38 protein-coding genes (1 of these 38 only partly in view) are annotated in these 46,121 nt (G+C 46.8%); 30 read left to right on the plus strand and 8 right to left on the minus strand.

The window, feature by feature from the left end; genetic code table 11:
• The 5 genes from ACMA1I_RS18600 to ACMA1I_RS18620 form a co-directional block, all read right to left on the minus strand.
• Window positions 1-660, minus strand: the 5' end (the start) of a protein-coding gene (locus ACMA1I_RS18600; RefSeq protein WP_337069939.1) for an alkaline phosphatase PhoX. The gene continues 762 nt to the left of window position 1, outside the view; the window shows 660 of its 1,422 coding nt (coding positions 1-660); the start codon lies at window positions 658-660; the stop codon falls past the left edge of the window.
• A gap of 29 nt (window positions 661-689) precedes the next feature.
• Complete coding sequence (locus ACMA1I_RS18605; protein WP_337069940.1) at window positions 690-2,249, minus strand: RagB/SusD family nutrient uptake outer membrane protein; 1,560 nt, start codon at window positions 2,247-2,249, stop codon at window positions 690-692.
• A gap of 23 nt (window positions 2,250-2,272) precedes the next feature.
• Window positions 2,273-5,650 carry a SusC/RagA family TonB-linked outer membrane protein gene (locus ACMA1I_RS18610; RefSeq protein ID WP_337069941.1) on the minus strand — a complete coding sequence of 1,126 codons (3,378 nt, stop codon included), beginning with the start codon at window positions 5,648-5,650 and terminating at the stop codon, window positions 2,273-2,275.
• Between the two features lie 21 nt (window positions 5,651-5,671).
• Window positions 5,672-6,658, minus strand: coding sequence for a FecR family protein (locus ACMA1I_RS18615; RefSeq protein WP_337069942.1), 987 nt, complete (start codon window positions 6,656-6,658; stop codon window positions 5,672-5,674).
• 69 nt (window positions 6,659-6,727) lie between these two features.
• Window positions 6,728-7,282 carry a sigma-70 family RNA polymerase sigma factor gene (locus ACMA1I_RS18620; protein ID WP_337069943.1) on the minus strand — a complete coding sequence of 185 codons (555 nt, stop codon included), beginning with the start codon at window positions 7,280-7,282 and terminating at the stop codon, window positions 6,728-6,730.
• Between the two features lie 527 nt (window positions 7,283-7,809).
• On the opposite strand from ACMA1I_RS18620, the gene ACMA1I_RS18625 reads away from it, so the two are divergent.
• From ACMA1I_RS18625 to ACMA1I_RS18635, 3 genes are all read left to right on the plus strand, one after another.
• Entirely contained in the window at window positions 7,810-8,187 is a 378-nt protein-coding gene (locus tag ACMA1I_RS18625) for a hypothetical protein (protein WP_337069944.1), read from the plus strand.
• Between the two features lie 104 nt (window positions 8,188-8,291).
• Window positions 8,292-10,583 carry a TonB-dependent receptor gene (locus ACMA1I_RS18630; protein WP_337069945.1) on the plus strand — a complete coding sequence of 764 codons (2,292 nt, stop codon included), beginning with the start codon at window positions 8,292-8,294 and terminating at the stop codon, window positions 10,581-10,583.
• Between the two features lie 35 nt (window positions 10,584-10,618).
• Window positions 10,619-11,911, plus strand: a complete 1,293-nt coding sequence (locus ACMA1I_RS18635; protein ID WP_337069946.1) for a sialidase family protein — start codon at window positions 10,619-10,621, stop codon at window positions 11,909-11,911.
• 114 nt (window positions 11,912-12,025) lie between these two features.
• On the opposite strand, the gene ACMA1I_RS18640 is transcribed toward ACMA1I_RS18635, so the two are convergent.
• Window positions 12,026-13,009 (minus strand): ABC transporter ATP-binding protein, encoded by a 984-nt coding sequence (locus ACMA1I_RS18640; protein ID WP_337069948.1) that lies wholly within the window; start codon window positions 13,007-13,009, stop codon window positions 12,026-12,028.
• A 705-nt stretch (window positions 13,010-13,714) separates the two neighbouring features.
• On the opposite strand from ACMA1I_RS18640, the gene ACMA1I_RS18645 reads away from it, so the two are divergent.
• The 12 genes from ACMA1I_RS18645 (at window position 13,715) to ACMA1I_RS18700 (ending at window position 28,178) form a co-directional block, all read left to right on the plus strand.
• Window positions 13,715-15,145, plus strand: coding sequence for an FAD-dependent oxidoreductase (locus ACMA1I_RS18645; RefSeq protein ID WP_337069949.1), 1,431 nt, complete (start codon window positions 13,715-13,717; stop codon window positions 15,143-15,145).
• A gap of 494 nt (window positions 15,146-15,639) precedes the next feature.
• On the plus strand, window positions 15,640-17,580 hold the full coding sequence (locus tag ACMA1I_RS18650) for a PAS domain-containing sensor histidine kinase (protein WP_337069950.1): 1,941 nt from the start codon (window positions 15,640-15,642) through the stop codon (window positions 17,578-17,580).
• A gap of 600 nt (window positions 17,581-18,180) precedes the next feature.
• Window positions 18,181-22,215 (plus strand): response regulator, encoded by a 4,035-nt coding sequence (locus ACMA1I_RS18655; RefSeq protein WP_337069951.1) that lies wholly within the window; start codon window positions 18,181-18,183, stop codon window positions 22,213-22,215.
• Window positions 22,205-23,035, plus strand: a complete 831-nt coding sequence (locus ACMA1I_RS18660) for a protein-glutamate O-methyltransferase CheR (RefSeq protein WP_337069952.1) — start codon at window positions 22,205-22,207, stop codon at window positions 23,033-23,035. The genes ACMA1I_RS18655 and ACMA1I_RS18660 overlap by 11 nt, the downstream gene beginning before the upstream one ends.
• Entirely contained in the window at window positions 23,036-23,602 is a 567-nt protein-coding gene (locus tag ACMA1I_RS18665; protein ID WP_337069953.1) for a chemotaxis protein CheB, read from the plus strand.
• Window positions 23,599-24,816, plus strand: a complete 1,218-nt coding sequence (locus tag ACMA1I_RS18670; RefSeq protein ID WP_337069954.1) for a hybrid sensor histidine kinase/response regulator — start codon at window positions 23,599-23,601, stop codon at window positions 24,814-24,816. Before ACMA1I_RS18665 ends, ACMA1I_RS18670 begins: the two co-directional genes overlap by 4 nt.
• Before the next feature lie 66 nt (window positions 24,817-24,882).
• Window positions 24,883-25,185: a hypothetical protein gene (locus ACMA1I_RS18675; protein WP_337069955.1), complete on the plus strand. Its 303-nt coding sequence runs from the start codon at window positions 24,883-24,885 to the stop codon at window positions 25,183-25,185.
• A 485-nt stretch (window positions 25,186-25,670) separates the two neighbouring features.
• Window positions 25,671-25,862, plus strand: coding sequence for a hypothetical protein (locus ACMA1I_RS18680; protein ID WP_337069956.1), 192 nt, complete (start codon window positions 25,671-25,673; stop codon window positions 25,860-25,862).
• 150 nt (window positions 25,863-26,012) lie between these two features.
• Window positions 26,013-26,432, plus strand: coding sequence for a putative immunity protein (locus ACMA1I_RS18685; protein ID WP_337069957.1), 420 nt, complete (start codon window positions 26,013-26,015; stop codon window positions 26,430-26,432).
• 71 nt (window positions 26,433-26,503) lie between these two features.
• Window positions 26,504-27,088 (plus strand): Crp/Fnr family transcriptional regulator, encoded by a 585-nt coding sequence (locus ACMA1I_RS18690; RefSeq protein ID WP_337069958.1) that lies wholly within the window; start codon window positions 26,504-26,506, stop codon window positions 27,086-27,088.
• Window positions 27,089-27,181: 93 nt separating this feature from the next.
• Window positions 27,182-27,601 (plus strand): DUF4345 domain-containing protein, encoded by a 420-nt coding sequence (locus ACMA1I_RS18695; protein WP_337069959.1) that lies wholly within the window; start codon window positions 27,182-27,184, stop codon window positions 27,599-27,601.
• A 1-nt stretch (window position 27,602) separates the two neighbouring features.
• The gene (locus tag ACMA1I_RS18700) at window positions 27,603-28,178 is read left to right on the plus strand and encodes a DinB family protein (RefSeq protein WP_337069960.1); all 576 of its coding nucleotides are present in this window, start codon (window positions 27,603-27,605) and stop codon (window positions 28,176-28,178) included.
• Window positions 28,179-28,216: 38 nt separating this feature from the next.
• Here ACMA1I_RS18700 and ACMA1I_RS18705 read toward each other — a convergent pair whose 3' ends face one another.
• A complete protein-coding gene (locus ACMA1I_RS18705) occupies window positions 28,217-29,257 on the minus strand; it encodes an LLM class flavin-dependent oxidoreductase (protein WP_337069961.1) in 1,041 nt (346 codons plus the stop codon).
• Window positions 29,258-29,366: 109 nt separating this feature from the next.
• Window positions 29,367-29,531, minus strand: a complete 165-nt coding sequence (locus ACMA1I_RS18710; protein WP_337069962.1) for a hypothetical protein — start codon at window positions 29,529-29,531, stop codon at window positions 29,367-29,369.
• A 524-nt stretch (window positions 29,532-30,055) separates the two neighbouring features.
• Here ACMA1I_RS18710 and ACMA1I_RS18715 point away from each other — a divergent pair.
• From ACMA1I_RS18715 to ACMA1I_RS18785, 15 genes are all read left to right on the plus strand, one after another.
• The gene (locus ACMA1I_RS18715; protein ID WP_337069963.1) at window positions 30,056-30,970 is read left to right on the plus strand and encodes a pirin family protein; all 915 of its coding nucleotides are present in this window, start codon (window positions 30,056-30,058) and stop codon (window positions 30,968-30,970) included.
• A 755-nt stretch (window positions 30,971-31,725) separates the two neighbouring features.
• Complete coding sequence (gene spt, locus ACMA1I_RS18720; RefSeq protein WP_337069964.1) at window positions 31,726-32,967, plus strand: serine palmitoyltransferase; 1,242 nt, start codon at window positions 31,726-31,728, stop codon at window positions 32,965-32,967.
• The gene (locus tag ACMA1I_RS18725; RefSeq protein ID WP_337069965.1) at window positions 32,945-34,066 is read left to right on the plus strand and encodes a hypothetical protein; all 1,122 of its coding nucleotides are present in this window, start codon (window positions 32,945-32,947) and stop codon (window positions 34,064-34,066) included. Before spt ends, ACMA1I_RS18725 begins: the two co-directional genes overlap by 23 nt.
• Window positions 34,063-35,055: an NAD-dependent epimerase/dehydratase family protein gene (locus tag ACMA1I_RS18730; RefSeq protein ID WP_337069966.1), complete on the plus strand. Its 993-nt coding sequence runs from the start codon at window positions 34,063-34,065 to the stop codon at window positions 35,053-35,055. Before ACMA1I_RS18725 ends, ACMA1I_RS18730 begins: the two co-directional genes overlap by 4 nt.
• 37 nt (window positions 35,056-35,092) lie before the next feature.
• Window positions 35,093-36,418 (plus strand): inositol-3-phosphate synthase, encoded by a 1,326-nt coding sequence (locus tag ACMA1I_RS18735; RefSeq protein WP_337069967.1) that lies wholly within the window; start codon window positions 35,093-35,095, stop codon window positions 36,416-36,418.
• Window positions 36,419-36,428: 10 nt separating this feature from the next.
• A complete protein-coding gene (locus ACMA1I_RS18740; protein WP_337069968.1) occupies window positions 36,429-36,890 on the plus strand; it encodes a phosphatidylglycerophosphatase A in 462 nt (153 codons plus the stop codon).
• Window positions 36,891-37,262, plus strand: a complete 372-nt coding sequence (locus ACMA1I_RS18745; protein WP_337069969.1) for a GtrA family protein — start codon at window positions 36,891-36,893, stop codon at window positions 37,260-37,262.
• On the plus strand, window positions 37,249-39,846 hold the full coding sequence (locus ACMA1I_RS18750) for a DUF5686 and carboxypeptidase-like regulatory domain-containing protein (protein ID WP_337069970.1): 2,598 nt from the start codon (window positions 37,249-37,251) through the stop codon (window positions 39,844-39,846). Before ACMA1I_RS18745 ends, ACMA1I_RS18750 begins: the two co-directional genes overlap by 14 nt.
• A 21-nt stretch (window positions 39,847-39,867) precedes the next feature.
• The gene (locus ACMA1I_RS18755; RefSeq protein ID WP_337069971.1) at window positions 39,868-40,587 is read left to right on the plus strand and encodes a CDP-alcohol phosphatidyltransferase family protein; all 720 of its coding nucleotides are present in this window, start codon (window positions 39,868-39,870) and stop codon (window positions 40,585-40,587) included.
• A gap of 14 nt (window positions 40,588-40,601) precedes the next feature.
• Entirely contained in the window at window positions 40,602-41,171 is a 570-nt protein-coding gene (locus ACMA1I_RS18760) for a DUF4833 domain-containing protein (RefSeq protein WP_337069972.1), read from the plus strand.
• Between the two features lie 431 nt (window positions 41,172-41,602).
• A complete protein-coding gene (locus ACMA1I_RS18765) occupies window positions 41,603-42,355 on the plus strand; it encodes a hypothetical protein (RefSeq protein ID WP_337069973.1) in 753 nt (250 codons plus the stop codon).
• Between the two features lie 41 nt (window positions 42,356-42,396).
• Entirely contained in the window at window positions 42,397-43,023 is a 627-nt protein-coding gene (locus ACMA1I_RS18770) for a sterol desaturase family protein (RefSeq protein ID WP_337069974.1), read from the plus strand.
• Window positions 43,020-43,970, plus strand: coding sequence for a phosphatase PAP2 family protein (locus ACMA1I_RS18775; RefSeq protein WP_337069975.1), 951 nt, complete (start codon window positions 43,020-43,022; stop codon window positions 43,968-43,970). Before ACMA1I_RS18770 ends, ACMA1I_RS18775 begins: the two co-directional genes overlap by 4 nt.
• 108 nt (window positions 43,971-44,078) lie before the next feature.
• The gene (locus tag ACMA1I_RS18780; protein ID WP_337069976.1) at window positions 44,079-44,738 is read left to right on the plus strand and encodes an HAD family phosphatase; all 660 of its coding nucleotides are present in this window, start codon (window positions 44,079-44,081) and stop codon (window positions 44,736-44,738) included.
• A 623-nt stretch (window positions 44,739-45,361) separates the two neighbouring features.
• Window positions 45,362-45,514, plus strand: coding sequence for a hypothetical protein (locus ACMA1I_RS18785; RefSeq protein WP_414703940.1), 153 nt, complete (start codon window positions 45,362-45,364; stop codon window positions 45,512-45,514).
• The last annotated feature ends 607 nt before the right edge of the window (window positions 45,515-46,121 follow it).

A 46,121-nucleotide genomic window follows, 5' to 3' on the forward strand; every position in this document is an offset into this window, starting at 1 on the left:
TAACGGAGTAGCCAACCCAACTTTGTCGGTGGCAGGTACTTCGAACACATAACCGTGGTCCTTCTCAAAATAATCGTAAGCTCCGGCTTTAGCTGTTGTTTCTTCGCAGGTAAGCCAGCTATTCCAGGGAGTAACACCGCCTGCACAGTTTCTGGAGGTGCCGGCCAGACTTAGAAACTCCTTTTCCACTATTCCTTTATTGGGGTCGTACACCAGGGTGGTGGTGCCGCCAAGGCCTGGCAAGTTCCCTTTGCCAAAGTCGTAGAAGCTGGAGGCTTTGCCTTTGGGCAGCAACTCATTTTTAAGCCCGAAAGGTCCCTCTATAAAAGTATCTGGGCTGTTCTCGTGGTTCCGGATGATGATGGTTTTACCATTTGGTCCGGCAAAAGTTCCCATGCCATCGGCTTTGCCCGGCACCAGAAAGCCGTCTGTCATTTTATCGCCACGGGTAGAAATGACCTTATAGGAGAAGCCTTTCGGCAGGTTTAATATGCCCTTCGGGTCATTTACCAGCGGTCCGTAACCGGCAGATGGTGCCAGGCGGTTTTGAGCTGCTGCCTGCAAGGGCAGCGATGCAAATTGGTACAAGCCCATAAAGCCTAGTGTCGCCATGCCGGAAGACTTTAAAAAGCGGCGGCGGGAGGAGGAGTTCTCTTTCATGATCTAGTATATATAATTTAGACTGGCCACTACCAACCCTGATTCTGTGCTATGTTTGAATTGCTGATAACATCCGGAGGAATAGGCCATACATGATGCACCTGCGGGTTGTAATTTCTCGGGGCTTCAAGCTCCACCACTTCATAAGGCGAATCCGGATTGGTTTTATCGCGATGGACTCTGCCGTGAGGCGCTATCCTGTAAGCCGCCTGCGCATCTCCCCAGCGAACCAGGTCCAGGTGGCGGTCGGCAAATTCACCGGCAAGTTCTACTCTGCGTTCGTGTTTCAGATCGGCCAGTGTGGCTCCGGTTTTGGGTTGTAAGCCTACTCTGGCTCTAACTAAATTGAGTGGTTCATCGCCATTTTTCCCTTGCATGATCATGGCCTCCGCTTTTATAAGCAGAATTTCAGAGTAGCGCAGCAGTGGCACATTCAGGTCGGTGGTAGGTTCGTCGCCGTTCGCATTCAGGTGCTCCTCTACCGGGTAGCGGTATGGCTCCATGTATTTGTTAAACTGAAAGCCTGTAAGTGAGTTTGAAGAAGCATAACGGGTTTTCTGCCCCAGGTACTGCAGTTCGTCTCCAAATTCCAGAATGGTGGCTTTTCTACGATGAACATCGGCTGCTTCGTACTCGTTGTAGAGCTCCAATGTTGGTTGAAAATACCCCCAGCCATTGTACTTGCCCCAGCCTTTGTTCTCTAGCATTACACCCGGTAAAATACTACCTGTTTGTCTGCCAGAAACAACTGACCAGATATACTCACTGGACCAGTTGTTGGCAATATAAAACACGCTGGCAAAGTCCTGCTCCGGGTTACCAGTGTTAATTAACGCTCTCCCGGATCCTGAAGTGGCTACAGCATCTGCCGCACGTTCTGCATCGGCCCATTTAGAGTTGTCGAAGCGGGCCCAGAACAGGTAGGTTTTGGCCAGGTATCCTAAGGCTGCATCTTTATGGGCACGACCTTTATCTGCATCGCTGAAGGTAGTGATAAGGGGCAGCAACTCGGCTGCTTTCTTCAAATCACTTTCTACGAGCTTGTAATTTTCTACGACACTGGCTGGCCGGTCGAAGTGGTCCTGGCCCATGTTTTCTTCTGTTACAAGAGGTAAACCAGCTCTTTGGTCGCCGTAGTAACCTGCCAGGTAGTAGTAGGAGAACCCGCGCATAAAATATGCCTCGCCCAGAATTCTGTTCTTCAGGTTTTCCGGCATGTCAATTCCCGGAACATTCAGAATAATCTCGTTGGACCTGCGGATGATCTGGTACAGGTTTCCGTAGATGTTGCGAATGTAGCTGTCGCCACCTGTTGTTCTGAAGTACCGGATGTTTTCGGCGGTAGCGTTAGAGCGACCGGTAACCATGTCGTCGGAAGCATTGATGAACCAAAAGAAGCCGCGGCCAAACATTTCGCCGTTATACATGTGTGTGTATAAGGCATTAGAAGCCGCAACGGCATCCTGTTCTGTTTTCCAGAAGTTTGTGTAGGTAGTAGAGCCTTTAGGAGTAAGCTCTGTAAACTCTTCGCTGCAACCTACCGATAACATCAGTAACAACGCAAAGGGAATATATTTCTTTATTTTCATGATAGATTCTTCTTTAATAAAATTTAGAACTGCATGTTTACACCAACTGTGAAAGTGCGTGGAATAGGGTAGGTACCCATGTCGAGGCCGATGCCTCCGATTTCAGGATCAAGTCCTTCGTAAGGCGTAAAGGTTAGCAGGTTCTCGGCGGCAGCATACACCCGCAGGCTGGCTCCGGACCTGATGTTGCTCAGGAGGGAAGCCGGCAAAGTATATCCTACCATCAGGTTTTTGATACGGAAGTAATCGCCCTTTTCCAGATACCAGTCAGAGGCAGTGCCAAAGTTTAGATTGTTGTCGCTGGTAGAAACTCTTGGTATAGAAGAGTCTCTGTTATCAGGAGACCAGGCACCAAGCACGGCACGGTCTAAATTGTAGCCCTGCAGGCCAGCGTTGTAAGTGGAGTATTTATAACCGGTAAGTAGTTTAACACCACCAACACCCTGCCCAAATATGGAGAAATCAAAAGCACGCCACTGCAGGTTCAGGTTAAGGCCATAAGTAAATGCTGGCATGGCATTGCCCATATACTCCCGGTCGTTGTCGTCAATTTTGCCATCGCCGTTTACATCCCTGAAGATAATATCACCTGCTTTGGCGTTTGGCTGAATAGGATTGCCTTGTGCATTGGTGTAGCTTGCCACCTGCTCATCAGACTGGAAAATGCCATCATGCGGAATCAGGAAATAGGAGTAGAGTGGTTGACCAGGCGTAGAGCGGTATGGCGAGAACATACTGCGCACATTCTGTGTGTGGGTGATGTACTCATTCCCGTAGCCATCCAGGTCCCGTAGCTCGTTTTTAAGCGTGGTGACATTAGCATTTATCTGGTATGTGAGTTCGCCAGCCTTGCCGTTATAGCCCAGCGCCAGTTCCAGGCCTTTGTTCAGAACGGTGCCTACATTCCGGGTTGCGCCATTTCTAACGCCAACGTGCCGGTTAGGGTCTACAGGTAAAATAAGGCCGCGCGTGAATTTCTGATAATAGTCTGCCGTAAAGGTTACCCGGTCGTTAAACAAGGCCATGTCTAAACCAATGTCATATGTTTCGGAGCGTTCCCACCCTAAACCAGGATTAGATTCCTTGTTTATGTAGTAAGCCTGTTGGAAAGCAGGAGAAGCTCCTAAATAGGCATTTCCGGCCTCTAATGGAACGTTATAGGCATAATATTCTACCGATTGTATGTTGCCAATTTGCCCCCAGGAGGCTCTTAATTTCAGCATTTGTATGAACGAGGCACGAAAGAATGGCTCGGAGGATATTTTCCAGGCAGCAGAGGCAGCTGGAAATACATCGCTGTTGTTATTAGGATGTAACCGGGAGCTTTCGTCGCGGCGAATACTGCCGGTTAAGAAATAACGGTCGTCGTAGTTATAAGCAATTCTTCCTATGGCAGAGGTCAAAGCATCTTCGTACACATTGCTGGTAGGCCGTTCTATAATATCTTTGGCGTTGCCCATGTACTGGAACCAGGCATCTTCACGGTCAAAGTTCTGTCCTTTCTGCCAGTTGTACTCGTAGTTGGTGTGCTGCGCCGAGTACACCGCTGTTAAATCGAAGAAGCTTTTGCCAATGGCTTTCTGGTAAGAGAGCTGATTGTCCCAGATCCATTTGTTTCGGTTTGCCTCGCTCTGTGTCAGGTAGTTCATGGAGTTTGGCTTGCCTGGTTCCGGAATACGCGGATCAAAGCGCTTATAAGAGTCGCGCAACATGTCTATACTAAAACTGCTCCTGAACTTGAGGTTGGCCAAGGGGCTGTATTCTACAAAACCGGTTCCGTTTATGTTCAGGCTCGGGTTGTTTACATGGGGGCGAAGCAGCAGGGCCACCGGGTTATAGGTGTCACCGTAAGAACCGCCGAACGAACTTACCAGCTCATCGGGCACTACCCCATGAAAGTTGCCTGAAGCATCGTACACAGGTGCGGCAGGTGGCATGTAAATGGCATTGATAATAGTGCCGGAGTAACTGTTGTTTGTATTGGTGCCCTGGGCATTGCTCTGGTTTACATACAAGTTCTGCCCAACCTTGATCTTATCAGTAAAATCGTAGTCTGATTTTATGCGGAAGTTATAGCGCTTGAGGTTGGTGTTAAGCAAGATGCCTTCTTTGTTCTGGTAGCCAAAAGAGGAAATATAGCGCCCTTTATCGTTGCCACCACTAATGCTGGCATTCAGGTTTTGGATACTGCCGGTACGGAAAATCTCATCTATCCAGTTGGTGCGTGTTGTTTGTCCCCACGGGTTCTTTTCCGCATTGTGTGCGTCAGGACGTGATTTGCCGGCATTGTCGGCTGCCAGGTTGTACACGGCAGATTGCTCGGCCGCATTCAGTGCTTCCGGTAGTTTATAGGCCGTTTGCCAGCCATGATACATATCGAGAGTTACACGCGGCTGACCGGCTTTTCCGCTTTTGGTAGTAACCAATATTACCCCCGACGAAGCCTGTGCGCCATAAATAGCGGCAGCAGAAGCATCTTTTAGCACTGTAAAGGACTCTATGTCGCGCGGGTTTAGCGGACCACCATAATATGGCATGCCGTCTACCACCCACAAGGGCGATTCGCTGTTTATGGTACCTGCACCTCTTATCGCGATCTGGGGAGTTGCAGAAGGGTCGCCTCCGTTATGTGTAACGGTTACACCGGCCAAGTTGCCTTGTAAGGCATCGGCAATATTGGCAATGGGTCGGTTGGCCAGTTTATCAGCATCGGGCAGGGTACTAATGGCAGTGGTAATATCGGCTCGTTTGGCTGTGCCGTAGCCAATCACTACCACCTCGTTCAGGCTTTTGGCATTTTCGCCTAACACAATATTGATACTTGACTGGTTGCTTACCTGCACCTCCTGGCTGGTGTAGCCAACAAAAGAGAAAACAAGCACTGGCTGCTCTGCACCGGCCAGATCAAGGCTGTAAACTCCGTCTATATTCGTTACGGTTCCTTTTGAGCTACCCTTCAGTATTACCGAAACACCTGGAACCGGCTCTCCCTGGACGTCTTTTACCTGCCCTGTTACCGTCTGGTTTTGTTGTTTTTTGGTAGAAGTTGCCTCGTTTATGGTAATAGAAATGGTTTTGTTATCTTTTCGGAACTTCAGGTTGCCCTCCTCCGACAGTTGCTGCAGCACCTCGTCTATAGGTTTATGTTTGGCGCCAAAAGTGAAGTTCTTTTTAAGCCTGGCTACCTCATCGGTGTAAGCAAAGTGGTAGCCGGTGCTCGCTTCCAGCTCTTTTAAGACAACAGGCAAGCTAGCCTCTTTTAAGGTTAAGTCAACGTAAATGGCTTCCTGAGTCTGCGCAAAGGCAGGAGGTAGGGTAGCCGTTCCGAACAGCGCCAGAAAGAGCAGCGGATAGCGCTTCCGGGAGGTAGTTTTGGTTTTAGATACAATTTTCTTTTGCATAACTTGAAGGTTGACAAAGGTTTAGTTTGGTTGTTTGTGTAGTAAGAGGTTGTTTGAGGAAGTTTGCTCCCAGCTGAGGTCCAGCAAAAACGAAAGGCTCTCCATCACGTTTTCCAGCTTTTCGTTCTCGTATCGGGCGGTAATTGTTCTTTGGCTTAGTTGCGGATCGTAGCTGATGCGTACGCCATACCATCGCTCTACTTTGGCTAGGGCCTGCTGCAGTGGCAGCTCCTGAAGCACCAGCACTTTCTGCATCCAGGCAAAATCAAGGGCAGCTTCGTGCCTTTGCTTGTGGAGCAGATTTTTCTCCGGATCAAACGTGGCTTTTTCTGATGGGTGTAGCTGTACTTTCTGCCCTAGTGGTGTTCCCTTTTCAGATACCTCAACTAGCCCTGTAGCTACTGTTACGGAGTGTATATTATCGTGCGTGTTTATGTTAAATGAGGTGCCCAGTACCCGTGTAGTAAGCAGTTTAGTGGCTACCAGAAAAGGATGCAGCGTATCTCGCTTCACTTCAAAGAAAGCTTCGCCCTGCAAGTCTACATGCCGTACCCCCTGGCCGAAGTCAGCAGGGCTGTAGGTAAGTTGGCTTTCTCCGTTGAGCAGAACAGTGGTTCCATCTGGCAGGATTACCTGCTTTTGCTCTCCTGCAGCAGCCGCTACAGTTGTTGCCTGGTGCGCCTGTTGCACGTGTGGCAATCTACCTGGTTGTAGGTAGTAAGTTAGAGCAAGGCCAAACCCAAGTACCAGCAGTATGGTTGCGGCTATTCTTCCTGCCACTGATTGGTACCATAGTACTCTGGTGCTTGCCTGTGCGGCAGGCAGGGGTAAGCGGCGCTGGAGCCTTTTTTTGATTTCGTCCTCAGGTTCTTCGAGCTCCTGCCATACGGCATCGCCTTGCTGCTCCAGGTGCTGTAGAAACTCTTCTAAAGTTTTTCTTTCTTCCTGGCTTGCCTCATTGTTCAGGTATTTTTGGAATGCCTGCTGCCAATACTGTTCTCTGTTCATGAAACTGCGTTACACTAACAAGTATCAGAAACTGCCTGTTGTACTTAGTGTAAAGCGGTTATGTATTTGTTAAATAGGCCAGGCAAAAAGTAACAAAAGAGAAATGGTGGTAAGCTTGCTCTTTAAAAATTTTGTAGCCAGGTACAGGTGGTGCTCCACCGTGCGGATAGAGAGGTCGAGCTTACTGGCAATATCGTCTACGCTTAAGTCTTCGAATTTTCTAAGAACAAAAACCTCCTTGCTGCGTGGAGGAAGTTTGGTGATGATGTTCTTTACCTGTGTGTTTAGCTCATCGAACAAGTAAACATCTTCCGGCGAAAGCTCCTGGTGCAACTGCTCCAGCAGGGCGATGTTTCTTTCAGGAATTTTGGTTTTAGATAGTATAGTAAACGCCTTGTTTTTAATCATTTGGGTGAGAAATGCCTCCGGGTTGCGGATTAACAACGTTTTTCTTCTTTCCCATAGATCCATAAAGATCTCCTGCACCAGGTCTTCTGCCTGCTCCTTATGCCGTAGCAAGGCGTACGACAAGGCAAAGCAGCGCTTCCATTGCAACTCAAACAATAATTGGAAAGCCTCCTCAGAATCTTCTTGAACTTGTTCCCATATATCAGTTAGTACCATGTGGAGGGCAATTATTATGTGTGCACAAAAAAAATGAAAGCACATTACATCAATGTTAAGTTAACGACAACAAACTGTTACACCGGAGGCGACAGCTGCCTTGAAAAGACAGAAGGGGCTATTGCCCGATTGTTAATTAATAAGAATTTTTGCTGCCGTGTACGCTCCTTGTAATGCTTCAGAAAAGAGAACTAGCCGCACAAATTATTCAAATGAAAAAGACCTTCCAGAGGCGTTTTAGGATCATAGCAGCCTAATGCGGCCAAGGGCAGGGGCTCAGTATCAGACATTTTTTTACAGAGACTCTCAGGAATTGTTGAATTTTGTCAGTTTACCTACTAATATTGGGCATTCTTTCTGCGGCAACTCCTCTATATTTTGGAATCTGTAATCGCGGCCATAGGCTGGAACCGGAACTTCCATTATAGTTAGACCACACTTTCGGTTTTGCGCTTTTCCTGGTAAGTTAAAATAAGTTTATGAGGTAAATTATGTACATTCTTGGTAAAATGCCGTTTATCTTATAAGTGAACAGAATATTCATTATATCGCTCCTGGCCATCATGTTGCTGCAAACATTCAGCAAGGTGCTGCTTGTTGTGGATTATCAGGCCAACAAGGAGTATATCATGGAGTTTCTGTGTATTAACCGCGATAAGCCAGAACTGGAGTGCGAAGGCAAATGCCACCTTGCCAAAAACCTGAAAAAACAGGAAGACGCCGAAAAGAACTCCAAAGAGCAGCAGGTTTCGCTGGAAGTGCAGATTAACCTGTTTTGCCAATGGTGGCTTTCGTATCAGTTTGTCGGTTTTAAGTCCGAAAGCGCACTCTATTCTAACTATGAGGCTAGCCATACCACTCAGGCCTTCTTTGCCATTTTTCATCCACCCAAGCGTTTAGTTTAAGAACCTGTTCAGGCACATCCTGTGCCTTTGCCTCAGCTACTGCAGGTTAAGCTCCTGTGCCTTGCTGTGTGTACCTGTTTTTCTGTAAACTATTCTCTTATTGTATGAAACGGCTATTCGTTTGTGCCATGCTTTTGCTGGCACCCGGCTACTATACCTACGCCCAAACCACCAGCGGACAGGTAATTGATGCCTATACCAAAGAACCTCTTTCAGGGGTTACCATTCGCCTGAAACAGGCTACCACAACTGCTACACTGTCTGGTCCGGACGGGCGATTTACCTTAGATGCCACTACCCCCAAAGACACCCTGCTGTACCAGTATGTGGGTTATAGGGCGCAGGCGGTGGCCGTTAGCGCCAACCAGCGCCTGGTGCAGTTGCAGCCTTCAGAAAATATTCTGAACCAGGTTATTGTATCGGCCAGCCGCGAAGCGCAACTCCGTACCGATGCACCAATTGCCATTAGTGCCATTTCTAAGGAGGTGTTGTTAGATACACGGCCCACCTCACTGGAGCAGGTGCTCAACAAGGTAAGTGGCGTGTACATGGTAAACCTTGGCAACGAGCAGCATACCATGGCCATTCGGCAACCAATCGGCTACCGTAGCCTGTTTCTGTACCTGGAAGACGGCATCCCGATCCGGACGGGAGGTAACTTTAACCACAATGCCCTGATTGAAATAAACATGGCCGCCCTCAAAACAATTGAGGTAATTCGGGGCCCCGCATCTTCGTTGTATGGTAGCGAAGCCATAGGGGGAGCCATCAATTTCGTGACACAGGCACCATCGCAGCTTTTAACGGCAAAGCTGCAGGTAGAGGGCAGCGACAGGGGTTACAGAAGAACCGATTTTAGTGTATCAGACACAAGAGGAAAGCTGGGCATTTATGCAGCCGGGTATTACGCGGCTCAGCGCGACGGAATTATAGAGCACAGCGACTTCAATAAACTGGCCCTGACACTGCGTGGAGATTATGCCATTAGTGACAGGAGCAAACTAATTACTTCTGCCAGCTTCATAGACTACTACACAGACCAGACCGGGGGGCTAGACAGCAGGAGGTTCTTCGAGAAAGAATACAGCAGTTTACAAACTTTTACTTATCGGAAGGTAAAAGCCTATCGGTTAAGAAGCACGCTGGAACACGACTGGAACAGCCTGAATAGTACCCGCCTCACCCTTTTCTACAGAAACAACAGCATTGGGCAGAACCCCTTTTATGCTATCAAAAGTGTAGCCGCTAACCCGCGAAAAGCCCTTGGAGAAATTAACGAAGATGCTTTCCAAAGCTTTGGGTTTATTGGACAGCACCGCAAGGCGTTTTCTTTTTTGAACGCGCAGGTTATTGCCGGCCTCAGCATAGATTATAGTCCTGCCACTTACATCGCGCAGCAAATCGACATCGACAGAGATGAGACAGGCAAGTATGTGCATTTTACCAAAACCGGCACTTTGCTTACAAATTATAACGTAGACTTGCTGAACACGGCCGCTTACACACAGTTTGAGTTAAAGCCCATTGAAAAACTTAAGGCTGTTGCTTCGGTACGTTACGACCGCATGGACTTTGATTTTAACAACCATCTGGAGCCCGGTGCTTTTTCAGGGGCACCAGACGAACGAAATGGCTATCAGAGCATGACTCCTAAGTTAGGTCTAACTTATGATATTGGCCGAGGAGTAGGAGTTTACTCTAATTACAGTGTCGGGTTTACACCTCCCCAAATTTCAGAATTATACCGAGGCGTGCAGGTGCCTACTTTAAAACCTTCTGATTATCATAACTACGAGGCCGGAGGTTGGATTAGTTTTGCCCAGGCAAAAGGCTACCTCGACCTGAGTGTTTATCAACTGGATGGAACGAACGAGATCGTGTCGGTGCGGCTAGACGATGGCTCCTACGAAAATCAGAATACAGGCAAAACGCGGCACCGTGGCGTAGAGTACACACTGCGCTACAACCCGATCCAGACGCTGGCATTCAGGTTTAGCGGCACCAACGCCAAACATACTTACCTGGAGTTTGTAGAGCGAGGTATCGACTTTGGAGGGAAGGAAATGTCCACCGCTCCCCGGTTTATCAGCAATACCGAACTCACTTACAAACCTTTGCTCCTGCAGGGCCTACGGGTGAGCCTGGAGTGGCAGCACCTTGGCAAATACTACATGGACCCTGCCAACACCGAAATGTATAAAGGCTACGACCTGCTAAATGCCCGGATCGGCTATAGCCTGCGAGGTTTCGATGTATGGCTGAACATGCTCAACCTGACAAACCAGCTCTATGCCACCACTGCCGATAAATTTGCTTACGGCATTAATTACAGGCAAGGCAGCCCCAGAACAACGCACCTAGGTATTGCCTATAATTTTACATCGAAAGGCGAATAACGATGGCACTTCCTTTTAACCAAAAATCACCTGATATGACCAGTTCTTTATCTAATCTATACACTTACTTTTTGCCTCTTCTGTTTCTACTCACCTGTTGCGGCGGCAGGGTGGCGGAGCAGGAAGCAACGGCTACTCGTGCTCTTGCCCAACAAATCTCGTTCGATGGTCTTGACGCCTCTTGTCCCTTCCTTACAAAGGATCAGGAGGGGAATGTGGTGCTCAGTTGGGTGCAGGCCACCGACACTGCCGGAAGTTACCTGCTGGCCTACGCTGTATCAGAAGATGGTGGTAACTCTTTTGGCACTCCTAACACCATTCCAACTACAAAAGGCGTGTACCCGCACGATGAGAATTTGTCGAAAATACTTTTTCGGAAGAATGGCGACATGATCGCGATGTTTGCGGTGAGTAACCCCAGTGAGCAGAATAGTTATGCTGGCCTTGTGTACTATACCCAATCCTTCGACAAAGGCAGCAACTGGACAGCTCCCCGTCAACTGGCCGCCAACACAGCAGAAAGCATTGACGAACGCTACTTCGATATGGAGCTTTTGCCAAACGGAGAAGTGGCTGCCATCTGGCTCGACTCCCGCAAAAGCGAGGAGGCACATGGCTCTTCGCTGTACTTCTCGAGCACCAGCGGCCGGCAAGGCTTTGTAGGAGAAAAAGTAATTGATACAGATTTGTGCCAGTGCTGCCGTACCGACCTTTATCTGGATGCACAAGGCCACCTGCATGTGGCTTACCGAGGCATCCTGAACAAGCAAATCCGCGATATGATGTACATGGTGTCGGCAGACGGTGGCAACAGCTTTACTAAGCCGGAGCGCATTAGCGAAGATAACTGGCTGATAGACGGCTGCCCCCACACCGGCCCTGCCATGACCTCTAACCAGCACGGTATGCACTATGCCTGGTTTACTATGGGAGGTGGCCATGGTGTTTATTATACGCAAAAGCAGAATGGCAAATCCTTCAACCCCAGAGAAGTCATAAGTCAGGCTCCTGCAGCACGCCATCCGCAAATGGCTTCTTTTAGCTCAGGCAAACTAGCTATCGTCTGGGATGAGCGGGGGCAGGAGGGAACTGCCGCCGGTAACCACATCGGGCTGCAACTAAGGGAGGAGAACGGTCAACATATAGCCACCAGGCAACTTTCTCCTGATTCTGTTAGTGCTGTGTATCCGGTTCTGGTGCCGGTGCAAGAGGAGCAGTTACTCGTGGCCTACACTGTTAAAGGCGAGGGGCTTGCAACGGTTTGGTTCCAGCTGGTATCCGTAGCAGACAAAACCGCACCCGGGCAGAAACAAACAGCGCAGCAATAGCTTATATATACCAGACGTCTTCAGGAGACAGGGAAACTAAAACNGTTTGGTTCCAGCTGGTATCCGTAGCAGACAAAACCGCACCCGGGCAGAAACAAACAGCGCAGCAATAGCTTATATATACCAGACGTCTTCAGGAGACAGGGAAACTAAAACAGTGTCTCCTGCGGCATGGTGGGTCTGATTTGTTTTAATGGTAATAGCTTTTTGTGCCAGTACTACCTCCAGCTCATAATGGCTGCCAAAATAATGCACCTGCTCCACTTTACCCGGAACGCCCTGCGTTGGCTCCTTTGTAATTATAAAGTTTTCTGGTCGCACCACCAGGCTTCTTCCGTTCAGGTGAATGTTTGGCAAAGCAGCGAGTGCAAGGGCATCTGGTCCCTGTAGCAGATTATAGCTTCCAAACAGGGCGGCTGTGTACTCATTTACAGGTCGTTTGTAGATATGCTCCGGCGTGCCCCGCTGTATTATCTGCCCCGCCTGCAGCACCAGTATTTCATCTGCCCAAGAAAGTGTATCTGCAGGATCATGCGAAATGAGGATGCAGGTAATGTCTAGTTTTTCGCCAATGTCGCGGATAATTGATTTTAAGATTTTTTTATGGGCTCCATCCAGGTTAGAGAAAGGCTCATCGAGCAAAAGTAGCTTTGGTCTTTTAATGAGCAGCCTTGCCAGCCCAATTCGCTGACGCTCGCCGCCCGATAGCTGGTTTGTTTTCCGTTTGGCAAGATGGCTGATTCTGCATACTTCGTATAAAGCTGCTGCCTCTGCCTCCGAAAGCTTGTTAGCATACTTTAAAATTTGCTCTACCCGTAAAAACTGCGGTAGCTCATACTGCTGCGAAAGGTAAAATATCTCCGGATGGCCGGGTACTAGTTTCTCCACCGGCCCCACTACCTTTTCCTCCTCGAAAAAAACATCGCCCGAAGTGGGTTCGATAAGGCCGGCTATAATTTGCAGCAGCGTACTTTTGCCAGATCCGGTTTCGCCGGCAATGGCAATTTTCTGAAACTCCTGCTGCGTAAAACTAATGTTCTGCAACACGGTGCTTTCATTTTCGCGCAAGCCTATATTGGCTACTTCTAATAAATTCATATAAATAGTAATGGAAGCAACAGTACATACTGTTGCAGAACTTCTGGTAAATTTTTGTATTGCCAGCTCTTGTAAGCAGAGCCTGTGCAGGCTTTCCTTCAACTCAAAATAAGGAAGCTACTCATACTTTACATACATTATGTCCTTAAAGAAACGGATAAGAATCGAGACGATCAAAAGTTGGTGTTGTTCTACCTGCTCCTACACGTGCAAAAGTCGGGTAAAACGAATCCTTATGTTTCCCAGGCCTAGAGGCCGCCAGTTGAAATTATCCTCCGGAAGGCCCTTTTGATTAGAATAATTTAGCCTGGCAGGAATGCAGCTTTTGGCTCATCGTAACAAAGTTTTTTTGCTTCCATAGCAAGGCTGAATAGCTTTTGTTAACAGCCTTGCATATTCAAATTCTTCTAATGAAAACACTCTTCCGGAGGCTTTTGAAGCTGTGCTAGGTTTAGGGTCATGTTGTCTGCTATAAGAAGGTTGTAAAGTTTGTTTATGATTATGGTTGTGGTAAAGCTTTATAGATCAGGAAGTAATAATCATAAACAATACTCCTGAATCTGTATTTTACGTATAAATTGTATAAATTAATTGTTTATATTTACAGAGGTACTTCGGCTCCTTTTCACAAGGATGTATGGTTTAGATGCTAACCATCAATTAATCCTGATTGCACATGTGGATGCTAAAATGTAAAGGAGCAAAATGAATACCTACTCACTTAGTACTCTTGCTGGTGAAACAACACAGCTTTCTGAAAAAGATGTAGCAGAGCTAGCCAACTGTTTACGTGGTGTTCTGCTAACACCCTATTCACCTGATTATGATCTGGTCCGGATTGTTTGGAACGGCATGATTGACCGAAGACCCGGACTTATTGTAAGATGTGCCGGAGCAGCAGATGTACGGCAGGCCATCTTGTTTGCGCGGGCTCGTAACCTGCTCATTTCTGTAAGAGGCTGCGGCCACAACATAGCCGGCAGCGCACTCTGCGATAAAGCCCTGCTCATAGATCTTTCGCTTATGCGTTCGGTTCGGATAGATCCTGTAACCCGAACTGCGCGTGTAGACCCCGGTTGTAGACTTCTTGATTTTGACCACGAAGCCCAGGCTTTTGGGCTGGCAACTCCACTTGGCATTAACTCTACCACCGGCATTGGAGGGCTTACGCTTGGAGGTGGCTTTGGCTGGCTGAGCCGCAGGTACGGCATGACCATCGATAACCTGCTATCTGTAGATATGGTAACAGCCGGTGGCCAGGTGATTACCGCCAGCCAAGATAATTACTCCGATATGTTCTGGGCAATACGCGGCGGTGGCGGCAATTTTGGAGTGGTTACTTCTTTTAAATTCAAACTACACCCGGTAGGTCCAGAGGTACTCTCGGGGCTGATCGTGCACCCCTTGGAGGATGCGAAGAAAGTACTGCAATTTTACCGCGAGTTTACAGCTGGCCTGCCTGATGAGGCCAGTGTGTGGGTGGTAATTCGTAAAGCACCTCCTTTGCCTTTCTTACCAGAAGAGTGGCACGGAAAAGAGGTTGTAGTGCTGGCAGCTTTTTATGAAGGAGATATAAGTGTAGGCAGAGCTGTGTTAGATCCGTTGCGTGGCTTTGGAAACCCGATAGCCGATGTAGTGGGTTCGCACCCTTACCTGGTGTGGCAGCAGGCCTTCGACCCTTTGCTAACAGCAGGTGCCCGAAACTATTGGAAATCGCATAATTTTGCCGAACTCACTGACGAGGCGATCGATACGCTGCTTAGCTATGCGCACCAATTACCTTCGCCTCATTCCGAAATTTTTATAGCGCAGGTTGGTGGCCAGATGGGCAGAGTACGAAAAGAAGAAACAGCTTTTCCGCACCGGGACGCGAAATTCATTTTAAACGTGCATGGCCGTTGGGAAACTACTCTTGAAGACGAAGTCTGCCTGGACTGGGCCCGCTCGCTTTTCAAAGCCACTATACCTTTCAGCACCGGGGGTGTTTATGTTAATTTCCTTTCGTATGAAGAAACAAACCGCACACAGGCTGCTTACGGCTCAAATTACGATCGGCTGGTGGAAGTAAAAGCAAAATACGATTACCAGAACTTTTTCCGCACTAACCAAAACATTGTTCCCACTGCATTTGCCTGAAAAGATGCTTGCTTATTCTCTTTGAGTTGAGACTTGTCCATTTCCAATATGCGTTACTGCTGCTCCGGTTGGCGCGCCTGTGGATTGGGCAAGGACTTGGCTACTATTTGGTTAACTCCTTTTAGAACTAATCCTCCTGTTTTAGTTATAGTACCATATAGGTCCATCTCACAAATAGCTCAAGTTAGCAAGTGCTATAAGAGTCAAACTAAATAAATAATAATGCGTAGGGGAAGCGGGGCGAAATAGAAATAGTTAAATCTTGTATTCCCCATTATAAAAGTGTTAACTTGCTCGCTACAAATACTAAAGTTTGATTTGTATAAGCCCTACTTGTTAAAACTAGATTTCTGGATAATTTATTCTGAATACAGTACTTGCAAAGAGGCTGTAGAACAAATTAATTTAACTTTTTTCGAGATAGGCACGCCACATAAAAATAACCGTTTATTAGAAACTGTTATTAGAATAGTTTAATTGGGTTTTTGAAAACTATGGATTTAAATTCGGAAAGATTAGCAATTGCCCAGCCTGAGGTAACCCCAGAAAGTTACTATCGACTGATAGTCGATCAGATCACTGATTATGCTATTTTCTTATTAGACCCTACAGGCTGTGTAATTACCTGGAATGCTGGTGCCAAAAAGATAAAGCAGTATGAGAAAGAGGAAATACTTGGAAAGCACTTTTCTATATTTTATACACCGGCCGATAAGGACAGAGAATATCCGAGTTACGAACTGAAAGAGGCCTTGGCACAAGGCAGGTTCGAGGATGAAGGGTGGCGCGTGCGGAAAGACGGGTCCATGTTTTGGGCAAACGTTATTATAACGGCTATTTACGATCACGATAAAAAACTGATTGGGTTCTCCAAGGTTACCAGAGACCTTTCTGAAAGAAAAAAGGCGGAAGAAGCCCTTTTTAAAGCTCTGGAAGAACTAAAGGAGAGCGAAGAGCGATTCCGGCTACTGATAGAAGGGGTGGGGGATTATGCTATTTTTATGCTTGACCCTGCAGGTAATGTTGCCACCTGGAACGAAGGCGCCAGAAAAATGAAAGGCTACGAGAGCAACGAAATAATTGGCAAGTTCTTTTCGAAGTTCTACAGTAAAGAAGATGTGGAAAAAGGCTTTCCGGAATACGAGTTGGAGCAGGCAAAATTAAATGGCCGCTTCGAAGATGAAGGCTGGCGGTACAGGAAAGATGGTTCTGTTTTCTGGGCTAACACCATTCTGACACCCATTTATAATTCAAAGAACGACCTGATCGGCTTCTCTAAAATTACCCGTGACCTAACAGATAGAAAGAAACTGGAGCAGCAGTTGTTTCGCATAAATGAAGAACTGAAAGAAAGCGAGGAAAAAACCAAACTCCTGATTAACAGTGTAACAGATTACGCCATTATTATGCTTAGCGTAGATGGCTACATTATGAGCTGGAATACTGGTGCCGAGAAAATAAAAGGATATAAAGCGAAGGAAATAATCGGAAAACATTTTTCCACTTTCTACTCCAGAGAGGCCATCGAATCGAACTTCCCGCAATTTGAACTTAGCGTAGCTGTTGAAAAGGGTCATTTCGAAGACGAAGGCTGGCGCATCCGGAAGGACGGCACGTCATTTTGGGCCAATGTGGTGCTATCTCCGATCTATAATTCAAACAACAGGCTTCTAGGTTTTGCGAAGATTACCCGCGACCTCACCATGCGGAAGAGAAACGAGGAACTGATGCAAAAGAACAAGGAGCTCATCAGAATAAACAACGACCTCGATAGTTTTGTTTACGCAGCTTCGCACGATTTAAAAGCACCCGTGATCAACATGGAAGGGCTGCTCGGTGCGCTCCTAGAGGATCTTGGCCCCATCCAGGAGGAACATTCAGAATTGCTCCACATGATGGGAGAGTCTATTTCTACCCTAAAAAAAGTAATAGCCGACTTAGGCGAAGTTATTAAACTGCAGCAGGAAAGGGAAAGACCAGTTAGCGTGCAAATACCGGAGCTCTTGCAAGAAATTAAATCAAACTTGCGCGATCTCATCAAAACCAGCAAGGCCGAAATAATAATTGAAGATCTTGCTTTTGATAACCTGATGTACTCCCGGAAAAATCTTCGCAGCATTCTGTTTAACCTGCTTTCGAATGCCATAAAGTATGCAGACCCGCAAAGGTCACCCAAAGTGGTTGTACGTACTTCTATTAGCGCCACTGGAGAGTATATTTTGTCTGTAGAAGATAATGGCTTAGGAATTGCAAACAACCAGGTTCGAAAGATATTCTCGATGTTCAAACGTGCTCACGACCATGTCGAGGGCTCGGGTATCGGTTTGTATCTGGTAAAGAAAATCCTTAGTAATTCTGGCGACAGTATAGAGGTAGATAGCCAGGTAGGCAAAGGCTCTACTTTTAATGTTACCTTCAGGCATCAGGGGCAGTAGGAGTAAACTACTTTCAGAAGCTAAGGTAAATTAAGATGGATCAACGTTGTAGGGTAGCTGGAACATGCGCTTATCTGGTTTCGATTCCAACTATCATGTATTTTCAGGTTGTTTTGGTAAGGTGACCCTTGTGCCTTATCGCTCTATTTTGCCTCCGAAAGGCTATTTTCATTAGCAAAATTCAATTTGGTTGTTGAATGGCTTGCTGGTTATATTGTTCTTCAAAGGTGCAGTAATACCTCACAGCCTGCGCAGCTCCTGCGAGTGCCCTGGTTCCTCCCCAAGCTTTGTCCTCTGTCTCACCTTTTTAAATATCCTGACACGGGAATCATGCTCATGTTAGGTCGGAAAACAGGATAAGTGCCAGTTTCTAATAGTAGAAAAAAGGTGAACACCTGCCGCAAATCCTGAGCAAGTACAATCCTAAAACTCAATCTTAATCCTTTTTCGTCCAAACTTGGATGAAGTAGAGCTGTAGATATTGAATAAAATTTATCTAAAACAGCCCTAATCTCTGCGCAGGGGTAACTTTTAAGCCACGATTTAGTATTTTGCGAAAACATCAGTTTGATGCTGCTTGAGTTATTACCAACTGCTTAAATGAAAATCATAAAAAATTTAAAGATCAGGGACAAGTTAATGCTCCTGTTGTCGCTTCTGCTCATTCCACTGCTGTATTTTGTTGCTTCCACAGTAAGCGAAGAATTGGAAGAAAACGAAAGGCTGAATGTACAGTCACTGCAATTGCTAGAATCAGAAAAGCTTTCTGACGTTATTCATGCTTTTCAGCGGGAAAGAGCGCGCATGTTAGTGGCCATAGGCGGAAACGAAGAAATGCTTCTGGAGGCCAAATCTCTCCGGGCCGAAACCGATGCAGCCGAAAGAGAGCTGAAGCAGTTTCTGGAGCAGAATGAACGGTCTTTCGCAGATGTATCGCTGCTCCACGATTTTAAAAAATTTAGAGGCGATCTGGATCAGGTTGACCTTGATTTAGACGATTTCAGGAAATACTCCAATAATTTAATTTTTGTTTTTTTAGGCAGAATAGATGCCAATGCCAACGGCGTTGGCGATGCAGACCTAGCAAGGCGGATGCTAAGTTTCAGGAACTTGGTAGAGTCAAAAATTCAGCTGGCACGCATGCGGAGCCTGCTCATGAAAGTGATGCAGGAGGGCATGTTCTCTTATGAAGACTATGCAGAAATTAGGTCACAAAAAAGGTTTTTTGAACGTGCCTTAGACGATTTTAACCGCTATGCTTCCCCTGAAACGAGACAGCAGTTAAAAGCTGCCATATCTGGGGAGAGTTACCGAAAAGTAGCCACCTTGCTACAACGCCTGGAGATGAACCCGGAGGTGAAACTCGATCCGGAGGAGGCCTTACCTGTTTTCAACGATTTTACACACAGCATAGAAGGATTCCGGGCCGTCGAAAATAAACAATTGCAAAGTATAAATGCACAGGTAGAAAACGAGGTCAGGCAGAAACACCAGTACCTCATTGGGCTGGGGCTGGCAATGGTTGGGTTGCTGGTACTGCTAACCGTGCTTTCGTTCTACATTGTGAGTCTAATTTCAAACTCCCTTTCCACCTTGCGGGTGGCTGCAGATCGGATCAGAATCGGCGCCACAGATGTAGCCATTCAAGTAAACAGTAACGACGAAATTGGACAGGTAGCAGACTCCTTCAGGGGCGTGCTGAACAAAAATATAGGGCTAACAAAGGTAGCGCAGGCTATTGGAGAGGGCAATTACGATGTGGAGGTGGAAGTGCAGAGTAAAGAAGATGCGCTAAGTTATGCCATCAGGGACATGAAAGAAAACCTGAAGCGCTTCTCCGTAGACAATGCCAACCGAAACTGGATTCTAGCTGGTATCTCGGAGCTGAATGACTTGCTTACCGGAGTAACGGCTTTGGAGCAGGTGGCCGACAAAGTGATAACCTTTATGTGCAACTACACCGGCTCAGAGGCGGGTATTTTTTACCTGCATGAGGAGGGAGGGCGGCTAAGCCCGAAATCGAGCTACGGTGTGCAATACAGTTTAAATCAGCTGGAGTCGTTTAATATAGGTGTTGGCGTTGTAGGGCAGGCAGTTAGCGAACGCAAAATTAAATTACTGCAGCATATCCCGAACTCGCACCTCAAAATCAGGACAGGGCTTTCTGAAAGTGAGCCGGCTAACATCCTGATTTTGCCGTTGCAGTTTACCGAAAACCTGGTGGGTGCCCTGGAGCTTTGTTCACGGCAAGAATATACTGAGTTGCAGCAGCAGTTCTTCAAAGCAGCCTCGGAGCGAGTGGCCGTAATGGTGCACACTCTCAAAATTCATTTACAGACACAGGAGCTGCTCTACGAAACACAAAACCAGGCCGAAGAACTCGAAACCCAACAGGAAGAGCTGCGGCAGTTGAATGCGGAACTTAAAGCCTCAGAAGAGGAGCTACGCGTAAACCAGGAAGAACTGCAGGAAAAGAATTCTGAACTGGAGGAAAAAGCGCAGCTGCTGGAGGAACAGTATGAGGCACTCCGGGGCAAAAACGATGCCCTGGAAGATGCCCGCCAGGCCATTGAGCTGAAGATTAACCAGGTAGAGACGGTAAGCAAATATAAGAGCGATTTTCTGGCCAACATGAGCCACGAGTTGCGCACGCCACTAAACAGTATTCTTATTTTGTCGCGGCTGCTGGCCGATAACACCGAAAATACGCTCTCCACCAAGCAAATCGACCATGCCCAGATTATACATCGCTCCGGCAACGACTTATTAAAACTTATCAACGAGATTCTGGACCTATCTAAAATTGAGTCAGGGCTGATCAGGCTCGAGGTCAACGAATTTAAAGTAAACGACATTCAAATGAATGCCATGTTTGACGAAATAGCCAAAAAGCGCAACATCCACTTTTCGCAACATATTGCCCCCGATATGTTCGAGACTCTGACCACAGACAGGTTCAGACTGGAGCAAATCCTCAAGAACTTTATTGGCAATGCCATTAAATTTACTAACGAAGGAGGCGAGGTAGAATTATCTGTTTACCCGGTCCGTAACAAACCACGTTTTAACACAGACTCCCTTAAAGATAGCCCTGAAGTAATTGCTTTCTCTGTTAAAGACAATGGTATTGGTATTCCAAAGGAAAAGCAGGACGTGGTATTTGAGGCCTTCCAACAGGCAGACTCCTCCACTACCCGCCGCTATGGTGGCACTGGTTTAGGGCTTACCATTAGCAAGGAATTGGCCACCCTGCTGGGGGGGGAGCTACACCTCGAGAGTGAGCCGGGTGTGGGCAGTACCTTTACACTTTACCTGCCACGTGTTCCGGAGCAACAGCAGCAGCAGCAGCAACCGCAATTGGCCGCCAGCAGCACCATGGTTAAGCAAGAGCCAACTCCGGCTGTTCCAAAAACGGAGTCGGCAGTGCAGGTGCTGCAACGCATAAACTCCAAAGACAACAAAGAAATAAAGGTGCTCATCGTGGAAGACGACAAAGGCTTCAGCGATATACTGGGCGACTTTGCCGATGCCAAGAACTTCAAGGTATTTAAAGCTTACACCGGTGAGGAAGGGCTGAAGCTGGCAAAAGCAGAGCAGCCCGACGCCATTTTGCTTGACATTCAGTTGCCCGATATAAATGGTTGGGAAGTACTGCGGCAAATCCGGGAAGATAAAAACCTGCGGCACATAAACGTGCACGTAATGTCGGCTTACGATAGTGAGGTAACAGGCGAGTTCAAGGAAAACGAAGAATATCTGCCTAAGCCCGTTACCCTCGAAATGCTGAACAAAGCCTTTACTTCCATTGCCGGCATAACAAATGGCAGCATCGAAAATATTCTGATTGTAGAAGACAACGAAATCGAGAACAAGGCCGTGGCCGAATTGTTACTGGCCCATGGAATGCGGTCGACTTCGGTATACACGGCAGAAGAAGCAGATAGGGTGCTGGCCAAGCAGAAAGTAGACTGTATCATCCTGGACCTGAACCTACCGGGCATGAAGGGGTACGACTTCATGAAATCAGTGAAATCGAAGGAAGGGCTTTCGGAGATTCCGATCATTGTTTATTCTGGAAAAGATTTGAGCGAGGAAGAAGAAACCCGGCTGAAGGAATTTGCTAACACCATCATCATTAAAAACGAATACTCTTACCTGCGCCTGCTCGACGAAGTGCAGCTGTTCCTACATAAGGTTAACCAGCGCTTGCCGCTAGGCAACGAATTTAAAATGAAACTTCATGTGCCTGAGCAAATACTGCAGGGCCGCAAAATTCTGGTAGTAGACGATGATGTGCGCAATGTATACTCGCTGAGCAGCTTACTGGAATTGCATGGCATGGAAGCAGTGGTTGCATACGATGGAAAGGAGGCACTGGAGAAACTGGAAACAGAAACTGACGTAGATATGGTGCTAATGGATATTATGATGCCCGAAATGGACGGTATCGAAGCCATTAAGCACATTCGAAACAACAAACAGTTTAAACGCATGCCTATTATTGCGCTCACGGCCAAGGCCATGAAAGAAGACAAGGAAAAGTGTATTAAAGCGGGCGCATCAGATTATATTCCGAAGCCGATAGATACCGATAAGTTATTGACTTTAATGCGGGTATGGCTGTATGAAGGTTGAGGACGAGGCTAAGTTTGAGCAGGAGGCCGAGCACCTGATGGAACAGGTGCACCAAAAGTATGGATATGATTTCAGGGGTTACTCCAGGGCATCGCTTTACCGGCGAATAAAACGCTTTGTAGGCAACACGGGCATAGAGAGTATGGAGGTGCTACAGCAAACAGTTATGGCCGATAGTTATTTTTTTGAAGGTTTTCTGCAGGAGATCACAGTTAATGTAACCGAGATGTTCCGCGACCCTTCTTTCTTTCTGTCGCTGCGTAAAAATGTGCTTCCTATTCTTTCTACCTATCCTTTTATCAAGATTTGGGATGCCGGTTGCTCCACGGGCGAAGAACTGTTCTCGCTGGCCATTTTGCTTAAAGAAGAGGGGCTTCTGGACAGAACAAAAATTTACGCAACCGATGTAAATCAAAAAGTTCTGAGGCAAGCCAAAGAAGGTATTTTTCCTGCTGGCAATATCGCGGCCTATACATCAGGGTATTATGCCTCGGGGGGGCAGCAGGAGTTTTCGGAGTATTATGTGAGCAATTATGGTAGCCTTAAATTTAAATCGTATCTTATAAAAAATGTGGTTTTTTACCCGCATAACCTGGCAACTGATGCCTCTTTTAACGAATTTCACCTGATTCTGTGCCGTAACGTACTTATTTATTTTACTCACCAGCTTCAGGAGCGGGTGTTCAAGCTTTTCGACGAGAGCATGGTAGACTTAGGATACTTGGCCTTGGGCAAAAAAGAAACATTGGCACTTTCTGTTCTTAATTCGAGGTACCAGCTTACCGACAAAAACAACAGAATTTACCGTAAAGCAGGCTAAATGCAGTCGTACGAGAAGGTTGTGGTAATGGGTGGTTCCTGGGGAGGCATACAGGCCTCACTGAAAATACTGCAAGGGCTGCCGTCGGGTTTTGCATTACCAGTAGTACTTGTGCTACACCGGTTGCGCAATACCGAAAGCGAACTACAGCATATTTATGAGAAAAAGGTGAAACTACAAGTGCAGGAGATAGACGAGAAAAAACCGCTTTTGCCTGGACATGTGCATCTTGCCCCGGCAAATTATCATGTGCTGGTAGAAAAAGATAAAACGTTTTCACTTGATGTTTCAGATTTAGAGAATTACTCCCGACCTTCAATAGACGTTACCTTTATGAGCGCAGCTGATGTAATGGGGAAGCAGCTTATCGGTATTTTGCTAAGTGGAGCAAGCAGGGATGGTAGTGTTGGGCTAAAATATATTCACGATAAAGGTGGTTTAACCATAGTGCAGGATCCTGCCGAGGCCGAAGTGAGTACAATGCCAGAATCAGCCATAAAATTAATTCCAGGCTGCAGCGTAATGGGTTTAGGAAGGATTCAGGAATTTTTACTATCAATTACATGATGATTGATCAACAATCGCAACCAATTCCATTAGAAATGACTGATTCTTACAAGGTAAAGGTGCTTTTGGTAGATGATAAGCCAGAAAACCTGATTAGCCTGGAGAGTTTATTATACAGTGAAGGTGAAAATATTACCTACCTCTTTGCCGGTTCCGGAGAGGAGGCCTTAAAAATTGCGCTTCGGGAGGAACTAGCCCTGATACTGCTCGATGTGCAAATGCCTGGCATGAATGGTTACGAAGTAGCGCAATACCTGCACAACAATTCCAAAACAAAAGATATTCCGATTGTTTTTGTAACAGCTATTGTGGAGCAGTCGTCGCATGTGGTGGCTGGTTTTGAAGCCGGTGCCGTAGATTTTCTGTTTAAGCCTTTGCACCCTTACATTACCCGCGCCAAAGTAGCCTCATTTATCAATTTTTTTATTCAAAAAAAAGAGCTCGAAAAAGCAAACAAAGCGGCGCTGCAAATGAACCGCGAACTGGAGTTACGTGTGCAGGACCGTACCAAGGAGCTTATAAAAATTAACAAAGACTTAGAGAACTTTGTTTACACTGCCTCCCACGACTTAAAAGCCCCCATTACTAACATAGAAGGACTGATTAAAGCCCTGCAGGAAACACTATCCGATAACTGTGTGGAACTGGAAGAAAGTAATTCCATTCTCCAGATGATTGACAATTCCATTGATCGCTTCAAAAACACTCTTACTGACCTAACAGAAGTAGCCAAGCTGCAGTACCAGGAAGAAAGTAACCACGATAGCGTGAGCTTTCAGGAAATTCTGGATGATGTAAAATCCCATATTAAGCGGATGATACAGGAGTCGGATGCAGAAATAGAAGAGGATTTCTTGAAAGTGCCTGGTGTGGTATATTCGCGCAAGAACCTTCGGAGCATTGTGTACAACCTGGTGTCTAATGCCATAAAATACCGCCACCCGCTAAGGCAGCCTAAGATTAAAGTTAGCACGTACCAGGAAGGGGCTTATGTGGTGCTGGCGGTGCAGGATAATGGTTTGGGAATAAAAACACAGGATCACCACAAGGTGTTCAGCATGTTTACCCGCCTCCACGACCACACCGAAGGCACTGGCGTAGGCATGACCATTGTAAAGCGCATTGTCGAAAACAGCGACGGCAAAATTGAGCTGGAAAGCGAACTCGGGCAGGGATCTTTATTTAAGGTATATTTTAAGGTGGATATTGTGTAGCGCATCTGATCCGGATTTAAAACGGCAGCAGTAGCAGAAACCAATTGCGTGGCTTATTTTTGCTTTATGAATTCTATTAAGCTGAGCTCTTATTACCGCCTTTATGCTTTTTCCGATTACCAAAGCATGAATTCGGCTATGCCTTACATTCGGTCTGTGGTGTTGGCAAAAGGGCTGGCAGAGGTGCAGGAAACCGAAGTGCGAAAGTATGTAGGTCGCATTAACGGCCAGGGGTACATCAACTACCTGGAACCGAACAGTTACCAACACACCCTCCGTTCTTACCGAAAATCATTTATTACCGCTTTGCAAATGCTTTACAAAAGCAATGGGTTCTCGGCCAGGTACGTATTAATTGAGCGCCTGTAATCTTCAGAATCTCCAACCTCTTTGCTCTTTTCAGCTCTTCTGCAATCACCACTACAAGTATTTTTTATCTGGAATTCCTAGTACAGCCGTTTTTCTAATAGTATAATTGGCTCACTCTCTGCCTGGGCTAAAGAACTTCGGCCTATTGTCTTGTTTCTCTGGAACAGCTCTGGAAGGCCATTTTCATTAGAAGAATTGTTTAGGTATGCTGCATCTTGATTCGGAAATAAAGCAGGGAGACTTACAGTTTGCGCAGCTCTTGCAAGTTTCCTGGCAAAACAAATAGCCATTTTAAAAAAAGGCCTTATGCCCTGTGTTCCTAGTCTTCCAATAAGCCTCCGAAAGACATGTTTTATTAGTTTAATTTGAAAAAGCACCGGAGCAGGTGCAACGGTTTTACATTCTGCTTATCTTTATTTTATGTAGGCTGCTTCTTGTCTCCATACACCAACTTCTTAAAATATAGCAATGAAAAAAGCTACTGTATGGCTGGAGCCTTTGTTCTTTTTCTCTTGATACAAGGAACCACCCCGCCTGCGGCACCCTTGCTTGAAAAAAAGGAAGGCAAGCCCGAAAAATTAAAATGCGAAACATCAAAGACTCCTTTTCCCAGCAGTTTAGGACCAAACTCTGCCTTAGAAAATGTGTTGGCGCTGTACCTCGTCCCACTAAAATAAATTGTTAACCAATCAGACTATCTTTACCAAATAACAATAAGTATTCCTCCAACTGTCGATTTAACCAGTATTCGGTAATAGTAAATGGTTTGGGTTTGGCCGAGTAGCTGGTAAAATGGGAGGAGAAGGCGCTTAGTTAATAAGACGAACATGAAACACCTGGAGAAGCAGGCGCATCAACAAATAGCCTTATGGGCAGCGGCTTGTGCCGAACATGTAATAGCGCAGTTCGAGCAAGCGCAACCAGAAGATTGTCGCCCACGAAAAGCTATACAAGCAGCCCGCCTCTGGGTAAGCGGCACCTTACCTATGGCCACGGCCAGGCAGTTTGCCTTTGCGGCCCATGCGGCTGCCCGCGAAGCTACTCAACCAGAGGCCATAGCAGCTGCACGGGCAGCCGGGCATGCAGCGGCCACAGCTCATGTAGCCAGCCACGCCAGGTACGCAGCCTCTTATGCCTGCAAAGCTTGCCTAAACCCGCTGCAGGAGCGGGCTTGGCAACTGGAACAGGTTCCTGCAGAACTGTTGCTGTTGTTTAAAACAGAAAACATAGTAACTTCCGGTCTGTAGTCATGCCTTGCGTGTTTGCTAAATTAGTTATCTCTTTGCCGCAGCACCATTGGGTAAAAAACCGTTTCTTTATGAATGTACACCAGCAGCAGTTAAAAGAACTAGTTTCGACTATATGCCCTTTACCGGAGCAGGAGTGGGTTGCTTTTTCATCTGCCTGGAAGCCATTTTCAGCCAAAAGAAAAGTGCTGTTAACAGCAGCTGGCGAACCAGAGCATTACCTGTATTTTGTGGCGGAGGGGGTGCAGCGGGTATACTACTTCGATGAGCAGGACCGGGAGGCTACACTCATATTCTCCTATGCCCCTTCATTTGGAGGAGTGCTCGATTCCTTTTTGCTGCAACAACCTTCACGCTATTATTTTGAAACGCTGACGCCATCTGTTTTTCTGCGAGCTTCCTTTGCCGATCTTCAGCAGCTTATGCAGGTACACCCAGGTATAGAGCGCATGGTGAGAATTGGCGTGACCCATAGTTTGGCTGGCTTGCTGGAGCGACTGGTAGAGCTGCAGTGTTATTCTTCGGAAGAAAAATTTAAGATGCTGCTAAAGCGGAGCCCGCATATTTTACAGTTGGTGCCCCACAAATACCTTGCAAACTACCTGGGTATAGATGCCACCAATTTCAGCAAACTTCTGAATAAGGTAAAGATTTAGCGCATCGGCCAGCGTTGAAAATGTTGGTATTTACCAAGAATTACGTAGCGCAGCTGGCGCATCTTTGTAACGTAACTTATACGTTAGAACGTTATGAAAAAGCAGAAAATCTTACAGGTAGCCGCCAAAGGCTTTATCTTGGTATCGGCGCTCAGCCTATTATCAGTTAGTGTAATGGCCTTTGCCAATCCGCAGTCGGTGATGGACCTGGTACAGGTACAGCTCCAAACCACCGATGCCTTCAGCTCTATCAGGGGCGTGTATGGCGGAGTAGGTTTGAGCCTGTTCATCAGCTTGATGTACCTCATGTTTACCGATGCCAGAAAAGCACTTGCCTTTCTGTGCCTCCTGTGGGGGTTTTACGCCTTGTCGCGCACCATTACCATTTTTAGTGAGGGAGCTCTTGGCGATTTTGGAACACAGTGGCTGCTCACAGAATCGGTGCTGTTTGTGCTGGCGCTGGTGTTGGTGTTGGCATACAAACAACCTGAAGTAAATCAGAAAGCAGTTTGATATGAAAACAGTTAACAAAGCTGACTTGCTGCAGCACCTGGAGTCCAGCGTGGAGCAGCACATCGAAACGGCGATAAAGGTTTTTCAGAACCTGGAGGAGGAGGTGCTGCTACAACCTGCCGGGGATGGCGGCTGGAGCATAGCCCAGTGCCTGGCCCACCTCAACAGTTATGGCGATTATTACCTGCCCCGCCTCAAGGCCAGTTTTGCCAATCAACCGCCAACCACTACCAGCACCACCTATAAAAGCAGCTGGCTCGGTAATAAATTTATCCAAATGATGGACCCTGCCACCAGCCGAACAAAGTATAAAGCCGCTAAAAGGCACCAGCCACCCCAGGTGCCTGATGCGCAGGCAGTAGTAAGTGAATTTATCCGGCAGCAGGAAGAGCTGTTGCTTCTGCTGCACCAGGCCGAATGCGCAGACTTAACTAAAAATGCCATACCCGTTTCTATTCTAAAGTGGCTTTGGCTTAAGCCCGGCGATGTGCTCCAGTTCCTGGTGGCGCACAACCAGCGGCATATGCTGCAGGCAAAACGCAACCTGCCCTTGGTATACAAAAGCAGTAAATTATAAACCTGTTTGGTTGGTAAAGGCAGTAAATTCCGGGCCTGTTACTTTTGTTTGCCAATGGCTGCCTTTACCGCAGGCGCTACTACCGTTCCCAACAGTTCTATGGCACGCATCACTTTTGCGTGTGGCAAGGTGCCAACACTAATGTGCAGCAGGAAACGGGTGTTGCCAAACAGCTCATAGTTGTACAGGATTTTTTCAGTTACCTCCTGCGCGCTTCCTACCAGCAGGGAGCCTTCCGGACCGCGCATCATGTCGAACTGTTGTCTGTTCATAGGCGACCAGCCACGCTCTCTCCCTATCTTGCTCATTAGGTAAGCATATGGGCCGTAAAAATCGTTGGCTGCCTGCTGAGAGTCATCGGCTATAAAACCGTGGGAGTTAATGGCTAACTGCAGCTTGGCAGCGTTGTGGCCGGAGCTGGCATAGGTTTCTTTGTACAGCTCGGTAAACGGAACAAACCGCTCGGGATTTCCGCCTATAATAGCCAGTGCCATAGGCAAACCTTTGCTTGCGGCCCGCACCACAGAGGCTGGCGTGCCTCCTACGGCTATCCAGATTGGCAGCTCCTGCTGGTAGGGCCGTGGGTATACTCCCCGGTTCGAGATAGAGGCGCGGTGTTTACCCTCCCAGGTTATTTTTTCGCTTTTATTAAGCTCAACCAGCAGTTCCAGTTTTTCGGCAAAAAGTGTATCGTAATCTTTCAGGTCGTTGCCAAACAGCGGAAACGATTCTATAAAAGATCCTCGGCCTGCCATAATCTCAGCCCTGCCACCCGATAGTAAATCCACGTGGGCGAAGTCTTGAAATACTCTTACCGGGTCGTCGGAACTCAGCACCGTTACCGCGCTCGACAGCTTTATGTTTTTGGTTTTAACAGCGGCAGCTGCCAATACGACCGCCGGAGAAGAAACAACAAAATCAGACCGGTGATGCTCTCCAATGGCAAAAACATCTAAACCAACCTGATCTGATAACTCAATTTCTTCCATCAGATTCCTCATGCGTTCTTGTGCGCTGAGGAGTTTCCCGGTAGCAGGATCGGGCGTGTTTTCTGCGAAGGTGGTGATTCCTATTTCCATACCTCAATGTTAGTGTAACTTTTTGTAATACGAAAGGACTGAACGGAAATGCATGACTTGGCCCTAAAAATCTAAATCTGCCTCCTGAAGGGTATTTTCATTAGCAGAATTAGTTTGGCGGTTGAGTAGGGGAGGTTGATCGGGTGGAGTGGGGGAACTTGCCGTTAACTTCGTTAGGTTGAATCTTGTTTTGCTTTAAGCTCGTTTCTGCCCATAAGGCTGATTTATGTATGGGGTAGTTGCTAAAATAATTTCCTTTTTTTCTCTTTGTCATCTTGTAAAGATCTTGTGGGTGGGAGGCAAGGCAATGGTTTTTTATCTAAGTTCGCATAGTTACTTTCTTACAATAACTGCTGTAGCTGCTTGTTTCATTGCTGTTGTCTTTGTTCTTATTGTCTTAATGCAAAAAGAACCAAAAAACTAAGACGATTTTGTCTTAAGGGCGCCCCTGCACCCTCACTCGCTGAACGCTCTTTAAAGAGGGCTCCTTTCCCCAACAAAAAATTGTCAATCTGTGCACCTGGCAGAAGTGTTCGCCCTGTAACTTAATGTCGCAATCTTTTATTTGGGTGAGTCTTCTGCCAGTAATTCTGCTAATGAAAATAGACTTCCGGAGTGGTAATGATGCAGGTTGGGCTCAGGGTATCCCGACTTGTGCAGGAGGCACTGGCTTTGCGCAAAAGCTGCTTTACATTATTGATTCTAATCGCTACCTTTCTTAACAAGTAAGGCAGTAGCAGTCAGTTCATACTTAAGCTTCCGAAAGGATATTTATACTCATAACATCAATAAAAACTTATGCTGGATATTGTAATTGAAGCACGGCAGGCCTCTCTTGCCCCGGGCATGGATGTGCGCCGCATTTTACCTTTCCGGCTGCGCCGGATGGTAGGCCCCTTTATTTTTATGGATCATGCCGGTCCTGTAGATCTGCAGCCCGGTTTATTGCCTTCTATGGATGTGCTGCCCCACCCGCACATTGGTTTATCTACGGTCAGTTATCTTTTTGGCGGCCAGGTAACCCACCGCGATAGCCTGGGGGTGGAGCAGGTCATCAGACCGGGCGAAGTAAACTGGATGACAGCTGGCAGTGGCATCTCTCATTCCGAACGTTTCGAAGACCCGGCCGCTCTGGCCGGAGGCTCTCTTGAAATGATTCAGACGTGGGTGGCGCTTCCCGAGAAAGACGAAGAAGCCGCTCCTGCCTTTGATAATTATAAGCCAGAGCAGCTGCCCGTATTCACAGATACCGGCGTGTGGATGAGGTTGATTGCCGGAAACGCCTACGGGTTAAACAGTCATGTTAAAACTCATTCACCTTTGTTTTACCTGCATGTAGTGCTGGAGCAGGGAGCTCGCTTCGGCTTACCAACCGGACACACAGAACGCGGCATTTACGTGGCGAAAGGCAGCTTGGAAGTGGCTGGCAGAACCTATAAGGAGGGGCAGATGCTGGTGTTCAACAACTGTGCCGACCCGGCCATAGTGGCAAAAGAACCTACTACCCTGATGCTGTTGGGCGGAGAGCCGCTTGGGGAGCGGTTTATCTGGTGGAATTTTGTTTCTTCCAGAAAAGAAAGAATTGAGCAGGCCAAAGCAGACTGGAAGGCAGGCCGTATTCTTCTACCACCAACCGACAATCATGATTTTGTGCCCTTACCCGATGACCGCTCCAGGCCGGCTGGTAGTCCTGCACCCCAGGCGCTCTCCTGATTTTTAGGGCCACGTTCTTTAGGATCTTTACCACCGGCCCGGTTCTACATCCTTTAAGGTGGGGCTGCCTGGCCGGTGGAAGTCTGGAGTAAACAAAGCGTTTTCAGTTTTGATTAGTACGTAAGCATATCCTTTATAAGGCGCTAAAAAATAAGGTCTTAGATGATATTGGTGGTTGATAAGCTCCAGTGAGAATAAAAAAAATAAAGATTTGTTAGCTAAATAAAGATATAAGTAATTACCTTTGGACCAGAATACGATTTTAGTCGATCGGTGTGGGCGGGTGCTATGATTTAGAGGAGGTAGCGATTCTTAAACCAGCCAGAAGCTTTTAATACATTTTGGCTTGGCTTTAGCAACCATTGCCAAGCCAACTGGAAAAGGATAAAGCAGGCTTTATTTGCGTAAAAGAAAAACGGAGAATGTGATGCAGTAGGCTGGCGCAGGATAGAAGTTGTCTTCTAGACAGTGCAGCAGAAGGTAAGCAAAGCAGACACAGCGGAAGATAAGATAGAAACATTTCTGCTTATTTCAGATTTATATTTGCTATTGGTCTAGCAGATTTTAAAATTTAAAATATTAAATGCTCTGAGGGCATTTTTTTTGTTCAGTTAGTTCTTTTACTTCTGAACAAAAAAACTAACTTAATAAAATATTAATAAGTCTTTTATAAATGCGGTTAACACTCTTGTAATTAATAAGATATAACCGGATATTTATATAAATAAGATTTATTCCATAATTTTTATAAACAGATGGGTAATATATTACGTCACAAAATTTTAGCCCGGGAAAAGAGCGCCACAGTTCTGGCGGGTGAGAGAGCACAAAGGGAGGGTGCATATCCTTACTTCAGATCCATAACATCTGCACAGGATACAGAGGTAATTATAGAGGGGCAGCGGGTGCTGATGTTTGGGTCCAATGCCTATCTGGGTTTAACTAATCACCCGAAAGTGAAGGAGGCAGCCATGAAGGCAATCGACCTGTATGGCACAGGTTGTGCCGGTTCAAGGTTTCTCAACGGAACCCTGGATATCCATCTGGAACTGGAGAATAGATTGGCTGAGTTTGTTGGGAAGGATGCTGCGCTTGTGTTCAGCACAGGCTTTCAGGTAAACCTTGGCGTTATCTCCAGCCTCACAGGTCGCAACGACTATATTATTCTGGATGAATATAACCATGCTTCTATTATAGATGGCAGCAGGCTCTCTTTTTCGAAAGTGCTGAAATACAAACACAACAACATGCAGGACCTGGAGCAGAAGCTGAGTAAGCTGCCTGCCGATGCAATTAAGCTGATTGTGGTAGATGGTGTATTCAGCATGGAGGGCGACATTGTAAAGTTACCGGAGCTGGTGGCACTGGCTGAGCGCTATGGCGGAAGCATTATGGTAGACGATGCCCATGGCCTGGGTGTGCTGGGAGAGCAAGGAGCCGGTACAGCTGCACACTTCGGGCTTACAGATCAGGTAGATTTGATTATGGGTACCTTTAGCAAATCGCTGGCATCGTTGGGCGGTTTTATTGCCAGCGATCAGGATACCATCCAGTACCTGAAACAGCACGCCCGCTCCCTTATTTTCAGCGCAAGCATGTCGCCGTCTTCTGTGGCCAGCACCCTGGCTGCTCTCGATATAATTAAGTCGGAGCCGGAGCGGATAGAGCAGCTGTGGGCAAACACACGCTACGCCACCGGCCTGCTGCGATCTGCTGGCTTAGAGCTTGGACCTACTGAAACACCCATTATACCTATTTATGTGCGCGATAACTACCAGACTTTTATAGTAACCAAAGTGCTGCAGGACAATGGCGTGTTTGTGAACCCAGTCGTGGCACCAGCCGTGCCAGCCGATTCAACACTTATCCGGCTTTCGGTAATGGCCACGCACACGTTCAGCCAGATTGAAGAGGCCGTGACTAAAATAGCAGATGCCTTTAAAGTGGTTGGCATTAATACCAGAGATGCATCGTATGAAGCAAGTATTGCCAGTTAATACCAGGCAGGAGCTGAAGGCATTTATTGACTTTCCGCATGCGCTCTATGAAGGCGACGCGTACTACGTGCCGGAGCTTTACATAGCGCAAAAGGATTTGCTTACGCCTGGCAAACACCCTTTTCATGAGCACTCTACGCTTCAGCTGTACCTGGCTTACCACCAGGGCAAAGTGGTAGGACGTATAGCGGCTATCCTGAACAATAACCACAATGCCTTTAACCATACACAGGACGGCTTTTTTGGCTTTTTTGATTGTGTAGACGATGGGGAGGTGGCAGATATGTTGTTCCGGCAGGTACAGCAGTGGCTCTTGTCCAAGGGCAGCAAAACCATGATAGGACCGGTGAACTTCTCCACCAACGAAACCTGCGGCTTGCTGGTGGAAGGCTTCAATAGCTCGCCCATGGCCATGATGCCTTATAATTACCAGTATTACGGGCCGATGCTGGAGCGCCTCGGTTTGCATAAAAAAGTAGATCTGCTGGCTTACCAGTTCCTGGCCGAGAATTTTAACGACAGGCCCTACCGGCTTTCGGAAGCGTTCAGGAAACGGCTTGCGCAGAAAGGAATTAATATCAGGCCTATTAACTTGAAAAATTATAAAGAGGAAGCTGCCAACCTGCGCGAAATCTATAATTCTGCCTGGGACAAAAACCTAGGTTTTGTGCCCATGACGCCAAAAGAGTTTGATTACATGGCCAATGATCTGAAGCTGATTGTAGACCCCGATTTTTGCCTGATAGCCGAGCACAATGGCAAGATGATAGGTTTCTCTCTGGCCATTCCGGACATCAACCAGATTCTGAAAAAGATCAAAAAAGGACGTTTGCTTCCCACAGGCTTATTTAAGCTGCTTCTGCTACGCAAAAAGATAAATGCTGTACGCATCATTGCGTTGGGTGTAGTAGAGGGTTATCGAAAATTAGGCATCGAGGCTTGTTTTTATGGAGCTGCTATGCAAAAGTACCGCGAAAAAAACATGAAAATGGCAGAAGCATCGTGGGTTCTGGAAAACAACGTGCTGATGAACCAGGGCTTGCTTCACATGGATGCCAAGCCATACAAACGATATCGCATTTACGAGAAAGCGTTATGAAAGAGCGGGTACTGATAACGGGAGCAAGTGGTTTTGTGGGCTTCCATATAATAGAGGCGGCCCTTCAGGCGGGGCTGGAGGTTTACGCCGCCGTGCGGCCTTCCAGCGTAATTGCACATCTGAAGCCCTTCGACATTAAGTATACTTCGCTTGATTTTACTGATGAGGAGGCACTGGTAAAAGAACTGGAAGACAAGCAATACCAATACATCATTCATGCGGCTGGAATAACAAAAGCGAAAACAGAGCAGGTATACCGCGAGATAAATGCTGTTTACACACAGAGATTAGCTTTAGCAGCGGCAAAGGCTACTATTCCGCTAAAGAAGTTTGTTTTTGTGAGCAGTCTGGCGGCGCTGGGGCCCATTGCCTACCACGATGCCGTATCCATTCATGAACAGAGCAAGGCGCATCCGGTAACAGCCTATGGCAAAAGCAAACTGCTGGCAGAGCAGTATCTGTCAGAAATTGAGGACCTGCCCCTGGTGGTGTTGCGACCTACTGCGGTATATGGTCCACGCGAAAAAGACATTTATATAATTCTCAAGACGCTGAACCTGGGCCTGGAACCCTACATCAGTAACAAGCCGCAGTGGTTGAGCTTTGTTTATGTAAAAGACCTGGCGCGGGCAGTGCTGCAGGCTTTAGGAGCTGAAAAAACTAATGCCAGCTACAATATATCTGATGGCAATTGTTACGACCGTTACCAGCTGGCAGCCATAACCAAGCGGATTCTGGGGAAGAAATCTATCAAGTTTCATCTGCCTATTGGTATGGTGGCCATGGTAGCCGACCTGTTGGAAGCAGCCTATGCCATAAGCAAGGCTATGCCAGCTTTAAACAGAGAAAAGCTAAGGGAGCTGGCCGCCGAAAACTGGAACTGCAGCATCGAAAAGATCCGGACCGACCTGGGCTTTGTGCCGGAGTACGACCTGGAAAAGGGACTTGCCCAAACGCTGCAGTGGTACAAGGAAAATAAGTGGTTATAAAAACGATTCAACAATATTTTTGACATAACTAAATAACATGGAATATCAAGTTAAAAATGCCGAAGGGCGCCTGGGTATCCTGCTTCCTGGATTGGGAGCTGTGGCTACCACGTTTATTGCCGGGGTTGCAGCTATCCGAAAAGGAATATCTCAACCAATTGGCTCACTCTCCCAAATGGGTAACATCCGCTTGGGTAAGAGAACCGAAAACCGTAATCCGCTTATAAAGGACTTTGTGCCCCTGGCAAATCTGAACGACATTGTGTTTGGTGGTTGGGATGTGTATACCGACAATGTGTACGAAGCCGCTACTAACGCCAAAGTGCTGGAGCCTGGTTTGCTGCACGCCATAAAGCCGGAGCTGGAGGCAATTAAGCCAATGAAGGCTGTGTTCGACAAGGCGTATGCCAAGAACCTGGTTGGTACGAACGTGAAAACAGGTGCTACCAAGTATGAGTTAGCCGAGGCGCTGATGGATGATATGCGCAACTTCCAGGAGGAGAACAAGTGTAACCGCCTGGTGGTCGTATGGTGTGGCTCTACAGAAGTGTATACCGAAGTAAGCGACGTGCACCAGTCTATAGAAGCATTTGAAGCAGGTCTGCACAACAACGACCCACGCATAGCGCCCAGCATGATTTATGCTTATGCAGCTATAAAATTAGGTGTGCCTTTTGCAAACGGCGCTCCTAACCTGACAGTTGATATTCCGGCGTTGGTTGAGCTTTCGAAAGAAAACGGTGTTGCCATTTCGGGCAAGGACTTTAAAACCGGCCAGACCCTGATGAAAACCATTGTGGCGCCAGGTCTGCAGGCAAGGGCACTGGGTATTAAAGGCTGGTTTTCTTCTAATATTCTGGGTAACCGCGATGGTTTGGTACTGGATGATCCGGATAACTTTAAGACAAAAGAAGTCTCGAAGCTGGGTGTGCTGGAAGACATTCTGCGTCCGGAAGATAATCCGGAACTTTACGGTGACTTATATCACAAAGTACGTATCAATTACTACCCTCCTCACGGCGATAACAAAGAAAGCTGGGACAATATTGACATTTTCGGATGGTTGGGATACCAGATGCAGATCAAGATCAACTTCCTTTGCCGCGACTCTATTTTGGCGGCACCGATTGTGCTTGACCTGGCCTTGTTCACCGACCTGGCTCAACGTGCCGGTATGAGCGGCATTCAGGAGTGGATGTCGTTCTACTACAAATCGCCTCAGACAGCTGAGGGGCTACGACCAGAGCACGATATCTTTAAGCAGCTGATTAAGCTGCAGAACACCCTGCGCCACATGATGGGAGAGGACCTGATTACACACCTGGGCCTCGACTATTACCAGGATCTGGTAGAATCGCTCTAATTATTATCTGATGCTAAAAGTACACAAACTAGTTTCCACCAGTCTGGGCATTGGTTATATAGGCAAGGGAGGAGGTACGGTAGCTGCAGTTGCTGTATGCCTTTGCCTGTATGCCCTGCACCAGCTCGGTGGAGACCAGCTTGTGACTTGGCTGCCCCTGGTCACCTTGCTCCTGACCGGGCTTGGCGTCTGGTCATCAGACCAGGTTGAGCCACACTGGGGCAAAGACGACAAAAAGGTGGTTATAGATGAGGTGGCTGGCATGTGCATTACCATGTTATTTATGCCTGTTACCTTAAGCACCCTGGCTGTAGGACTCGTGTTGTTCCGCTTCTTTGATATAGCTAAGCCGCTTTATATCCGCAGGCTGGAAAGAGTGCCTGGAGGTTGGGGCGTAATGCTGGACGATGTAGTGGCTGGTGTATATGCGAACATACTCTTACAACTACTTCTATACTTCAGGATATTCTAAATGTTTACCTTCCTAAAGGCGCAGGCAGCTTCTCTAGTCGCTTCTGGCGTCGACTTTCTGGTGACGATTGTTGCCGTGGAAATATTCGGGTTCTGGTATGTGGCAGGTACCGTATTGGGTACTACCACGGGTGGCCTGACGCATTTTATGCTTGGCAGAAACTGGGTATTCCAGGCTTCTGATAAAGCTATACCGACACAATTCTTCAAATACTTCATGGTCTGGAATGGCAGCCTGCTGCTAAACGCTTCATCCGTGTACGTTGTGACACACTACGGAGGTATTAACTATATCTACTCCAAAGTGTTTGCATCCATACTTGTCGGTGTCTTTTATAACTATATAATTCAGAAAAGATATGTATTCAAATAAGAATATATATACGCTATATCTTAATTTCCTGCTCTGCTTACTGTTCATTTTCTTTTCAGGAGTACAGGTAAATACCGTAAGGGCACAAAGTGCTGTTACGACCATAAAAGGAACCGTTACCGATGCTGCTACAAAAGAAACCCTGATAGGTGTTTCGGTATTTTTACCGGGCACCAGCATAGGCACTAGTACCGATATAAACGGTGAGTTCCTCCTAAAAACAAATCAGGTACGGTCTAACATACAAGTATCTTATGTGGGCTACAAAACCCTGACTGTGCCCATTAAACCGGGGCAGGAACAGACACTCACAATTAAACTGGAGAGCGATGCAAAAGTACTGAGCGAGGTGGTGGTGGTAGGCAAGAAGCGATACAGCAACAAGAACAACCCTGCTGTGGACCTGATTCGCCTGATCGTCGACAATAAAAGCAAGAACCAACCGGAACAGTACGATTTTGTGGAGTACGAGCAGTATGAGAAAATGCAGCTTTCGCTGGTGAACACGCCAGAGAAGCTCAAAAACAACCTGCTGCTGCGCAAGTACGACTTTATTACCAATAACCTTGACACCACCGTGATCGAGGGCAAAGCCATTCTTCCTTTCTTTATGCAGGAAGACATTTCCCAGCGCTATTACCGTAAAAATCCGGAGAAGAAGAAAACCATAGTGAAGGCTAACAAAAAAGTAGACTTTGGGGAGTTTGTAGATAATAACGGCATATTGTCTTACATGCAGCACATGTACCAGGATATCGATATTTACGACAATAACATTACCATTGTCACAAATCAGTTCCTGAGCCCGATAGCGGATATGGCGCCAACTTTTTATAAGTTCTACCTGAAAGACACCATTACTACTGCTTCCGGAGAAAAATTGGCTGAACTAGAGTTTGAACCCCGTAACACATCTGCCTTTATGTTTACCGGCAAAATGTTCGTGACGCTGGACGGCACCTACGCCGTGCAGAGCGTGGACATGTGGGTAGGAAAAGGAGTAAACATAAATTGGGTGCGCGACCTGAAGATAAAGCTCGACTTCGAGAAGAACAGCGATAACCGGTACCACCTTAGCAAAAGCCAACTTAAAACCGACTTTGGTTTAACTGCGAACAGCGATGCCGGGTTCTACGGGGAGCGTGTAGTTTCTTTTAAAGATTTTAAAATAAATGAGGCACAGCCAGCCACACTTTACGATGGAGAGCCGGTAGAGAAAATGTTCACCTCCGCGGATCAGGACGAAAGCTACTGGCAGATCAGCCGGCACGATGCCCTGACTGTGGCAGAAGCAAATACCTATGCCAACATCGATAGCCTGGTAAATACGCCATCCTATAGAAGGACCATGGACTGGGCAACAGCCCTGATAGCAGGCTATAAACGGATGGGACCCAAAATTGAGATTGGGCCACTTAATACTTTCTATAGCTTTAACCCGGTAGAAGGCTTCCGGTTACGGTTTGGTGGCCGGACAACCACCAACTTCAGTAAGAAATTTACCATCGATACCTATGCTGCATATGGGTTTAAAGATGAGAAGTGGAAATATTACCTAGGAGGAACCTACTCGTTAACAGATCGCAGCATATTTGAATTTCCGGTACGGGCTATTCGGGTGAGCTACCAGAAAGACACTAAAATTCCTGGGCAGGAGCTGCAGTTTGTGCAGGAAGACAATTTCCTGCTTTCCTTTAAGCGGGGCGAAAACGATAAGTGGCTCTACAACGAAACCTATAACATAGATTACCTACGGGAGTTCGAAAACAATTTTTCGTACAGGATAGGCTTTAGAAACTGGAAACAGTCGCCAGCCGGATCGTTGCAGTACGCAAAGGTGGGGCTGGTAGGGGGAGGAGAAAGTCCGCTTCAGATACAGCAACTTACTACCTCTGAGGCAACGCTGGAACTAAGGTGGGCACCAAATCAGCAGTTTTTGCAAGGCAAAATTTACCGCACCCCCATCCCAAACCGCTACCCTATATTCACGTTGCGGGCAGCTGCCGGCATGAAAGGCCCGTTTGGCGGACAGTATGATTACCAGAATGTGGCCCTGAACATAAACAAACGTTTTTACTTGGCGCAACTCGGCTATGCCGATGTTGTAACAGAGGGTGGTTACACTTTTGGGCAGGTGCCATTCCCGCTCCTGACTATTCACCGGGCCAACCAGACTTACTCTTACCAGATGCAGTCTTATAACCTGATGAACTTCCTAGAGTTTGTGAGCGACCAGTACGCCAGCGTGCACATAGACCACAGCTTTAACGGGTTTATTTTTAACAAAATTCCGCTAATCAAGAAAACAAGGCTGCGGGAATTCGTCACTTTTAAAGCACTGTATGGTAAAGTGAGAGAAGAGAATATGCCCGAAAACAATCCTGAATTGCTGCGTTTCCCTACATTTGGAGATGGCAGGCAGGCAACTTACACCTTAGAAAATAAACCGTATATGGAAGCAAGTGTAGGCGTAGGCAATATCTTTAATTTTTTCCGGATAGATGTAGTGAAGCGCCTGTCATATCTCGATCATCCAAATGTGGCGGATATCGGTATAAGGGGTAGGTTTAAGTTCGATTTCTAAACGACGATTGTCAGAAACACCATGAGCATGAAAGCACTTCGCGATTCACTTCAGCTGGGAATTTACAAGGTAATAAACCCAATAGTTAGATTCTTAATCCGGCTTGGTTTTACTCCCAATGCCGTAACCACCACAGGGTTAATCCTGAACATAGGCGTAGCGGCCGTGTTTATAATAGGTGGGGAGCGAAGTAACCGTGGCGAACTGGAGTATGTCGGCTGGGCGGGTGCCCTGGTGCTCTTTGCAGGCCTTTTCGACATGCTCGACGGGCAGGTGGCCAGACTCGGCAACATGGGCTCCAAATTCGGTGCCATGTACGACTCGGTGCTGGACCGCTACAGCGAAATGATCATGTTTATGGGGATCTGCTATTACCTTATTGCGCATCACTACCTGCTTAGTTCGTTGTTTGCCTTTATTGCCCTTATTGGGTCTATGATGGTAAGCTACACGCGCGCACGCGCCGAAGGCTTAGGCGTAGAGTGCAAAGGTGGTCTGATGCAACGGCCGGAGCGGGTGGTCCTGATCGGTTTATCGGCCATTGCCTGCGGCATTACTTATTCTTTTGTTGGGGCCGACTACAAGGTGTATGTGCCGGGTATACCGTTTCATATTTTTGAAACCATGTCGGTGTTTACCCTGCCCTTAACAGTAATGGCTGTGCTCACTAACATTACCGCGGTTAACAGGCTGATGGATGCCAAAAGAGCCATGCAGCAGAAAGAAATGGTAACCCCTTAAAGTTAATCAATTAGATGGTGAAAAAACTATACCTTTTCCTACTGGTGCTGCTCTTGTTTGCCACGCTGCCTGCTGCACAAGCAAACAACCTTACAGGTACTGGTTTAGAGGCCAAAGCAGACACACTGCCGGTGCCTAAAAATGTAAAAAACCTGAAGTTTTATGTGCAGCGCGATCCGAACGCGAACACTGTGGTGTACCAGCTAAATGAAGTATCGCCGGGTGTGCTAAACGAGCAGGAGCCTATTCATGTATTCTGGATCAGGTATGCCGAAGGGGGGGAGCAGAAGGAGCTGAATTACGTGCAGCGCAAATTCGCCTATGGCTTAAACACCAAAAAGCTGGGAAAAGACAACTACGAGCTAAAGTTTGTATGTTACTCCAAGCTGTCGCTTTACCTGCGGAAAGCCGCTGATGGCAAGTTCAATGTGTGCACTACCATTAACGAGAAAGAAGCCATCTTGGATCGGGTTTTTGTAAGAGTGGAGGGCGGTACCTTTTGGGTGCCTAATGTATTGTATGTAGAGCTGAAGGGCAGAGATGCCGCAACCGGCAAACCAATCAGCAGCCGGTTTAAACCTTAACCACATTAAAATCAAATTTTTAAAAAACTTTTAGAACACTCTTTTAACAACTGATGTACGAAAGCTGACATACAACTATACAGTCTGTTTGGCCATAGCTGCAGCTATAAATGCCTGCTCTCAATCCTGATTATTTTAATGAAAATGGCCTTCCAGAGCTAATTTTCAGCTGGGTAGCCTATGGCCTTTATAAAGATTAAAGGTTCTGGTATTCCGCAGCAGGAAATAAGTGGCCTGCGCCTGTTTTGCCTGCCTGAAAAACGGATGTACTGTTTAAAATAACGAAAATGCCTTTCCTGAAACAGGGCCAATCCGGGAGCAAAATAGCTTCGGAAGGCCCTTTTCATTACAGTAATTTGGCATCATTTAGTACTCCTCACGCACAAGCCGGCAACATACGCAACTCGTAAGGCTTATTTGTAAAACTTATTATGAAAAAGAAAAACCTACCTACTACCATTACCGAAATTAGCACCATCTACCTGATCGCCATTTTAATCTTTATCGGGATCATAACTTCCTTCACCCATCAAACATGGTTCGAAACTGTGTACGTGGTGGAAGATGGCCTTATTGAATCAATAACTGTTGTGGGGTTGTTGGCAATTAGTGTGCTGATGTTCTACCGCTACTTCAGGCTTAGAAAACAGAAAGGAAGGTTATTCAGAATGGTGCTGCTTGCTACCGCCTTATTAGGTATTTTTGGAGCCGGGGAAGAAATAAGCTGGGGCCAGCGAATCTTCGATATCGAGAGCACCGAGTTCTTTCAGCAGCACAACGCACAACAGGAAACCAACCTGCACAACATGGTCATAAACGGCCAAAAAGTAAATAAGCTTATTTTTTCGAAGTTGCTCTTTGCAGGCATAGTCAGTTACCTGTTGCTGGTGCCGCTTTTCTATCATAGGTCAGCCGCCTTTCGGAAACTGGCAGACAGTACAATCGGTATTCCGGTAGCCAGGCTGTATCAGGTAATCTTGATTGGCAGTATCTTAATTCTTACTGCCTTATCACCCTCAAGCAAGCGAGACGAACTAAATGAGTTCGGACTAAGTTTCGCCTTTCTTCTTATTTTTATGTATCCGCAAAACAAGGCAATGTATGCTAATACCGTTGCGTATAAAGGAAGGCCGGTACAAGTAGAGGAGGAGCCGGTGGAGCGGGAACTCTCAGAGGCCTGCTAACAAGCATTAGACAGTTGTATTACTCCTAATTGAAAGCAAAAATGAAAAAGCACTTCGTATCAAATTCACAGGAATCGGTAAGAATGTTTAAGCACGATTGGATGGAGGCGCTCTCTAGGGTGCATTTCACGGTTCCGCTTTTTATTTATGTGCCGGTTATCCTTATCTTGTGCTGGCTGTCTCTGTTTGTGGAGCAGGTAGGTGTTGCTGCTTTTGTGGGCTATGCCGTGCTGGGACTGTTTGTCTGGACTCTGACAGAGTATGTGCTGCACCGCTTCGTTTTTCATTTTGTGCCGAAGGCAAAGTGGGCATTACGCCTGCATTTTATTTTTCATGGTGTGCACCACGATTACCCGAACGATGCAAAACGACTGGTGATGCCGCCATCAGCCAGCATCCCGATGGCTACGGCTTTGTATCTCCTTTTTTCGCTGGTGCTGTCGGGTGGCCCCTTGTATGCTTTCTTTGCCGCTTTTTTAGTGGGCTACCTGTTTTACGACATCTCTCACTATGCGCTGCACCATTTTAATTTTAAGGGAGCATTCTGGAAAAAGCTCAAAAAGCACCACATGCTCCACCATTATGCCGATGCTACCAAAGGTTACGGTGTAAGTTCTGCGCTGTGGGACAAAGTATTCGATTCTGATTTCAATAAAGATACAAAATGAGTGAAACTACCGCGGTGGCTGGTAAGCAGAAGAGCGTTTCCAGAAAGTCTGTTTTTACCTTGGCTGCCTTATCAGTAGGGTACCTGCTGCTTTCCTTTTTGCTGGTTGGTTTTAAAACCGACCAATTGGTGCTGGTGGTGCTTGTAAACAGCCTGTATTTTCTTACACCAATCACACGGAAATTCGTAACCGGCTTTTCTATCTTTATTGTGTTCTGGCTGCTGTACGATTACATGAAAGCCTTGCCGAACTACTGGTTTAACCAAGTACATATACAGGATTTGTACCTGGCAGAGAAAGCTGTTTTTGGAATAAGGGCAGGAGAGGCAGTGCTCACGCCAAACGAATACTGGCTGCAGCACAGCCATGCTTTTCTGGATGTGCTGAGCGGAGCTTTTTACCTTACCTGGGTGCCGGTGCCGCTTGCGTTTGCTACTTTCCTGTTTTTCCGGAACAGGCGGCAGTTTGCTTATTTTTCGCTCACGTTTCTGCTGGTAAACCTGCTTGGCTTTGTAGTGTATTACCTGTATCCGGCGGCTCCCCCCTGGTACACGCAGCAATTCGGCTTCGATTTTATAGCAGCTACACCTGGTAACACGGCAGGTCTATCCCGGTTCGATTCCTTTTTCGGTGTTACTATTTTTCATGCGCTTTATGCCAAAGGCTCCAACGTGTTTGCGGCTATGCCTTCGTTGCATTCGGCTTACCCGCTTATCGTATTCTATTATGCCATTAAAAACAAGCTTGGCCTAGTAGCTAATATTGTGTTCGGTATTATTACAGCCGGAATCTGGTTTGCTGCTGTTTACACCTCGCATCACTATGTACTCGATGTGCTGGCCGGCATACTTTGTGCCTCCTGTGGTATTTTGCTGTTTAACTGGTTTGTTTCCAGAAACGGAGCAGTAAACAGGGCGGTAGAGAAATTGATTGCAGCCATAAAGTAAACAGGTACTTTTACCTATTGAGTTTTCCTTTTGTAGCTATTCACAATTAATTTAGCACAGCATGAAGCTGGCAATACTTTATATAATTTGTCTCAATAATTTAAAAATATGATTTCAGAAACAATGACACTGGCCGTTCAAAACCAGGCCCTGCAAGCGCTTAAGGCTCAGTCAGAGGGAGATTACCTGGCGTTTTTGTATGATTGCGATGGTACACTGGCCGATAATATGCAAGCCCACAAAGACACCTATGTGCAAGTAGCAGCCAATGAAGGGGTAATCATAGATCCTGCCCTGATAGATGAGCTGGCCGGGTTCCCCATACCGGCAGTTGTGGTGGAGATTAACAAGCGCTACAACAGCACTTTCGACCCACAAGAATTTACAAACTTAAAATCGCAGCTGTATTATAACGAGTTTATAGACCGCATTAAACCTGTGGCTTTTGTGGTAGAGCATCTGAAGAACCATGTGGGCACTGTTAAAATCGGCGTAGTATCCGGAGGCGGCACAAAAATGATTCAGAAAACGTTGGAGGTACTGGGCATAGAAGACCTGGTAGAGGTGCTGGTATGTGCCGAAGACACAGCCAAGGGCAAACCTTACCCAGACCCGTTCCTGCTGGCCGCTGAGAAGCTAGGCGTGGCTCCTGAAGCCTGCCTCGTGTTTGAAGATGGAGCACCCGGGGTTATGGCAGCAGAAGCCGCCGGCATGAAATGGATCAGAATCGACAAAGTGCTGGAGGAGGCACTGGAAAAAGTAGGATAGCTATAGGCGCAGGAAGAGCACCCGGCAATAAAAAATGAGCTGGATGCTTTTTCCTGCCTTCTTGCACAAGTGTAGTTGGCGCAGTCGTTTTTACTGATCTCACTGCCGCCAGGTCCCGCTACAAAAGAACTACCAAAATTTAAAGAACGTTAGTCATTTGCTAGTGCCATTGCCTTGCCACCGGAAGATCCCGCCAATGTGCTACACTTACAATAACATACTCCCCACACCTTAATTATTCGAATGAAAAAGCACTTCCAGAGGTGTTTTTTTGCTTTGGAGGCATAGGGTCAAGTTAAGGAGCTGCTAAACAAAGGAAGCCGCATCATACCCTCTACTTTTCTCAATGGCAAAAGCGGAGTTCCTGGAACAGGTAAGTCCTTCGTTGGCTCAAAGAAGGAATAGCCAGGGAAGTACAGAAAAAAGCAAACATGCTCCATTAAATTTTCAGAGTCGGCCTCTGGGAGTTTAGAAGAAATTCCTGTAATGAAATTGTCCTTCCTGAGGCGATTTTAAGCTTCTGGGGCCAAGGGTATTAGCTTTACTGCATATCCTTTATTCTTACTCCTGGCATTTCTATACGCGCACAGTTCTGACCTGGAATGTTGCCTGCACTACACCATATGTCCATCTACTACTTAGCTCTTATACACAGCAAAAAGTATTACTTTTTTGCTGTGGCTTGGTTTATTGGCACACGCCCGGCTCTTGCACATTTTAACCTCGATAGACAGCTTATTCAGCGCTCCGAGTTTAGGATGGGTATGGCAGGTTAATTGCAAGGAGCGAGGACCCTGCCGCTTTTATAGCACACCGGGCAAGGCTACTGGCCAGTGACTAGCAGGAGGCATTCGCCTTTTACGCGAGTGTGCAGGATATCCGGACCTGGGGTAACACCTCAGTTATAGTCAGCTCTTTCATTCCGACACCTTCGAGGCTATTTATAACAGAGATGCTCTTAAACCAAACCAGAACCAGGCTTACCTGATGTTAATTTTCCGGCCTACCATGAAAAATAAATTTATAAGTATTTACTGTAACAGCATGGCGTACACCTCGGTGGCGAAGCCGAGTTATCCCTTCCGTCGCTCTCGGGGTGCAGGGCCCCTTCCCCCGGCTCCTGCAGTGAAAACTAAAAAAAATTAGTCCGGAGCCAGAACAAGCAGTACTTATGGTTTAGTGAAGGCTTGTAAATAATCTAATTCTAAAGTTTATGTTAACTTTTTACATTTAATAGAGGTCTGTCAAGATACAGTTCAGAGCGTGTTTAAATTTTAATTAACTGATCTTCAGGTTAATCTGTTTAATATGACCTGACAATTATGCCATAGAACCCAACTTTGAGCGCTTTCAGGTGTTTTTTCATGGTCCTTGTCGAGCCTT

It is taken from the genome of Pontibacter sp. 13R65 (assembly GCF_047525655.1).
In the GTDB taxonomy this organism is placed as follows: Bacteria; Bacteroidota; Bacteroidia; order Cytophagales; family Hymenobacteraceae; genus Pontibacter.

Coding starts and splice junctions, on each gene's coding strand:
- ACMA1I_RS18645 (WP_337069949.1), top strand. CDS start 13,715: ATGAATACCTACTCACTTAGTACTCTTGCTGGTGAAACAACACAGCTT.
- ACMA1I_RS18610 (WP_337069941.1), bottom strand. CDS start 5,650: ATGCAAAAGAAAATTGTATCTAAAACCAAAACTACCTCCCGGAAGCGC.
- ACMA1I_RS18650 (WP_337069950.1), top strand. CDS start 15,640: ATGGATTTAAATTCGGAAAGATTAGCAATTGCCCAGCCTGAGGTAACC.
- ACMA1I_RS18710 (WP_337069962.1), bottom strand. CDS start 29,531: ATGACAAAGAGAAAAAAAGGAAATTATTTTAGCAACTACCCCATACAT.
- ACMA1I_RS18755 (WP_337069971.1), top strand. CDS start 39,868: ATGAGCATGAAAGCACTTCGCGATTCACTTCAGCTGGGAATTTACAAG.
- ACMA1I_RS18630 (WP_337069945.1), top strand. CDS start 8,292: ATGAAACGGCTATTCGTTTGTGCCATGCTTTTGCTGGCACCCGGCTAC.
- ACMA1I_RS18730 (WP_337069966.1), top strand. CDS start 34,063: ATGAAAGAGCGGGTACTGATAACGGGAGCAAGTGGTTTTGTGGGCTTC.
- ACMA1I_RS18640 (WP_337069948.1), bottom strand. CDS start 13,009: ATGAATTTATTAGAAGTAGCCAATATAGGCTTGCGCGAAAATGAAAGC.
- ACMA1I_RS18745 (WP_337069969.1), top strand. CDS start 36,891: ATGTTTACCTTCCTAAAGGCGCAGGCAGCTTCTCTAGTCGCTTCTGGC.
- ACMA1I_RS18770 (WP_337069974.1), top strand. CDS start 42,397: ATGAAAAAGCACTTCGTATCAAATTCACAGGAATCGGTAAGAATGTTT.
- ACMA1I_RS18685 (WP_337069957.1), top strand. CDS start 26,013: ATGAAACACCTGGAGAAGCAGGCGCATCAACAAATAGCCTTATGGGCA.
- ACMA1I_RS18695 (WP_337069959.1), top strand. CDS start 27,182: ATGAAAAAGCAGAAAATCTTACAGGTAGCCGCCAAAGGCTTTATCTTG.
- ACMA1I_RS18680 (WP_337069956.1), top strand. CDS start 25,671: ATGGCTGGAGCCTTTGTTCTTTTTCTCTTGATACAAGGAACCACCCCG.
- ACMA1I_RS18620 (WP_337069943.1), bottom strand. CDS start 7,282: ATGGTACTAACTGATATATGGGAACAAGTTCAAGAAGATTCTGAGGAG.
- ACMA1I_RS18740 (WP_337069968.1), top strand. CDS start 36,429: ATGCTAAAAGTACACAAACTAGTTTCCACCAGTCTGGGCATTGGTTAT.
- ACMA1I_RS18660 (WP_337069952.1), top strand. CDS start 22,205: ATGAAGGTTGAGGACGAGGCTAAGTTTGAGCAGGAGGCCGAGCACCTG.
- ACMA1I_RS18780 (WP_337069976.1), top strand. CDS start 44,079: ATGATTTCAGAAACAATGACACTGGCCGTTCAAAACCAGGCCCTGCAA.
- ACMA1I_RS18750 (WP_337069970.1), top strand. CDS start 37,249: ATGTATTCAAATAAGAATATATATACGCTATATCTTAATTTCCTGCTC.
- ACMA1I_RS18635 (WP_337069946.1), top strand. CDS start 10,619: ATGACCAGTTCTTTATCTAATCTATACACTTACTTTTTGCCTCTTCTG.
- ACMA1I_RS18605 (WP_337069940.1), bottom strand. CDS start 2,249: ATGAAAATAAAGAAATATATTCCCTTTGCGTTGTTACTGATGTTATCG.
- ACMA1I_RS18775 (WP_337069975.1), top strand. CDS start 43,020: ATGAGTGAAACTACCGCGGTGGCTGGTAAGCAGAAGAGCGTTTCCAGA.
- ACMA1I_RS18785 (WP_414703940.1), top strand. CDS start 45,362: ATGTCCATCTACTACTTAGCTCTTATACACAGCAAAAAGTATTACTTT.
- ACMA1I_RS18765 (WP_337069973.1), top strand. CDS start 41,603: ATGAAAAAGAAAAACCTACCTACTACCATTACCGAAATTAGCACCATC.
- spt (WP_337069964.1), top strand. CDS start 31,726: ATGGGTAATATATTACGTCACAAAATTTTAGCCCGGGAAAAGAGCGCC.
- ACMA1I_RS18675 (WP_337069955.1), top strand. CDS start 24,883: ATGAATTCTATTAAGCTGAGCTCTTATTACCGCCTTTATGCTTTTTCC.
- ACMA1I_RS18725 (WP_337069965.1), top strand. CDS start 32,945: ATGAAGCAAGTATTGCCAGTTAATACCAGGCAGGAGCTGAAGGCATTT.
- ACMA1I_RS18655 (WP_337069951.1), top strand. CDS start 18,181: ATGAAAATCATAAAAAATTTAAAGATCAGGGACAAGTTAATGCTCCTG.
- ACMA1I_RS18665 (WP_337069953.1), top strand. CDS start 23,036: ATGCAGTCGTACGAGAAGGTTGTGGTAATGGGTGGTTCCTGGGGAGGC.
- ACMA1I_RS18690 (WP_337069958.1), top strand. CDS start 26,504: ATGAATGTACACCAGCAGCAGTTAAAAGAACTAGTTTCGACTATATGC.
- ACMA1I_RS18615 (WP_337069942.1), bottom strand. CDS start 6,658: ATGAACAGAGAACAGTATTGGCAGCAGGCATTCCAAAAATACCTGAAC.
- ACMA1I_RS18735 (WP_337069967.1), top strand. CDS start 35,093: ATGGAATATCAAGTTAAAAATGCCGAAGGGCGCCTGGGTATCCTGCTT.
- ACMA1I_RS18760 (WP_337069972.1), top strand. CDS start 40,602: ATGGTGAAAAAACTATACCTTTTCCTACTGGTGCTGCTCTTGTTTGCC.
- ACMA1I_RS18705 (WP_337069961.1), bottom strand. CDS start 29,257: ATGGAAATAGGAATCACCACCTTCGCAGAAAACACGCCCGATCCTGCT.
- ACMA1I_RS18715 (WP_337069963.1), top strand. CDS start 30,056: ATGCTGGATATTGTAATTGAAGCACGGCAGGCCTCTCTTGCCCCGGGC.
- ACMA1I_RS18700 (WP_337069960.1), top strand. CDS start 27,603: ATGAAAACAGTTAACAAAGCTGACTTGCTGCAGCACCTGGAGTCCAGC.
- ACMA1I_RS18670 (WP_337069954.1), top strand. CDS start 23,599: ATGATGATTGATCAACAATCGCAACCAATTCCATTAGAAATGACTGAT.